Consider the following 57,671-nt stretch of genomic DNA (forward strand, 5'->3'; position numbering starts at 1 on the left):
CGTAAGTAACGAAGTTTGATGCAAATGTCAGATCGTATGCGCCTGTTAGGGCGCGGCTGGTAAGAGAGCCTTACAGGCGCATCAGAAAAACCTCCGGCTATGCCGGAGGATATTTATTTACCCTTTGTCTCAATCTTCGGCGCGGATTCCTGAAATTTTGCAACGCGCTGCAAGACATGAACTTTTTTCCGTAACGCGTCGAACAATCTGTATTTGGCGCTCGTTATTTTTCTTCCGCCCGCCATACTGCCGACATGAAAAAACAACAGGGCTATACGCTCATTGAAACGGTGGTCGCGATGTCGCTCATTATCATTCTCAGCGCCACAGGACTTTATGGCTGGCAACGCTGGCAGCAGCAACAGCGCCTGTGGCAAACCGCATGTCAGGTGCGGGATTACCTGCTGCAACTTCGTGAGGACGCTCACTGGCATAACCGCGATCACATTCTTCGCGTGGTCAGCGAAGGCGGTTCATGGTGCTTTGTCAGCTCTGTTGCTACGCAAACATCGTGTACGCCATCTTCCCCCTTTGTGTTTACGCCCGACTGGCGTGATGTCGTCCTTGCCGATATCACGCCGTCGTTAGCCTTCTTTGGCCTGCGCAATACGGCATGGGCAGGGCACATCGTGCTGAAAAACGCTGCCGGAGAGTGGCGTCTGGTCGTCTCCTCCTGGGGGCGAATCAGGCTATGTGAGCGTAACGAGGCCGCCACGTGTCAATAACCACGCGGGGGTTCTCGCTACTGGAGGTTGTGCTGGCGATGGCGATAGGTTCCATTTTACTGCTTGGGTCCGCACGATTTTTACCGGCGTTACAGCGTGAGATCTGGCACAACACGCGACAGTTATCGCTGGAAGATGAAATCTGGCAGCGAACCTATACCGTAGCGAAGCATCTTCAACGTGCGGGTTACTGTCATGGCCACTGTATCGGCGAAGGGCTACATCTTGCCGAACAGGGGCAATGCGTCATCGTTCAGTGGGACGGGAATAATAACGGGGTCTGGGATACCATACCGGCGAAAGAGGCCGACCAGACCGGGTTCCGTATGAAGGATAACGTTCTGGAGACATTACGCGGAGCAACATCTTGCCAGGGTAAGGGATGGGAAAAAATGACCGATCCCAATACGGTACTCATCACGGCGTTTAACGTTGAGCGCCGGGATATAACGGGATTCTCGCCAGTGCTCATGCTGCATCTGCGTGGCGCCAGCAAAGCCGAGCCTCAGACGGTTATTGACGCGCAATATAGCGTAACGGGATTTAATCTGTGAATCGGGAACGTGGCGCTTCTTCGCTAATACTGGCGCTTTTAATACTGATTCTGGGCAGTCTGCTACTGCAAGGCGTAAATCAGCAGCAGGCCAGCTATGCCGCCCGCGTGACGACGCAGAGCATGGCGATACAACGCCAGGCGCTCGTACAGTCGGCGCTGGAATGGGGGCGAGGGCAGCTATGGTCAGGCGTAACCGAAATGGAATGTCGGCGCTATTCCTCTTCAGGAGCGAGGGTCTGTTTGCGGAGATTATCGGGGGATGAAGTGGTGATGGCGGCGCAAGATGATGGCATGACGTTATGGCGTTTGGGCAACGTCATTCAGGGAAGCATTGTCTTTTCTCCCCACGGCTGGAGTGATTTTTGTCCGTTAAAAGAGGTGGCGTTATGTCGCATCCCCTGAATTTTCAACGCGGGTTTAGCCTCCCGGAAGTTTTAGTGGCGATGGTTCTAATGGTAATGATCGTCACCGCGCTGTCAGGCTATCAGCGGGTATTAATGCACACTTTTGCATTACGACACCAGTATCTCCAGATCTGGCGGCAGGCGTGGCAGCAAACGGCGCTGTATCCATTTTCGCCTGCTGACGGCTGGAATGCCAACCGGATGCAGACAACGCAATCGGGATGTGTCAGCATCAGCGTCACGATGGTTTCACCCTCTGGCAGGCAGGGGCAGATGACGCGCTTGCATTGTCCAAATCGTTAATCGTCAGGAGTAATTATGTTAAGGGTCTACCACTCCAATCGTCTGGATGTGCTGGAAGCGTTGATGGAGTTCATCGTCGAACGCGAGCGGCTGGATGATCCCTTTGAACCAGAAATGATTCTGGTACAAAGCACGGGTATGGCGCAGTGGCTGCAGATGACCCTTTCACAAAAGTTTGGTATTGCGGCGAATATCGCTTTTCCGTTACCGGCGAGTTTTATCTGGGAGATGTTTGTCCGCGTGTTGCCAGATATCCCCAAAGAAAGCGCTTTCAGCAAACAAAGCATGAGCTGGAAACTGATGACCTTGCTGCCGCAGTTGCTGGATAAGGATGAGTTTGTACTGCTGCGCCATTATCTGACCGACGACACCGATAAACGCAAACTCTTTCAGCTTTCCGCGCGCGCCGCCGACCTGTTCGATCAGTATCTGGTTTATCGGCCTGACTGGCTTACGCAGTGGGAGGCGGGAAAAACCGTGGAAGGTCTGGGAGAGGCGCAAAACTGGCAGGCGCCGCTGTGGAAAGCATTGGTGGAATATACCGCCGCGCTGGGGCAGCCGCGCTGGCATCGCGCCAATCTCTACCAACGCTTTATTCAAACGCTGGAAAGCGCGACCGCCTGCCCGCCAGGGTTGCCGTCCCGCGTTTTTATTTGCGGCATTTCCGCGTTACCGCCAGTGTATCTCAAAGCATTGCAGGCGCTGGGTAAACATATTGAAATCCATCTCCTTTTTACTAATCCGTGTCGGTATTACTGGGGGGATATAAAAGACCCAGCCTGGCTGGCAAAACTCATGGCTCGCCAGCGTCGTCACAGTTTTGAAGACCGTCATTTACCGTTGTTCCGTGAAAATCAGAATCCGGAAGCCTTATTTAACAGCGACGGTGAACAGGATATCGGTAATCCGCTACTGGCCTCATGGGGAAAACTGGGACGGGATTATATCTACCTGCTATCTGAACTGGAAAACAGCCAGGAGCTGGATGCGTTTGTTGATATTACGCCAGATAATCTTTTGCATCGGATTCAGGCGGATATCCTTGAACTGGAAAGCCATGCGGTGGCGGGCGTAAATCTTGAGGAGTATTCGCGCAGCGACAATAAGCGTCTGCTCGATCCCGAGGATAACAGCCTCTCTTTTCACGTTTGTCACAGCCCGCAGCGCGAGGTGGAAATACTGCACGATCGCCTGCTGGCGATGCTGGAAGCCGATCCGACGCTAACGCCGCGCGACATTATCGTTATGGTGGCTGATATTGACAGCTATAGCCCGTTTATCCAGGCGGTATTTGGTAGCGCGCCAACGGAGCGCTATCTGCCTTATGCTATTTCCGATCGGCGGGCGCGTCAGTCACATCCGGTGTTACAGGCATTTATCAGTCTGCTTTCGTTACCGGACAGCCGCTTCGTCTCCGAGGATGTTCTGGCGTTGTTAGACGTACCGGTATTGGCTGCCCGCTTTACGATCAACGAAGAAGGGCTGCGTTATTTGCGCTTGTGGGTCAATGAGTCAGGCATTCGCTGGGGGATTGACGATGACAACGTGCGCGAGCTGGAACTTCCTGCCACGGGGCAGCATACATGGCAATTTGGCCTGACGCGTATGCTGCTGGGGTATGCGATGGAAAGCGCCCAGGGCGAGTGGCAGTCGGTTCTGCCTTATGACGAATCCAGCGGTCTGATTGCTGAGCTGGTCGGGCATCTGGCTTCGCTGCTGATGCAGCTTAATATCTGGCGGCGCGGTCTGGCGCAGGAGCGACCTCTGGAAGAGTGGTTGCCCGTTTGTCGCGACATGCTCAATGATTTCTTCCTGCCCGATGCGGACACGGAAGCGGCAATGACATTGATTGAACAGCAGTGGCAGGCCATTATCGCCGAAGGCGTCGCGGCGGAATATGGCGACGCGGTACCGATTTCGCTACTGCGGGATGAGCTGGCGCAGCGTCTGGATCAGGAACGTATTAGCCAGCGCTTCCTGGCGGGCCCCATCAATATTTGTACGCTGATGCCGATGCGTTCCATTCCGTTCAGAGTCGTTTGCCTGCTGGGAATGAACGACGGCGTATACCCGCGCCAGCTTGCGCCGTTGGGCTTTGACCTGATGAGCCAAAAACCCATGCGCGGGGATCGTAGCCGTCGCGACGATGACCGCTACCTGTTTCTGGAAGCGTTAATCTCGGCGCAGCAGACGCTGTATATCAGCTACATCGGTCGCTCCATCCAGGATAATAGCGAACGCTTTCCCTCTGTACTGGTGCAAGAATTGGTGGATTACATCGGGCAAAGCCACTATTTGCCGGGCGACGAAACGCTGACCTGTGATGAGAGCGAAGCACGAGTCAAAGCGCATATTACGCGTCTGCATACCCGTATGCCTTTTGATGCGCAAAATTACCAACCCGGCGAACAGCAAAGTTATGCCAGAGAGTGGTTGCCCGCGGCGAGTCAGTCGGGAAAAGCGCATTCTGACTTTGTGCAGCCGCTTCCTTTTACGATGCCGGAAACATTGACTCTGGAAAGTCTGCAGCGTTTTTGGGCCCATCCGGTACGCGCATTTTTTCAGATGCGGCTTCAGGTTAATTTCCGCTCGGAAGAGAGTGAGATTCCTGATGCTGAACCGTTTGAATTAGAGGGATTGACGCGATATCAACTTAACCAACAGTTGCTCAATACGTTGGTTGAAGAGGACGATGCCGAACGCTTGTTCCGCCGTTTTCGGGCTGCGGGAGAGCTGCCTTACGGCGCGTTTGGCGAAATATTCTGGGATGCGCAGTGTCAGGAGATGCAGCAACTGGCAAGCCGGGTTATCGCTTGCCGTAAGCCGAGCCAAAGCCTGGAAGTGGATCTGCTTTGCAATGGAGTTCAGCTAACCGGCTGGCTACCGCAGGTACAGGAGGATGGATTATTGCGCTGGCGTCCCGCTTTAATCAGCGTGGCGCAAGGTGTGCAACTTTGGCTGGAACACCTTGTCTATTGTGCCAGCGGCGGTAGTGGCGAAAGTCGCCTGTTTTTGCGCAAAGAGGGAGAATGGCGATTTCCGCCTCTTGATAAAACGCAGGCAATGGCTTACCTGGCGCAACTGATTGAAGGCTACCGGGAAGGCATGTCTTCTCCGCTATTGGTACTGCCGGAAAGCGGCGGCGCATGGATAAAAGCCTGTTATGACGCTGAAAATGATGTCATGTTAGACGACGATGATACTTTACAGAAGGCCAGGACAAAGTTTCTACAGGCTTATGAAGGCAACATGATGGTGAGCGGCGAAGGCGAAGATATCTGGTATCAACGTCTTTGGCGTCAGCTGGAATCGGAAACGTTGCAGGCTATCATTGCGCAGTCACGGCATTACCTGTTACCGCTGTTTCGTTTTAATCAGTCTCGTTGATTGTATGAAAATCGCGCCATTAAAAGGCTTCGACTATGATGCGCTCTTCGTCACGGACTGATTACTGATAAAAAAATGCTGCCTGGTTCAGCACAATAATATCCCGTTCCGCTCAGGTCGATGGTTTACGTGACCATACAGATGAGTGGGAATGAAAGTTAATGATGAGGTCCGTGAATGCCCCGCAGCACCTGGTTCAAAGCGTTATTGTTATTGGTCGCCCTCTGGGGGCCTGCAGTTCAGGCGGATATCGGTTGGCAACCGCTGCAAGAAACTATCCGTAAAAGCGATAAAGATACCCGGCAGTATCAGGCGATACGTCTTGATAATGACATGGTGGTGTTGCTGGTATCCGATCCGCAGGCTGTAAAGTCTCTTTCTGCGTTAGTGGTGCCCGTTGTATCGCTTGAAGATCCTGAGGCTCATCAGGGGCTTGCTCATTATCTTGAGCATATGTGCCTGATGGGGTCAAAAAAATATCCGCAGGCGGATAGCCTTGCCGAATACCTTAAAAGACATGGCGGTAGCCACAACGCCAGCACCGCACCTTATCGAACAGCCTTCTACCTGGAGGTTGAAAACGACGCGCTTCCAGGTGCCGTAGATCGCTTGGCCGACGCCATTGCCGCGCCATTGCTCAATAAAAAGTATGCCGAACGCGAACGAAACGCAGTGAATGCCGAGCTGACGATGGCGCGCACCCGTGACGGTATGCGTATGGCGCAGGTAAGCGCCGAAACCATTAACCCGGCGCATCCAGGCTCGCACTTTTCAGGCGGCAATCTGGAAACGCTAAGCGATAAGCCGGGCAATCCGGTGCAACAGGCGTTGATCGCTTTTCATGAAAAATACTATTCATCTAATCTGATGAAGGCGGTGATTTACAGTAATAAACCCTTGCCGGAACTGGCGAGTATTGCCGCCGCAACCTATGGTCGCGTGCCGAATAAACAGATTAAAAAACCGGAAATTACCGTACCTGTCATCACCGAGGCGCAGAAGGGCATCATTATTCATTACGTGCCGGCGCTACCGCGTAAAGTGCTGCGCGTGGAGTTTCGTATTGATAACAATAGCGCGCAGTTCCGTAGCAAGACCGATGAACTGGTCTCTTATCTGATTGGCAATCGTAGCCCGGGGACGCTCTCTGACTGGCTGCAAAAACAAGGACTGGTCGAAGGTATTAGCGCGGATTCTGATCCGATTGTTAATGGTAACAGCGGCGTATTTGCCATTTCGGCAACGCTGACTGATAAAGGTTTGGCCAATCGTGATGAAGTCGTCGCAGCTATCTTTAGCTATCTCAATACGTTACGTGAAAAAGGGATAGATAAACGTTACTTTGACGAGCTGGCGCATGTGCTGGATCTCGACTTCCGCTATCCGTCGATTACCCGCGATATGGACTATGTCGAGTGGCTGGCGGACACTATGATCCGCGTCCCGGTAGCGCATACGCTGGATGCGGCGAATATCGCCGATCGTTACGATCCTGCCGCTATCAAAAATCGCCTGGCGATGATGACGCCGCAGAATGCGCGCATCTGGTACATCAGTCCCCAGGAACCCCATAATAAGATTGCGTATTTTGTGGATGCGCCTTATCAGGTCGATAAGATTAGCGAACAGACGTTTAAAAACTGGCAGCAAAAAGCACAGGGCATTGCGTTGTCGCTGCCGGAGTTAAACCCCTATATTCCTGATGATTTTACGCTTATTAAGAATGACAAAAACTACGTGCGGCCAGAACTGATTGTCGATAAAGCGGATTTGCGCGTGGTTTATGCGCCGAGTCGTTATTTCGCCAGCGAGCCAAAAGCTGACGTGAGTGTGGTATTGCGTAACCCGCAGGCGATGGACAGCGCCCGCAATCAGGTACTGTTCGCCCTTAATGATTATCTGGCGGGAATGGCGCTAGATCAGCTCAGCAACCAGGCGGCAGTGGGCGGCATTAGCTTTTCCACTAACGCCAACAATGGTCTGATGGTCACTGCGAACGGTTATACCCAGCGTTTGCCGCAGCTTTTCCTGGCGCTGCTGGAAGGATATTTTAGCTACGACGCCACGGAAGAACAGCTGGCGCAGGCGAAATCCTGGTATACGCAGATGATGGATTCTGCGGAGAAGGGAAAAGCCTACGAACAGGCGATTATGCCGGTGCAGATGATTTCGCAGGTGCCTTATTTTTCCCGTGATGAACGTCGCGCTTTGCTGCCGTCCATTACGTTAAAAGAGGTGATGGCCTATCGTAATGCGTTAAAAACGGGCGCTCGTCCGGAATTTCTGGTTATAGGAAATATGAGCGAAGCCCAGGCGACCTCTCTGGCGCAAGATGTCCAAAAACAGCTCGCGGCGAACGGATCGGCGTGGTGTCGTAACAAAGACGTGGTGGTTGAGAAAAAGCAGTCCGTAATATTTGAAAAAGCGGGCAGTAGCACCGACTCCGCGTTAGCCGCGGTCTTTGTCCCGGTCGGCTACGACGAGTACGTCAGCGCCGCCTACAGCGCGATGTTAGGTCAGATTGTTCAACCGTGGTTTTACAATCAGCTACGAACCGAAGAGCAACTGGGATACGCTGTTTTCGCCTTTCCGATGAGCGTTGGCCGTCAGTGGGGAATGGGATTCCTGCTACAGAGCAACGATAAACAGCCCTCTTACCTGTGGCAACGCTATCAGGCATTTTTCCCTGACGCCGAGGCGAAGCTGAGGGCGATGAAGCCGGAAGAGTTCGCCCAAATTCAGCAGGCGATCATTACGCAAATGCGCCAGGCGCCGCAAACGTTGGGCGAAGAAGCATCCCGTTTAAGCAAGGATTTCGATCGGGGTAATATGCGCTTTGACTCGCGTGATAAAATCATCGCTCAGATAAAATTGCTGACGCCACAAAAGCTTGCCGATTTCTTCCACCAGGCGGTGGTGGAACCACAAGGTATGGCAATATTGTCACAGATTGCCGGTAGCCAGAATGGAAAAGCAGAATACGTGCATCCGACAGGCTGGAAAGTGTGGGATAACGTCAGCGCTTTGCAGCAAACGTTACCTCTAATGAGCGAAAAGAATGAATGATGTCGCCGAGACTCTTGATCCTCTGCGCTTGCCCCTTACAGGCGAGCGTTTGATTGAAGCATCAGCGGGCACAGGCAAAACGTTTACTATCGCGGCGCTGTATCTGCGGCTACTGCTCGGTTTAGGCGGCAGCGCCGCATTTCCCCGTCCGTTGACCGTTGAAGAACTGCTGGTGGTAACCTTTACGGAGGCCGCCACTGAAGAGCTGCGTGGGCGAATCCGCAGTAATATCCATGAGTTGCGCATCGCCTGTCTGCGGGAAAGCACGGATAATCCGCTGTATGCCCGCTTGCTGGAAGAAATTAGCGACAAAAAGCAGGCCGCGCAGTGGTTATTACTGGCAGAACGACAAATGGACGAGGCCGCGGTTTTTACCATCCACGGTTTTTGCCAGCGTATGCTCAGCCTGAACGCTTTCGAATCCGGTATGTTGTTTGAGCAACAGCTTATTGAAGACGAATCTTTGTTGCGTTATCAGGCCTGCGCCGATTTCTGGCGGCGTCATTGCTATCCGCTGCCGCGCGACATCGCGCAGGTGGTGTTTGACGTGTGGAAGGGGCCGAAGGCGCTCTTAAAAGATATCGATCGTTATCTGCAGGGCGAAGCGCCGGTCATTAAAGCGCCGCCATCGCAGGAGGAGACGCTGGCATCGCGCCATGAACAGATCCTGGCGCGCATCAACCAGGTGAAGCAGCAGTGGTGTGAGGCGGTTAGCGAGCTGGACGCGCTGATCGAATCATCCGGCATCGATCGCAGAAAATTCAACCGCGGCAATCAGGCGAAATGGATCGAAAAGATCACCGCGTGGGCGCAAGAAGAGACCAAAAATTATCAATTACCCGAGGCGTTGGGAAAATTTTCACAGCGTTTTTTAGCTGAGCGCACCAAAGCTGGGGGCGTGACGCCCCAGCACCCATTGTTTGTCGCCATTGATAACCTGTTGGGCGAACCGCTATCGATTAAAGATCTGGTTCTTACCCGAGCGCTCTCAGAGATCCGTGGAACGGTGGCTCAGGAAAAACGACGGCGCGGCGAGCTGGGGTTTGACGATATGCTCAGCCGTTTAGATACCGCGCTGCGTAGTGAAAGCGGCGAGGCGCTGGCTGCGGCGATTCGTACCCGTTTTCCGGTGGCGATGATCGATGAATTTCAGGATACCGACCCACAACAGTACCGTATTTTTCGCCGTATCTGGCGACATCAACCCGATACGGCGCTATTGCTGATTGGCGATCCTAAACAGGCGATTTATGCGTTTCGTGGCGCGGATATCTTTACCTACATGAAGGCTCGCAGCGAAGTGAGCGCGCACTATACCCTTGACACTAACTGGCGCTCCGCGCCGGGGATGGTGAATAGCGTTAACAAGCTGTTCAGTCAGATGAATGACGCCTTTATGTTCCGCGATATTCCCTTCAGTCCGGTAAAGTTTGCGCCCAGAAACCAGTCGCTGCAATTTAAAGTGAATGACGCGCCTCAACCGGCGATGACCCTGTGGCTAATGGAGGGGGAAAGCTGCGGTTCGGGCGATTATCAAAGTTATATGGCGCAGGTGTGCGCCACGCAAATTCGCGACTGGCTGCGTGCCGGGCAAACGGGCGACGCGCTGCTGACGAACGGCGATTCGTCGCGGCCCGTTCGCGCCTCGGATATTAGCGTGCTGGTGCGCAGCAGGCGGGAAGCCGCGCTGATACGGGATGCGCTGACCTTACTGGCGATCCCCTCCGTCTATCTTTCTAACCGCGACAGCGTATTCGAAACGCTCGAAGCGCAGGAAATGCTGTGGGTGTTGCAGGCGGTGATGGCGCCCGAACGTGAGAATACGCTGCGTAGCGCTCTGGCGACATCAATGATGGGCCTTACCGCGCTGGATATCGAAACGCTTAACAATGATGAAAATGCGTGGGATGCGGTTGTTGAAGAGTTTGATGGCTACCGACAGATTTGGCATAAACGCGGCGTGATGCCTATGCTGCGCGCGCTAATGTCGGCGCGCAATATTGCTGAAAACCTGCTGGCGACGGCGGGAGGTGAACGTCGGCTGACGGATATTCTGCATATTAGCGAACTGTTACAGGAAGCCGGTTCGCAGCTGGAAAGCGAACATGCGCTGGTGCGTTGGCTGGCGCAACATATCCTTGAACCTGATAGCAATGCTTCCAGCCAGCAACTACGTCTGGAAAGCGATAAGCATCTGGTGCAAATCGTCACCATTCATAAATCGAAAGGTCTGGAATACCCGCTGGTCTGGTTACCTTTTATCACCCATTTCCGCGTGCAGGACCAGGCTTTTTATCACGACAGGCACTCCTACGAGGCGGTGCTGGACCTTAGTCACGCCGAAGAGAGCATAGCACTGGCGGAAGCCGAACGCCTGGCGGAAGACCTGCGCCTACTTTATGTCGCGCTGACCCGTGCAGTGTGGCATTGCAGCCTCGGCGTCGCGCCGCTGGTGCGGCGTCGTAGCGATAAGAAAGGCGAGACGGATGTGCACCAAAGCGCGCTTGGGCGACTCCTGCAAAAAGGCGAACCGATGGATGCCGCAGGCCTTCGCGCCTGTATTGAGGCGCTATGCGACGAGGATATCGTGTGTCGAACGCCAGGCAATACGGATAACGACCGCTGGCAAATTGCCGCTGCATCGCACGCGGAACTCAGCGCCAGAACGCTGCAACGCCTGCTTTATGATAGCTGGCGCGTCACCAGTTATTCCGGTTTGCAGCAGCGGGGACATAGCGTGGCGCAAGATCTTATTCCTCGTCTCGACATTGACGCCGCAGGCGTTGGCGAAGCGGCGGAAGCGCCGGCAATGACGCCGCATCACTTTCCTCGCGGGGCATCGCCGGGAACATTTTTGCACAGCCTGTTTGAAGAGCTTGATTTTACTCAACCGATAGACCCCCAATGGGTACAGGAAAAACTGGAGCTGAGTGGTTTTGAAACGCGATGGGAGCCCGTACTTACCCGCTGGCTGGACACCGTGTTGCACGTTCCCCTTAACGAGACGGGCGTTAGTCTGAGCGTGCTGACCGAGCGTGAAAAACAGGTTGAAATGGAGTTTTATCTGCCGATTGCCCAGCCGCTTACCGCCGGAGAGTTAGATGCGTTGATTCGTCGATACGACCCGCTTTCAGCAGGTTGCCCTGCGCTGGATTTCATGCAGGTTCGCGGCATGTTAAAGGGCTTTATCGACCTGGTGTTCCGTTATGAGGGGCGCTATTACCTGCTCGACTATAAATCTAACTGGCTGGGCGAGGATAGCGCCGCTTATACCCAGACGGCGATGGCTGCGGCGATGCAGGCGCATCGCTATGATTTGCAGTACCAGCTTTATACGCTGGCATTGCATCGTTACCTTCGTCATCGAATGGCGAATTACGACTATGAACGCCATTTCGGCGGCGTCATCTATCTCTTTTTACGCGGGGTGGATAGCGAACGTCCGCAGCAGGGTATTTTTACCACTCGTCCTGCGGCGGCGTTAATTAACCAACTGGATGATATGTTTGCAGGTGAAATGAGTGAGGAGGCGCAATGACAATCCAGAAGCGGTTGCTGGAGGCCGTTGAACAAAAACTCTTACGGCCCATTGATGCCCAGTTTGCTTTAACCGTCGCCGGTAACGACGATCCCGCCGTGACGCTGGCGGCAGCGCTGCTTAGTCATGACGCAGGTGAAGGTCACGTGTGTCTGCCGTTGTCGCGTTTAACGTTAACGGAGGAGGCGCATCCCTTACTGGTCGCCTGGATAAGCGAAACGGCTACGCCAATCGACTGGAAAAAGCGGTTACTGGCGTCTGCGGCGGTTAGCTGCGGCGATAGCCCCGCGCCGTTAATTCTGTGCGGCGATCGCCTCTACCTGAATCGCATGTGGTGCAACGAGCGTACGGTTGCGCGCTTTTTTAACGAGGTTAACCAGGCCATCGCCGTAGATGAAGATCAGTTATCCCGTATTCTGGACGCGCTATTCCCTCCGACAGACGAGGTGAACTGGCAAAAGGTGGCCGCCGCCGTAGCGCTAACTCGCCGTATCTCCGTGATTTCAGGCGGTCCCGGCACCGGTAAAACCACCACCGTCGCGAAGCTGCTGGCGGCATTAATTCAAATGGCGGATGGCGAACGTTGCCGTATCCGGCTGGCGGCGCCAACCGGGAAAGCGGCCGCACGCCTGACGGAGTCGCTCGGCGCGGCGTTGCGTCAGCTTCCTCTTACCGATGCGCAGAAAAAGCGTATACCGGAGGACGCCAGTACGCTGCACCGACTGCTGGGCGCACAGCCCGGCAGCCAGCGATTACGCCATCATGCGGGCAACCCGCTGCATCTGGACGTGCTGGTGGTCGATGAGGCATCAATGATTGATTTGCCGATGATGTCACGTTTGATTGACGCTCTGCCGCCGCACGGGCGGGTCATTTTTCTTGGCGATCGCGATCAGTTGGCATCCGTTGAGGCGGGCGCTGTGTTGGGCGATATTTGCGCCTATGTCAACGCAGGGTTTACGGCGGAACGCGCCCGACAGCTAAGTCGACTCACTGGTAGCGCCATTCCGGCGGGGGCCGGAACGCAAGCCGCGTCTTTACGCGATAGCCTCTGTTTGTTGCAAAAGAGCTACCGTTTCGGCAGCGATTCTGGCATCGGCAAGCTGGCGGCGGCAATTAACTGTGGCGACAGGTCGGCAATCCAGGCTGTTTTTCAGCAGGGGTTTAGCGATATAGAGAAGCGTACATTGCAAAGCAGCGACGATTATGCCGGGATGCTGGATGAAGCGCTGGCGGGCTATGGGCGCTACCTGCGGTTGCTGCATGAAAAAGCGGCGCCGGAGGCAATCCTTCAGGCTTTCAATGAGTATCAACTGCTTTGTGCGCTGCGCGAAGGCCCATTTGGCGTGAGGGGACTGAATGACCGCATTGAGCAGGCGATGGTGCAGCAACGAAAAATTCAGCGGCATCCGCACTCTCGCTGGTATGAAGGGCGTCCGGTAATGATTGCGCGCAACGATAGCGCGTTGGGGCTATTTAACGGCGATATTGGTATTGCGCTCGATCGCGGGCAGGGGTTACGCGTCTGGTTTGTGATGCCGGACGGCACGATCAAGTCCGTTCAGCCCAGCCGTCTGCCGGAACATGATACAACCTGGGCGATGACGGTACATAAATCACAGGGGTCTGAATTTGATCACGCCGCGCTGATTTTACCCAGCCAACGTTCGCCGGTCGTGACGCGGGAGCTGGTGTATACCGCTGTTACGCGGGCGCGGCGGCGGTTATCGCTGTATGCCGATGAACGGATCCTGGCAGGCGCGATTGTGACGCGAACGGAACGGCGCAGCGGGTTAGCCACCTTATTTGATGAAGTCAGTCGTATCGGATAAGACGAGTTCTCGCCGGATGGCGACGCGTAGCGTCTTATCCGGCCTCCAAATGATGCTTTCGAGCGTAGGCCTGATAAGCGCAGCGCCATCAGGCCCCCCTTGTTATCCTAAATCTGCCATCAGCACCTTTGAACGTCGCTGATAGTTATACATTTTTTTCTTGCTCTCAGGCAGTAACTCAATATCGACAGGCGTAAAACCGCGCTCCTGGAACCAGTGAATACTGCGCGTCGTCAACACAAACAATTTACGCAGCCCCATTTGCCGTGCCTGGGCGGCAACCCGCTCCAGAAGCACTTCTCCACGCGATGAGCTGCGATAATCCGGATGTACCGCTACGCAGGCCATTTCGCCTATTTTCTCTTCCACAAAAGGATACAGCGCCGCGCAAGCGATAGTCATATTATCGCGCTGAATAATGGTAAATTTATCGATCTCCATCTCCAGTTGTTCACGGGAACGGCGTACCAGAATGCCCTGCTGTTCCAGTGGGCGGATAAGCTCCAGAATACCGCCAATATCGTTGATGGTAGCGCGGCGGATCTGCTCGGCGCTCTCCATGACGATCTGCGTACCGATACCATCACGCGAGAACAATTCCTGTAATAGCGAGCCATCTTCCTGATAGCTGATCAGATGGCAACGACGAACGCCGCTACGACAGGCTTTTACCGCGCCGCGCAAAAAACGTACGGTTCCGGAGTTGTAATCGCCCTGCGCTTCCAACTCTTCCACCCGCGCCTGCGCTTCATTCGGGAAGAGTTCAGAAATGATGCCGCCCTCGCTATTGGTAACGCCCTGAGAAGAACAGAAACCGATCATTTTTTCCGCTTTCAGTTTAACGGCGAGTTGAGTGGCAATCTCTTCTGAGGTCAGATTAAAACTTTCGCCGGTCACTGAGACGGCGACCGGCCCCATCAGAACGATCGCGCCGTTATCCAACTGGCGGTTGATCGCATCTTCATCAATGCGCCGGATACGGCCGCTATGACAGTAGTCCACGCCATCATCAACGCCCAGCGGCTGCGCAATGGTGAAATTGCCGCTGACGACATTAATGTGCGCGCCCTGCAACGGCGTATTGTTCAGACTCATCGACAGACGGGCGGTAATATCAAGCTGGAGTAAACCGGCGGCCTGTTTCACCAGCTCCAGTGTTTTGGCGTCCGTCACCCGTGTGTTTTTGTGGTAAATCGGTTCATGATGATGCGCGGCCAGATTGGCGTCGATTTGCGGTCGCGCGCCATACACCACGACAAGGCGAATACCGAGGCTATGCAGTAGCCCGATATCGCTAACGATGCTGGAAAAATTGTCATGCTCAATGGCTTCGCCGCCGAGCATAATGACAAAGGTTTTTCCGCGATGGGTATTGATATAGGGAACTGAATGGCGAAACCCTTCTACCAGTTCGGTTTTACGTTCCTTTATCATTGCGCGCCCCACTAGTGAATTATTATTCGAAATTAGTGTATTTTTATTCTGTTTTTGCCCTCTGTGCAAGCGTAAATTTTATGCGGTCCGATCGCTTTTCTTAGTAATGCCGTGAATATAAAAAGAATGTTTACCCTTTTATAGATGACAGATTATGCGTCATTCGCTAAAGTTTCCGGTCAATTTGGATGAACTTTGTATGATCTCTATTTAGTTTTTGCTCGGGAGAAGCATGTCGGGAGCCAATTCAGCAATCAGCCGTCGCCGTTTACTACAAGGCGCGGGCGCCATGTGGCTATTAAGCGTGAGCCAGGTCGGGCTGGCTGCCGTAAGCCAGGTCGTTGCGGTGCGTATCTGGCCTGCGTCCAGCTATACCCGCGTCACGGTAGAGTCGAATCGTCTGCTGAAATATAAACAATTTGCCTTAAGTAACCCGGACCGCGTGGTGGTAGATATTGAGGATGTGAATCTGAACTCGGTGCTTAAAGGCATTGGCGCGCAGATTCGCAGCGACGATCCGTATATCAAATCCGCAAGGGTAGGGCAGTTTGATCCTAAGACTGTGCGTATGGTCTTTGAGCTAAAACAAAACGTGAAGCCGCAGCTATTTGCGCTGGCGCCTGTGGCAGGCTTTAAAGAACGTCTGGTGATAGATCTTTATCCTGCTAATGCGCAGGATATGCAGGATCCGCTGCTGGCGCTGCTGGAAGACTACAATAAAGGCGATCTGGATAAACAGGTGCCGCCTTCGCAAAGCGGGCCGCAGCCCGGTAAAGCGGGGCGCGATCGTCCCATTGTCATTATGCTTGATCCGGGACACGGCGGCGAAGACCCTGGCGCGATAGGCAAATACAAAACGCGTGAAAAAGACGTGGTGCTCCAGATAGCCCGCCGCCTGCGCGCGTTGATCGAAAAAGAAGGCAACATGAAGGTCTATATGACGCGCAATGAAGACATCTTCATTCCGTTAAAAGTCCGGGTGGCGAAAGCGCAGAAACAGCGCGCCGACCTGTTTGTCTCTATTCATGCGGATGCCTTCACCAGCCGGCAGCCTAGCGGTTCATCCGTATTCGCGCTATCGACTAAAGGCGCCACCAGTACTGCGGCGAAATATCTGGCGCAAACGCAGAACGCCTCGGACTTAATTGGCGGCGTGAGCAAAAGCGGTGACCGTTATGTCGACCATACGATGTTCGATATGGTGCAATCGCTGACCATTGCCGATAGTTTGAAATTCGGTAAAGCGGTGTTGAAGCAGCTTGGTAAAATTAATGACCTGCATAAAAACAAGGTCGAGCAGGCGGGGTTTGCGGTGTTAAAGGCGCCCGATATTCCGTCTATTCTGGTCGAGACGGCGTTTATCAGTAACATTGAAGAAGAACGCAAGCTCAAGACCGCGACGTTCCAGCAACAGGTCGCAGAGTCGATTCTGGCGGGCATTAAAGCCTATTTTGCCGATGGGGCGACGCTGGCGAGAAGAAGTTAACCTGAGATGACGGCGAGTTTATTGCGCGGGTAAGTAGGATGCTGCCCGCACTGTCGTTGCGGACCAGATGACAGATACAAAAAAACACCCGTAAGGGTGTTCATTAAGTTGGTTGCGGGGGCCGGATTTGAACCGACGACCTTCGGGTTATGAGCCCGACGAGCTACCAGGCTGCTCCACCCCGCGTCCGTCTAAACTTGCATTCTCATTGTAATTGGTTGCGGGGGCCGGATTTGAACCGACGACCTTCGGGTTATGAGCCCGACGAGCTACCAGGCTGCTCCACCCCGCGTCCGTGGATGCGCACTATACTCCGCTGAGCTTTTGTTGCAACCCTTTTTTCATATAAATCGCTAATTTCTCATGAATTGCGCAAATACACCGCAGATAGCGCGATTTTTAAACGAATTTACATAATGAGATCGCGATCGCATTTCATTACTTCGGACGGTTTGTTATCTTCACCGGGCACTTTCGATTACGCAGAAGACGAGACACCATGAAAGGACGTTGGGCAAAATATGTGGCGACAGGCGTAATGCTGGCAATGCTGGCTGCCTGTTCATCAAAACCGACCGATCGCGGTCAGCAATATAAGGACGGGAAATTTACCCAGCCCTTCTCCCTGGTAAACCAGCCGGACGCGGTGGGCGCGCCGATTAATGCTGGTGACTTTGCCGAGCAGGTCGACCAGATCCGTTCCGCGTCGCCGCGTTTATACACCAATCAAAGCAACGTCTATAACGCTGTCCAGAACTGGTTACGTTCCGGAGGCGATACGCGCACTATGCGTCAGTTTGGTATCGATGCCTGGCAGATGGAAGGCACCGACAACTACGGTAACGTCCAGTTCACGGGCTACTATACGCCCGTCGTTCAGGCTCGCCATACGCGCCAGGGCGCGTTCCAGTACCCTATCTATAGTATGCCGCCAAAACGCGGACGCTTACCGTCCCGCGCCCAGATCTACGCAGGCGCGCTGAGCGATAAGTACATCCTGGCCTGGAGTAATTCGCTGATGGATAACTTTATTATGGATGTCCAGGGCAGCGGTTATATTGATTTCGGTGATGGTAGTCCGCTGAACTTCTTTAGTTATGCCGGTAAAAATGGCTGGCCTTATCGCAGTATTGGTAAAGTGCTTATCGATCGCGGTGAAGTGAAAAAAGAAGATATGTCGATGCAGGCTATACGCGAATGGGGAGAGAAGCACAGCGAAGCGGAAGTGCGTGAATTACTGGAGCAGAACCCGTCGTTCGTCTTCTTTAAACCGCAATCTTTTGCGCCGGTCAAAGGCGCCAGCGCTGTACCGCTGATTGGGCGAGCATCCGTCGCCTCCGACCGCAGCATCATTCCGCCGGGCACAACCTTGTTGGCGGAAGTACCGTTGCTGGATAACAACGGTAAATTTAGCGGTCAGTATGAGCTACGTTTGATGGTCGCACTGGATGTCGGCGGAGCGATTAAAGGCCAGCACTTTGATATTTACCAGGGGATTGGCCCGGATGCCGGGCATCGTGCCGGATGGTATAATCACTATGGTCGCGTCTGGGTGTTAAAAAGCGCGCCGGGCGCCGGTAACGTGTTTAGCGGCTGATTGTGGTATTCTGCGACAACCGGATTGCCCGATAACGCGATTGCTATCGGGCCTGAAAATAGTGAGCAGGGGTGAGGAATAACCTCACCTTTTTTATTCTGAGGTCATATGTCAGTGGTGATAAGTGATGCCTGGCGCCAACGCTTTGGCGGCACCGCGCGTCTGTACGGTGAAAAAGCGCTGCAGCGGTTTGCTGAGGCGCATATCTGCGTCGTGGGAATCGGCGGGGTAGGATCATGGGCGGCAGAGGCGCTGGCGCGTACGGGCATCGGCGCGATTACGCTGATTGATATGGACGATGTCTGCGTGACCAATACGAACCGTCAGATCCATGCGTTGCGTGATAACGTTGGGTTGGCGAAAGCGGAAGTGATGGCCGAACGGATTCGGCAAATTAACCCGGAGTGCCGGGTAACGGTTATCGATGATTTCATCACGCCGGATAATGTGGCGGGTTATATGGACGCGGGTTTTACCTATGTCATTGACGCCATTGACAGCGTTCGTCCAAAAGCCGCGCTGATTGCGTACTGTCGCCGATATAAGGTTCCTTTAGTAACCACTGGCGGCGCGGGCGGGCAGATCGATCCGACGCAAATCCAGGTCGCTGATTTGGCGAAAACTATCCAGGATCCGCTGGCGGCAAAACTGCGTGAGAGATTGAAACATAATTTTGGCGTAGTGAAGAACAGTAAAGGTAAGCTGGGCGTGGACTGCGTTTTTTCCACCGAAGCGCTGGTTTACCCACAGGCGGACGGTTCCGTATGCGCGATGAAAGCTACCGCAGAAGGGCCAAAACGGATGGATTGCGCCTCTGGCTTCGGCGCGGCGACGATGGTAACGGCAACGTTCGGTTTTGTCGCCGTTTCCCATGCGCTGAAGAAGATCATGGCTAAAGCGGCGCGACAAGAATAAAAGGACGGGGCGGAGTGTCACGCAGACGCGTATCCGGCCCTGCGCCCTTTGTTAGCGAAAGAAGCGCTGTACCCTGCCGAACACCGGTTTCAGACGGGCGCGGAGATAATGGGAATATAAATTTTCAGATATGCATAGAAACAGCCCGAACCATACTGCACAAAAGCAGAGCAGTTCCGCGTAATTAATGTGCTCGCCAAATATCATAATGGCAAGTAAGAACTGTAAAGACGGCTCTATATATTGCGCCAGTCCGGTGACAATCAACGAGGTGTGATTTAACGCGATGGCAAATAATACCAGTGGAATGATCGTCACTGGCGCCGTCATGACATACAAAAAGAAAGGAGTATTAGCGGATATAATTGGTCCAGTATCGCTAAAGAGAAAAATTAATAGTGAGACAGGCAATGCCCATAATGTTTCAATCGTTATCGATGTCATCACATCATAATGTATAAACTTTCGCGCCAGGCCATATAGCGCAAATGATAATCCCATGGTTAGCGCCAGCGCCGGGAAATGCCGTAGCATGATAATTTGAAAAGTCAGGCCACAGACACCAGAAAAAACGGCGATGGCCTGAAACAACGACAGTTTTTCTTTAAGAAAAATGCATCCCAGCGCAATAACAAATAGCGGGTTGATAAAATAGCCGAGGCTGGCATCAAGTACCAGATGATGGGTTAGCGCATAAATGAAAGATGACCATGAGACAATCATCAAAAGTCCGGCGATCATGCAGAAGAAAAAGGATTTTTTATCTTTCCAGGCATCATGAAATCGCGTTCGCTGCCGAAATAACAACCTTACTGCCAGTAATAATGGAATTGACCAGAACACCCGGTATATCAATATTTGTGCGAGATTTCCCCCTGATAAATATTGATAATATAAAGGTGTTAACCCCCATAATATAAATGCCAGCACCACAAACATGGTACCGCTACGCAGATATTTTTCCACTTATCCATATCCTGTTATAACTTCACCCGATGCGTATGAATTTTCCAGTTCTCCTGCTACGCTACATCGAGTGGTTTTATTTACTCTAAAATCTTCACGCCATTTTAACATGGATTCTAACATTGTAATTTCATTGTGATAGCTGATAAAAATCAAAAGAATGTTTATCAGGGAAATCTGATGCCGAAACTAATAAAGTGACTGGATTATTTTATCTGCATCGCCTGACCGCCGCGGACGGCGCTGTCAGGCGACAGAATATTTACGCTATTTCAACCCTTATGCGTTGCGGCAACAATCGCTTCGCTCAGCGCGTTCAGCCCCTGACTGCGTGAGGCGCTAAGCTGGGCGCGTAAACCCAGCTCATCAAACAGCGCCAGCGGTGAACGAGCCTGCAACTCGGCGGCGTTTTTTCCTTCCACCGCGGTGAGCAATACCGCTAGCAGGCCGCGGACAATCCGCCCCTCACTGTCGCCGAAAAAGTGCATCGTTCCGTTATCTGATCGGGTAAAGCCCAGCCAGACGCGGTTCTCGCAGCCGGCTATCTCCTTCGCCTGCGCTTTGCATTCATCCGGCAGAGCGGGGAGCTGTTTTCCTAACAGAATCAACTGACGATATTTATCCTCCCATTGGGTCAGCGGGAGAAAGATAGCGCGTAACGTCTCTTCCGTTACCGTTGTGCCGAACGGGTGTCCGGTATAAAGAGGGTTTGTCATTAATCCACCAGCAGTTCCAGCGCGCGGTCAACGGCGTTAACCAACGCATCCACATCATGTTGGGTATTATACGGCGCAAAAGAGGCGCGCAGAGTCCCTGTGACGCCAAGTTCCGCTAGCAATGGCTGGGCGCAATGTTGCCCGGCCCGGAGCGCAATACCGTATTCCGCCAGCAGCGTCACCATATCGCCGTGGTGCACGCCGACAAAATCAAAGGCCAGCAGGCTGGAGTCCTGGCAGCGGAACGAACGAAAGCCCGGACGTTTCGCCAGTGCGTCTTCCGCCAGCGTCGCCAGCCCCCGGCTCCAGTTTTCGGCCTGTTCAATATCGATATCGGACAGCCATTCCAGCGCAGCGCTCAGGCCGATGACCCCGGCGACGTTCGGCGTCCCCGCTTCCAGTTTCCAGGGAGCGCTTTGAGTGGTGAAGCCTTCAAAGCTAACGTCACGGATCATCTTGCCGCCGCCGAGCCAGGGCGACATCGCCTCAAGAAGCTCCGGCTTACCGTACAGCACGCCGATACCGGTCGGGCCATACAGTTTGTGAGCGGAAAAAGCATAAAAATCGATATCAAGCTGCTGGACATCCGCCGGGAAGTGTACAGCGCCTTGCGCGCCATCTATCATCACGACCATTCCCGCCGCGTGAGCGGCGCTGATAGCGCCTGTGAGATCCGGACAGCCGCCCGTTACGTTCGACATTTGCCCCAGCGCCAGTATCCGGCTGCGCGACGTGATCAGTTCCGGCAGACGCTCAACATCAGGAAGACGTCGGTCATTAAGCGGCAGTTTTATGACCTGCGCGCCGGTTTGTTGCGCCACCATCAGCCAGGGAACAAGGTTGGCGTGATGCTCGGCGACGCTAACGATAATTTCATCGCCGGGGCGCAGACGAGGACGGGCGTAACACTGCGCCACCATGTTGATCGCTTCGGTGGTGCCGCGTGTCCAGACGATACTTTTTTCATCGGGCGCGTTTAACAGCCGCGCCGCTTTTGCTCTGGCCGCTTCATATTGCGCCGTCAGGCGCTGCGCCTGCGCAAACTGGCTACGATGAACGTTACCGGCGCTCAAACAATAAAACTGGTGCGTGGCGTCAATGACTGCCTGTGGCTTTAATGCCGTGGCGGCGCTATCGAGATAAACACCCGCATCGGCTAGCGCGGGAAACTGCGCGCGAAACTGCGTGGGATTAAAAGCGTTCATGATATTCCTCGGTTCAGTTTACCGATCGTGGCGTAAAAGCGCGGCTGATACAAGGTTTGTCCTAACCATCGGAATCGTCTGTATATCCTGGCGAATTATGTAAAGGAGGTTATGCTGAATAATGTTAGGCGAATGTTTAAGCCTGTTACGGAGTCCGCTTTAAATAGCACAAACAGCTTTAAGGAGAAGAAGATGAAAAAGACTGCCGCAATTATCTCTGCATGTATGCTGACTTTTGCCCTGAGCGCCTGTTCCGGTCCTAATTACGTTATGCACACCAATGATGGACGTAGCATTGTGACCGACGGTAAACCCCAGACCGATAACGATACCGGTATGATTTCGTATAAAGACGCTAATGGCAACAAACAGCAGATCAATCGTACTGACGTGAAAGAGATGGTGGCTCTGGAAAACTAACCGTTTGTTATACAAAAAAAAGCACCGCAATATGGCGGTGCTACATTAATCACTATGGACAGACAGGGTAAATGTACAGGAAGTGAAAAAGGGTAGTCTCGCTACCGTGGTCTGAATCGCAGACCAATTGCAAACACAACAACACAACATCACAACCGTAAGCCAAAAGCCCATCAGAACACGCATTCCGATAAAACTTTTCGTTCCGGCTCAGGAAGTGCCGCCACTATAGGTATTTGCTGGTAGAACCTCAACGGACAATTTATAATGTCTCAGATTAAAAAAACTAATAGGTTACCTATTGTTACCTATTTGTTAAATTCATTCGACATTAAGTCCAGAGGCCATGTCAAAACGATTACCTCCTTTAAATGCGTTACGCGTTTTTGATGCTGCCGCGCGCCATTTGAGTTTTACGCGAGCAGCGGAAGAACTTTTTGTGACGCAGGCCGCAGTAAGCCACCAAATTAAGTCACTTGAGGATTTTTTGGGGCTAAAACTGTTCCGCCGCCGCAATCGTTCGCTGCTGCTGACGGAAGAAGGCCAAAGCTATTTTCTTGATATTAAAGAGATATTTTCCCAGCTAACGGAAGCAACGCGTAAGCTCCAGGCGCGCAGTGCCAAAGGGGCGCTGACGGTGAGTTTACCGCCCAGTTTTGCCATCCAGTGGCTGGTGCCCAGGCTCTCCAGCTTTAACTCAGCTTATCCGGGAATTGACGTTCGGATACAAGCCGTTGATCGTCAGGAAGATAAACTGGCAGACGATGTCGATGTCGCGATTTTTTATGGCCGGGGAAACTGGCCGGGCTTGCGCGTCGAAAAATTATACGCAGAATATTTATTGCCCGTCTGTTCTCCTTTATTGCTCACAGGCGAAAAACCGTTAAAAACGCCGGAGGATCTGGCGAAACATACGTTATTGCACGATGCCTCCCGGCGTGACTGGCAGGCCTATACTCGTCAGTTAGGGCTCAACCATATTAACGTTCAGCAAGGGCCGATATTTAGCCACAGCGCGATGGTGCTACAGGCGGCTATTCACGGACAGGGGATCGCGCTGGCGAATAATGTTATGGCGCAGTCGGAAATTGAAGCCGGGCGACTGGTGTGTCCATTTAACGATGTTCTGGTGAGTAAGAATGCTTTTTATCTGGTTTGTCATGACAGCCAGGCAGAACTGGGTAAAATAGCCGCCTTCCGTCAGTGGATTTTGGCGAAGGCGGCGACGGAGCAAGAAAAATTCCGTTTTCGTTACGAACAATAATTAACTTAGGGTATGACCATGACCAGCCGTTTTATGCTGATTGTCGCCGCTATCAGCGGTTTTATTTACGTTGCTCTGGGCGCGTTCGGGGCGCATGTTTTGAGTAAAACCCTGGGCGTGGTTGAAATGGGCTGGATTCAGACCGGCCTGCAATATCAGGCGTTCCATACGCTGGCGATCTTTGGCCTGGCGGTGGCGATGCAGCGCCGTATCAGCATCTGGTTTTACTGGAGCAGCGTTTTTCTGGCGCTGGGCACGGTGCTGTTTAGCGGCAGCCTGTACTGCCTTGCGCTTTCGCATCTGCGCCTGTGGGCGTATATCACGCCTGTCGGCGGCGTCAGTTTCCTGGTGGGCTGGGCGCTATTGCTGATTGGCGCCATTCGTATGAAACGTAAGGGCGCGAGCCATGAATAAAGTTGTCTTGCTCTGCCGTCCGGGGTTTGAAAAAGAGTGCGCTGCAGAAATTACCGATAAAGCGGGAAAACGGGAAATATTTGGTTTTGCACGCGTAAAAGAGAACGCAGGCTATGTCATTTATGAATGCTACCAGCCGGAAGATGGCGAAAAGCTGATTTCAGAACTGCCGTTCAGTTCGCTGATTTTCGCCCGCCAGTGGTTTGTGGTGGGTGAACTGCTGCAACATTTACCGCCGGAAGACAGAATCACGCCGATTGTCGGCATGTTGCAGGGCGTAGTGGAAAAGGGCGGCGAGCTGCGGGTTGAAGTCGCCGACACCAATGAAAGTAAAGAACTGATGAAGTTCTGCCGCAAATTTACGGTGCCGCTGCGCGCGGCTTTGCGTGATGCGGGCGTATTGACGAATTATGAAACGCCGAAGCGTCCGGTCGTTCATGTCTTTTTTATCGCGCCAGGATGCTGCTATACCGGTTATTCGTTCGCGCATAACAATTCACCGTTTTATATGGGCATCCCGCGTTTGAAGTTTCCGTCTGATGCGCCGAGCCGCTCAACGCTGAAACTGGAAGAGGCGCTCCACGTTTTCATCCCGGAAGATGAGTGGGATGAACGTCTGGCAAACGGCATGTACGCGGTGGATTTGGGCGCCTGTCCCGGCGGATGGACGTACCAGTTAGTGAAGCGCAATATGTGGGTCTACTCCGTAGATAACGGCCCGATGGCGCAAAGCCTGATGGACACCGGACAGGTGACCTGGTTGCGTGAGGATGGCTTCAGGTACCGTCCGAACCGGAATAATATTTCATGGATGGTCTGCGATATGGTGGAGAAGCCGGCCAAAGTCACCGCGTTAATGGCGCAGTGGCTGGTGAACGGCTGGTGTCGGGAGACGATTTTTAACCTTAAACTGCCGATGAAAAAACGCTATGAAGAGGTATCGCATAACCTGGCGTATCTTCAGGCGCAGTTGGATGAGCATGGCGTTAATGCGCAGATCCAGGCGCGTCAGCTTTATCACGATCGCGAAGAAGTGACGGTACACGTGCGTCGGTTGTGGGCGGCTGTTGGCGGACGTCGCGACGAGCGATAAAAACGCGCTGCCGTCATCCGGCGCGTCATCAGCGCCGGATGGCGCACGCTTATCCGGCCTATGACTGCGGCGCATCTGAAACGATATGCGTCACATCATCCAGATGGCCGATGCGCGCCTCTCCTGAACGATTAAATTTACTTTTATCAATCAATAATAAAGACTGCGAGGCGCGCCTGAGCAGGATAGATTTAAAATCGGCGTTGATCGCATTGGAGTCCCACAGATCGCCGCCGCCGTCGATCCCCTCGCAGGAAAAGATGAACAGATCGATATCAAGCGATTTTAGCTGTGAGATAAGCGACGGATTAACGTAACAGCCATATTTACGTTCAAGCTGGCCGCCGGAACTTATCAGCGCAATGCGTTCGCGTTTTCCCAGCTCCTGACAGATAGGATGGCTATTGGTAAAAACCTGAATGGGAATATCCGGCAACTGGCGGGCCAGATACCAGCAGGTTGAACTGGCATCCAGCGCAATCGTCATTCCTTCTTCTATCCACGCTAACGCTTCACGGGCAATATCGGCTTTATGCGCATAATGGCTTTTCAGGCGGATATGGAATGGATCGCCGCTGTCCTGATTTTCACGATGAATATATTTAGCTCGTCCGTGATTACGCAGCACTTTTCCCTGCGTCTGTAGTTCACTGAGATCGCGGCGGATGGTCTCTTTACTGACGTTAAGCCGGGTGGCCAGCGCTTCGGTGGTCAGACTTTTATGATTGATCAGCAGATCGACTATCGCTTGTTGGCGTGCCGCTTTCATTTTTCTCACCCCATCATTCGATGAACGCCCGCGTCATGCGGGCGCACCGGCAAGAGATTACGGCGTTACCCCTTTTTTTAAAAGAATATTTCCGTACTTCGCGCACTCACCTGTGATAACGATCGCAAACGCTTTTTGCGCCCGCTCATAAAACGCATAGCGGTCGATACGAACGATATCCGGGCACGGCGCTTCTAATGACAAAGCATCGCGATAACGCGCTTCAACGCTGGGGTCGAGCGTGTCGCCTTCTACGGCGGCCATCATCACCAGCGGCGGGGCGTAGCTATCCAGCTCAAAGAGCGGAATGATTGCCCGCAGTAGATCGCTGACGCTAAGACCATCGGCGCGAATCACCTGCGGGCCCAGGCTATGCGCGGGAAAGTGAGCGTCAGAAAAAATGATTTCGTCCCCGTGGCCCATCTCGGCCAGCACTTTGAGCAGTGTCGGGGAAATTAACGGTGAAATGGTTTTTAGCATTTCATACTCCCTCAATAATTTCAGGTTCGGTTTGCGGCCAGAAATAGCGATACTGATAATTGACCTGCGCACGCGCCTGCTCCGGGCTACTAAATTCGCCTACGCCGTACCAGCCAAACATGGCAGCGCCGGCCACGGTGGTTTCCGCGTCGTCCAGCACTTTGATAGGGATATCAAGTTGATTCGCTTTAATTTGATTCCACAAAGCGTTGCGACTGCCGCCGCCAACCAGTAACAGTTCTGTGGCGTTAAAATGGCCGATTTTCTCCAGCGTGCGCAGATTACGCTGAAGTTGCGCCGTCAGGCCTTCCAGCGCGGCGCGATAGAAATGGCCGCGGGTGGTATTGAGCGTCACGCCCTGCCAGCCTGCATTTTGACAGGCGAGCAGATCGCACTGCATCCGCACGCCTTCCGCGCCAGCGGGAATAGCGCGCGCTTCGTCGATCAGCGTTTGCCATGGCGTTTCCGGCGTCCACAGCAGTTTTCGTACCCATTCGAGTACGCCGGAGGCCAGCCACTGCATTCCGGGGTTATAAAGCCCCGACTGACTGTCCAGTTCACAGGTCGAGCCCGGATACTGACTGAGCAGCGAGGTATCCACCTGACCGCTGCGCACCATCAGAATCTCCCATGTTCCGGAGGAGAGCACTGGTTCACCTTGCTGCGCGCCAGCGCCGAATAACGCGAACTGAGTATCGTGTTCGGCAGAGATCACTGGCACACCCGCCGGGAGACCGAGTAGCCTGGCCGCGTCTGTCTGTAGCGTGCCTATCGGGGCGCCCGCTTCCACGATACGCGGGAACAGGCGGCGCGCCAGGCCCGTCGCCTGCAGGATTTCCGGACTAAAGTCGCGCTGATGGATATCCAGTAGCTGGCTGGTGCCTGCCATAGTGATATCGGTCGTAAACTCTCCGGTCAGACGGTGGTTAATCAGCGACGAGATAAACAGCCAGCAGTGAGCTTGTTCCAGCAGGCGCGGATGATTCTCTTTAAGCCAGACCAGTTTATACAGCGTGTTAAAGCTGAACGCGCCGACGCCGGAGAGCGTCTGCAATTGCCGGGGCGAGATAAAGCGCTCAATCGTTTCCATCACGGCAGCGGTTCGCGGGCATTTCCAACTGATGACCGGGTAGAGCAGCTTACCCTGCGCATCGACCAGCGCGCCATCGACGCCGAAAGTAGTCACCGTAATACCGCGAACAACACACTCCGACAGGGCGCTGGAGAGTGACCTGCAGCAGTCGGCGAAACGTTGCAGGATGGCGTCCAGCGACCACTGATGCCAGGCGCTATTTTCTGCGGCAATGTCGCTGGCGTTAGCGGTTGAGGCGCGGGCGACAATTTTCCCCTGGCGATCAACGGCGATCGCCCGAACGTTAGTCGCACCGCAGTCGAGAACCAGGATAACGTCTTGTTTCATAGATAACTCCATAAACGCCGCCTGATGGCGCTACGCTTATCCGGCCTACGGTTCACGCGCCCGTAGGCCCGGTAAGCCTGCGCCACCGGGCTAAGCCGCATTAACGTTTATACAGCGGGCCATAATTCTGGCAGGCGCGATAATCCTAGCCTTCGATATCCATACCGTGAGCCGCCCAGGCGGAAGGACGGTAGATCTTCGCCTCCTCCACGTTGTGCATACATACCGGGATACGCAGCATCGCGGCGAGAGTAATAAAGTCCGCCCCTACATGACCGATGGTGAGTACGCCGTGGTTAGCGCCCCAGTTCGCCATCACCGAATAGACATCGGTAAACGGACCTTTGCCGATAAGACGCGGCGCAAACCAGGTGGTAGGCCAGGTAGAGTTGGTGCGGGCATCAAGCTGATCGTGCATCGCTTTCGGCAGTTCGACGCTCCACCCCTCGGCGATTTGCAGTACTGGTCCCAGGCCTTTGATGATATTCACGCGGGTCATGGTGAATGGCACGCCGCCTTCGGTCAGAAAACGGGATGAGTAGCCGCCGCCGCGGAAGTATTCGTGAATTGCCGGGCACCATTCAGTGGCCGCCAGACACGCATCCGCCTCTTGTTGGCTGATTTCCCAGTGCGGTTTCATGGTCGGCTTGCCTTCGCTGTCGCGCTGTTTACAGGCACCGTCCAGCGCGGCAGAACCGGAGTTAATCAGGTGAATAATGCCGTGTTCCGCCAGGGCGCTGAGCGCCTGGCCGGTGACGCGTTCTACGGCTTCCGGCGACCAGTAAGTTCGCACGTCGGCGAATATCTGCGCGGTACCGGTGAGTTGATGGCCAAACAGCATCGCTACTCCGTTCAGACTGTCATTTTCGGTGGCGACGACAAACGGTTCGCGTACGCCGTTCCAGTCAAAAGAGCTATTGAGCAGCGCTTCGGCGGTATCGCCGTTCGGGTATTGATCGGTCCAGTGGCGCTGGCCCTGGAAGCCGGCGGCAATGGCGTTGTAGCCCAGCGATTCTTCAACTAACCCTTTGTCCGCCAGCGTCTTGTTGCCCTGCATCATGTCGCGAATACACATCGCCATCAGCAGGCTCTCTTTTAGCACCGCGCGGTTCTGGGCTTCATTGCGCTTATACTGCGAGGCGTTTTGATCTTCGCCGTAGCGGAAGTTTTTATCCGCCCACGCCAGCGCCATCTCCAGTTCGGCCTCATCATAAATTTTTTGATCGATACGGCGGCGCAGTTCGGTCATATCTACCGCTTGCACCTTCATGCCCAGCCAGGATTCAAAGAAGTTATGATCGACAATGGAACCCGCGATCCCCATCGACACGCCGCCGACGGAGAGGTAGCTTTTGCCTTTCATGCTGGCTACCGCTAACCCTGCCCGCGCAAAACGCAGCAGTTTTTCTTCGACGTCGGCAGGAATGGAGGTATCGTCGGCATCCTGCACGTCATGGCCATAAATGGAGAACGCCGGAATGCCTTTTTGGCTGTGCGCCGCCAGCGCCGCGGCAAGGTAAACCGCCCCGGGACGCTCTGTGCCGTTAAAGCCCCAGATGGCTTTCGGACGCATCGGGTCCATATCAATGGTTTCGCTGCCATAGCACCAGCACGGCGTAACGGTAATGGTCACGCCCACGTTCTGGCTACTGAATTTTTCTTCACAGGCGGCGGATTCCGCCATTCCGGCAATACAGGTATCCGCAATGACGCACTCCACCTGTGCCCCACAGGCGTGGCGGATTTTCTCGGTGATGAGCGCCGCCGTCGCTTTCGCCATGTTCATGGTTTGCTCTTCGAGCGACTCGCGTACGCCCATACGACGTCCATCAATCACCGGGCGGATACCGATTTTCGGTAAGCTGATTTTTTTCATGACAGATTCCTCACGTTATTCGGATAAATGTTCAGTTTGTCGCCGCTTGTGAACGGAAACGGGCAAAAATGAAGATGACGGCAAAGCACAATGCCGGAACCAGTTCGGCGGTCGGGATTTTGCCTGCGGCGTCGCTAACGAAGCCCATTACTGGCGTGACAATACCGCCGCCAATAATGGTCATGACGATAAAAGACGAGCCGTACTTAGTGTCCTGTCCCAGATTTTTGATACCCAGCGAGAAGATGGTTGGGTACTGGATTGACATAAATGCGCTACACAACGTCAGCGCCAGCAGGCCGATATGTCCGCCGCTAAAGGCGGAAATCAGACACAGGAGCATGGCAAGCAGGGCATAGGCGGCCAGCACTTTATGCGGCGCGAAGCGGCTGATAAGCCAGGTCCCGGTGAAACGGCCGATAAAGAAGCACACCATCGTGCCGGTCAGGTAGTTGGCGGCGAAACCGGGCGTCATTCCAGGGATCTCCTCAATGGCGTAGCGGATCAGATAGCTCCAGCAGGCGGTTTGCGCCCCCACGTAGCAGAACTGCGCCAGCACCGCCCAGCGCCAGTGGCGGATACGGATGAGTCGGGAGAGAGAAGATAAGAAAGAGCTTTGTTTAGCATCGCTATGATCGTCACTTTGCAGGGCCGGAAATTTGGTCAGCATAATCAGCAGCGCAACTACTAATACGATGGCGACGATAATCATGTATGGCGTTTGTACCGATAACACCAGGCTGTGTTTATAGGCGCTAAGCTGATCCGGCGTCATTTTATCAAGCGCTTCTTGTGATTGATGCGGCACGTTAGACAAAATAAGGCTTTGCCCAAACACAACGGCGATAATAGCGCCAAAGGAGTTAAAAGTTTGCGCCAGATTAAGCCGGAAATGTCCGCCGCTTTCTGGACCTAATGCCGTCACAAAAGGATTGGCCGCAGTTTCAAGGCAGCCTAAACCGGCGGCGATGATAAACAGGCCAATTAAAAATAATGTGTAATTCATTATCTCGGCGGCAGGCCAGAATAATGCGGCGCCAAAAGCATACAAAAAAAGTCCAGTGATAATCCCTGCTTTATAACTGAGTTTTTTCATCAAAATCCCAGCGGGAATTGGAATGACGAAATAACCGAAATAAAAGGCTGACTGAATAAGTCCGGCCTGGAAGTTAGTTAGCGTAAAAGCTTGTTGAAACTGCGGTAATAAAATGTCATTCAGATTATTGGCGACGGCCCACAGAAAAAATAGCGAGCAAAGTAAGGCGAATGGAATAATGTAGCGCTTGCTTTTGCTTTGCTCTGCATCCACAGCACGAAAACTCTGTGTTTGTATTGTTGTGTTTCCCATAGCATCCTCATCGGTTCAGAAGCTTTTGCGTGCGGTCGGTTCTGGTCACCAGACCGTAAAATTAGGTGAGTTCGCTTTTCTTACCGGTAATAAATTGGCGTCCGGAATGAACTCATGGAGTCATTTTCAAATAAAAAAGGCCTTTTAATATGATGGCGGTCACATTTATACCTGAGAGCATAGCGTTCTGTGATTATCATCACTTTAATTTTCATAAAAAAATGACCGTTTGAGATGTTTAATTTAAAAAACCACAGGCTGAATGCCCGAATTAAATTATTGCTACGAAAACGGTCAGTGGTAACTTATTTTTCATCTTTGCCCGTTTTGAAAAATATTATTAAGAGCGGGCATTTATCGGCGAGAGAAATGGCAGTCGTCTGGTTTATCGTGGCGAATTAATTGATGTGTATCACAAAATATTGTTATTTAAATTCCCTTCTCTTTATTCAGTATGATGATAGTTGCTAACTATTCGATTATTTCAACAGGACAGCAGCGTGATGCGAAAGGCGGTTTTGTTGTCTCATTTTGAATCACAGAGAGAGGTAAATAATGGAACGAAATAGACTGGCTCGGCAGATTATTGATACCTGTCTGGAAATGACGCGGTTAGGGTTAAATCAGGGGACGGCAGGTAACGTGAGCGTACGTTATCAGGGCGGAATGCTGATTACGCCGACGGGGATCCCCTACGAGAAGCTGACAGAGTCGCACATTGTCTTTATTGATGCAGACGGTCAGCATGAGCAGGGCAAGCTGCCTTCCAGCGAGTGGCGTTTTCATATGGCGGCATACCAGACGCGCCCTGACGCCAATGCCGTGGTACATAACCACGCTGTCCATTGTACGGCAGTCTCGATCCTGAATCGCCCGATTCCGGCGATTCACTACATGATTGCCGCCGCGGGGGGGAACTCTATTCCCTGCGCGCCCTACGCCACTTTTGGCACCCGCGAACTTTCTGACCATGTTGCCGTGGCGCTTAAAAATCGTAAAGCGACGCTGTTACAGCATCACGGGCTTATCGCTTGTGAAGAAAATTTAGACAAAGCGTTGTGGCTGGCGCATGAAGTGGAAGTGCTGGCGCAGCTCTATTTAAGTACGCTGGCCATTGTCGATCCGGTACCGGTACTGGATGACGAGGCGATCGCTATCGTACTGGAGAAATTTAAAACTTACGGATTACGTATTGAAGAGTGATGTCAGGAGACAGGCGATGGCGAACAGAATGATTCTGAATGAAACGGCATGGTTTGGCCGGGGAGCGGTGGACGCATTAACCGATGAGGTGACGCGCCGCGGTTATCATAAGGCGCTGATTGTTACCGATAAAACGCTGGTGCAATGCGGTGTGGTCGATAAGGTTACAAGCAGAATGGATGCCGCAGGGCTGGCGTGGGAGATCTATGCGGGCGTGATCCCTAATCCTACGATTTCCGTTGTCCAGGAAGGGCTTAAGGTCTTTACCCAAAGTGGCGCGGACTATCTCATCGCCATTGGCGGCGGTTCTCCGCAGGATACCTGCAAAGCGGTCGGTATTATCAGTAACAATCCGGAATTTGCCGATGTGCGCAGTCTGGAAGGGCTATCGCCGACCCGTAAACCCAGCGTGCCGATTATGGCGATCCCGACAACGGCGGGAACCGCGGCGGAAGTCACTATCAATTATGTGATTACCGATGAAGAGAAACGGCGCAAATTCGTTTGTGTCGATCCGCATGATATTCCGCAGGCGGCATTTATCGATGCCGATATGATGGACGGTATGCCGCCCGCGCTGAAAGCGGCAACGGGCGTGGATGCGCTAACCCATGCTATTGAAGGCTATATTACCCGGGCCGCATGGGCGCTGACGGATGCATTACATATCAAAGCCATTGAGATTATTGCTGGCGCGCTGCGCGGCGCCGTAGCCGGAGAAAAAGAGGCCGGTGAGGCGATGGCGCTGGGGCAATACGTTGCCGGGATGGGGTTTTCCAATGTGGGGCTGGGACTGGTGCATGGGATGGCGCATCCGTTGGGCGCGTTTTACAACACGCCGCACGGCGTCGCGAATGCTATTTTGCTCCCGCATGTGATGCGTTTCAATGCCGGGTCTACCAACGAGAAATTCCGTGATATCGCCCGGGCGATGGGGGTGAAGGTAGAAGGATTGAGCCTTGAAGAGGCGCGTAATGCCGCAGTGGAAGCCGTATTTACGCTAAATCGCGATGTGGGAATTCCGCTGCATTTGCGTGATGTCGGCGTTCGAAAAGAGGATATCCCGGCGCTGGCGCAGGCGGCGTTCGATGATGTCTGTACGGGCGGCAATCCGCGTGAAGCGAGTCTGGCGGACATTGTCGAACTGTATCATACCGCCTGGTAATTTTGCCGGATGGCGCTGCGCTTATCCGCTCTACATTTCGTGCAGTTCTGTAGGCCGGATAAGGCGTTCACGCCGCCATCCGGCAACAAAACTACCGTACCAGCCGTAGCTGCTGTAAGTTTCCGTCGATATGTAAATCGGTTTGCAGACGTGCAATATCGCGGCAAAGAAATGCCATTTCTTTATGCGTCTCAAGCTTTTTGCGCCACTTTTCCGGCACCTCGTCCAGATGGGCGTAAATTCCCTCCAGATTTTGAAACTGAACCAACAGCTGGGTCGCGCTTTTAGGGCCGATACCGGCAACGCCGGGGACTTTCGAACTACTGATTCCTGCCAGACCCCAGTAATCCGGCAACTGCCGGGGGAGTACGCCAAACTCTTTTTCAATAAACGGCGCGTCCAGCCAGCGTTTCTGGAAGTAGTCGCGAATGCGCAATCCCGGAGAGAGCAACTGGCAATAGCCTTTATCGGTTGACACAATGGTTGCCTGGTGTCCGGCTTCGGTAACTTTTAGCGCCAGCGTCGCCGCCAGATCGTCCGCTTCGTTACCGTCTGATGCCCAACAGCGTACGCCGCGCTGTTCAAACGCGGCGCGTAGGGCGGGCATTTCATTATGTAAATCGTCAGGCATCGGCGGACGTCCTGCTTTGTAGTCCGGCAAACGCTGATGACGCCAGCCGCTGCTGCGCGCGTCGTCATCAAATACCGCTACGGCATGGGTTGGCTGGCTGTGGATAATCAATTGATCGAGCGCGTGTTGGCAGGTTTCCACACAGGGCGATCCCTGAACGGCGTGAATACGGCGAATCAAATTGAGCGCGTCGACGATAAGCAGATGAGCAGCCACGGTGTTCTCCCTTACAAACCTGCGCGTAGGGTAACATTCACGGCGGGGGGAGGCGAGCATTGCGAAATCGCGCTATCCGTAGACCTGATAAGCGAAGCGCCATCAGGCAACAAAAGCCGGATGGCGGCGAGCGCCTTATCCGGCCTACAGATCCTAAAATGTGCTGAGAATTAATCGCAGGTAACGATCTTCATCGCCAGGCCGCCGCGCGAAGTTTCGCGGTACTTAGCGTTCATGTCTTTACCGGTTTCGTACATGGTCTCAATCACTTTATCGAGGCATACGCGCGGTTCGCTGGTTCGGCGCAGCGCCATACGCGCGGCGTTGACCGCTTTGACTGAAGCAATCGCGTTACGCTCAATGCAGGGAACCTGGACCTGACCGGCAACCGGATCGCAAGTTAGCCCCAGATTATGCTCCATGGCGATTTCTGCGGCGATACACACCTGCGCCGGACTACCGCCCAGCAGCTCGGCCAGACCCGCTGCCGCCATGGAACAGGCCACGCCGACCTCTCCCTGACAACCCACTTCGGCGCCGGAAATAGAGGCGTTCATCTTATACAGCGAGCCAATCGCGCTGGCGACCAGCATATAGCGAGCAAGTGAGTTAGCATTTACTTCGCGGATAAATTTGTCATAGTACGCCAGCACCGCCGGCACAATACCACATGCGCCGTTAGTCGGGGCAGTGACTACTCGTCCGCCTGCGGCATTCTCTTCGTTCACCGCCAGCGCGAACATATTGATCCAGTCGACGACCGCCATCGGATCGGTGGTGGTCTTATCCTGACTGACCAGCATCCGACGCAGCGCCGCCGCGCGACGCGGAACGCGCAGTTTGCCCGGCAATACGCCCTCGGTGGTGATACCGCGCTCAATACCGCTGCGCATCACCTCCCAGACCTTGGCGAAGTGCTGCTCCAGCGCTTCTTTACTGTGCAGAGCCAGTTCGTTTTGCATCATCAGACCGGAGAGCGACAGACCCGTCTCCTGGCAATGGCGCTGTAAATCCGCGGCGGTTTTATAAGGATACGGTACGTTAACGGGTTCGCTATTTGTCAAACCAAAGTGCTCTTCATCGACGATAAAGCCGCCGCCAATGGAGTAGTAGGTTTGGCTGTAGAGCACTTTATTGCCCGCCAGCGCGGTAATACGCATCCCGTTCTCATGCAGAGACAGGTTGTCGGCGTGGAAATTCATGCACTTATCGACCGGAAATTCGACTTCATGCTGCCCATTGGCCAGTAGTAAACGCCCATGGGTGTTCACATCCTGGATAAAGGACGGAATGGCGTCGATATCGACGGTGTCCGGCAGATTCCCCGCCAGGCCCATAATAATGGCGATATCAGTGTGGTGGCCTTTACCCGTCAATGACAGAGAGCCGTAGACATCCACCACGACGCGGGTGACATCTGTAAGAATATGGCGGGCAATCAGATCGTCCGTGAACTGCTTGCCTGCTTTCATTGGTCCGACGGTGTGAGAACTGGAAGGGCCAATGCCGATTTTAAAAATATCGAATACGCTAATCATAGGGCATCCATTGCGGTTGTATCATAGAGAAGCGCCGCGGTAAGCGGCGCTAAAGGACTTAGCTGAACAGTGAGTAGAAAATAGCGGAGATGGCAATCAGGCCCATAATCACAACGAATACGTTGCTGATATGACCGCTGTACTTACGCATTGCCGGTACTTTCTGGATGGCATACATCGGCATCAGGAACAGAATCATCGCGATGATCGGGCCGCCCAGGGTTTCAATCATGCCCAGGATGCTGGGGTTCAGCGTCGCCACAATCCAGGTGGTGACCAGCATGAACAGCGCGGTAATTTTATTCAGTTTGTTGATTTCGATGGATTTACCTTTACCACGCAGCGATTTAATCACCATCCCGTTAAAGCCTTCACGCGCGCCCAGGTAGTGGCCGAGGAAGGATTTGGTGATAGCAATCATCGCAATGATCGGCGCCATCCAGGCGATGATCGGCGCGTTAAAGTGGTTCGCCAGGTAAGACAGAATAGAGATGTTCTGCTCTTTTGCCGCTGCCAGATCTGCCGGCGTCAGGCTCAGCACGCAGCTGAAGACGAAGAACATCACGGTCAGCACCATCATGATGTGGGCGAAGGCCAGAATTTTAGAACATTTCTTCTCAGCGCCTTCACCGTACTCTTCACGCTTCGCAACCGCGAAGGAGGAGATGATCGGGGAGTGGTTGAAAGAGAAAACCATCACCGGAATCGCCAGCCACAGCGTCATCCACAGACCGTTACCGGTAGACGCGGCGGAATCAAAGGACAGAGTTTCCAGCGCCGCGCCGTTCCACTGCGGGATCAGGTACAAGGCCAGCAGCATCAGCGCAGCGACGAACGGGAATACCAGGATACTCATCGCCTTAACGATCATTTGCTCGCCGAAGCGCACGATGGTCATCATGCCAACAATCAGGATCAGGGAAAGAATCGCCCGCGGCGGCGGATTAATCGCTAACTGGTGGGTCAGGAAGCTTTCCACGGTATTAGTAATCGCCACGCTGTAAACCAGCAGGATGGGGTAAATCGCGAAGAAGTAGAGCAGGGTAATCAGTTTACCTGCGCCGATACCGAAGTGTTCCTCAACGACTTCAGTGATGTCTTCACCCGGGTTTTTACCGGACAGCACGAAGCGGGTTAAACCACGGTGTGCGAAAAAGGTCATCGGGAAAGCGAGAATCGCCATGATGATGAGCGGAATCATGCCGCCGACGCCTGCGTTGATCGGCAGGAACAGAACGCCCGCGCCGATTGCCGTGCCGTAAAGGCCCAGCATCCACATGGTATCCGTTTTGCGCCATGCGCTTCGAGAGTCAATCGAAGCAATCGTGCTGGTCTGAGTGGTTTTCATCTATTTCTCCTGGAGGATGCTAAAAATCAGGTTGCTGGTCTAATCCAATGAAAAAAGACCTGATCGTAAAATGAAATCTGCTTAGGGACGCTTTTTATATAATTTTTCGCCGTAATAATTTTCGGGCGGAAAGATACATTTAAGTGATGAATCTATCAGTGATCCCGATCTCAAATGCAATAATCCGCTTCTTACATGGATAAATTTGGACCATTAATCTATTAAAAAAACGTCATAACGAATTTCCGGGCGCGAAGGCTACCATTAACGATATAAGGCCGGAAAGATTGGGGCGCAAGATACGGAGGTTTGACTATAAAAATCAAGGTTTTTAGTGGATTCTTGCGAAGAATGAGAGTTTGAACCGATAAATCACGGTAAGAGGAGTCAGGTAAACGTTTGCCTGGCAATCTATTTATGGTAAATTATAAATGGTGTTTATAAAACAATGCGGGCTATACCTCTGATGATCATCATAAAAAATGAAGGCATACGTGAATCGCCATACCGCAATGAAAGGAATGGGAGAAGCGCCCGGCTGCTGGCGGCAACCGGGCATAAGCGTTAAGCGCAGATCTCGTAACAGGGGATGTAGGCGGAACCCGGCAATTTCATACGATGCTGCGCGACGAATCCCTGCAGCAGATCGTCCATGCGACGCATCATCTCTCGATCGCCGTGGATTTTATACGGACCATTAGCTTCAATGGCGCGTATCCCGACCTCCTTCACGTTCCCCGCGACAATACCGGAGAAGGCGCGCCGCAGATCCGCCGCCAGAATCTCAACCGGCTGATCCGGGTACAGTTTCAGGTTGGCCATATTCTCATGCGACGGCTCAAACGGCACCTGCAGATCCGGTGCAATACGCATCGACCAGTTAAAACTATAGGCGTCGCCAGTATCGCGGCGATTCTCTTTCACTTGCGGCATCGCTTTCTTCATCAGCCGCGCTACCTCCGCCGCATCGTCAATGATGATGCGGTAATGACGGCGGGCCGCTTCGCCCAGCGTATGGGTAATAAACTCATCCAGCACGCGGAAGTAATCGGCGCTCTCTTTTGGTCCGGTCAGGATCAGCGGCAGCACCTGATTTTTATTGGCTGGATTCATCAGAATCCCCAGCAAATAAAGCAGCTCTTCCGCCGTACCCACGCCGCCCGGGAAGATGATGATACCGTGTGCGATACGGACGAACGCTTCCAGGCGTTTTTCGATATCCGGCATGATGATCAGTTCGTTCACCAGCGGGTTAGGCGGTTCAGCCGCAATAATGGAAGGTTCAGTCATGCCGATAAAGCGGCTGTCTTTATAGCGCTGCTGTGCGTGACCGACCGCCGCGCCCTTCATGGGGGCTTCCATCGCCCCAGGGCCGCAGCCGGTGCAGATGTTCAGCTCGCGTAATCCCAACTGCGTGCCGACGCGACGGGCATACAGGTACTCGTTTTCGTTAATTGAGTGGCCGCCCCAGCATACCACCATGTTTGGCGCTTCGCCGACGTGCAGCGCCCGGGCGTTGCGCAAAATGGAGAACACCAGATTGGTGATATGTGTTGAGCTTTCAAGATCCAGATGCTGGAAACGGCCGGCATTGTGGATCTGCCCATTCACAAAGAGAATGTCGCGCAGCACTGCGAACAGGTTAGCCTGTAGCGCACGAATAATCCGCCCGTCAACAAAGGCGTCTTCAGGCGGATTAATCAATTCCAGCTTCACGCCGCGCTCGCGGCGCAGTACGTTAATATCGAAATTTTCAAAGCAGGACAGCAGCTCTTTGCTGTTGTCGGTCAGGCTGCCGGAGTTAAGAACGGCAAGTGAACAGTTACGAAACAGTTGATACAGGTCGCTACTGGCCGTGCGTTTCAGCATGTCCACTTCCAGTTGCGACAACATATCCATTGAGCCAAGCGGGCTAATATGTGTAATCAAGTAAACTCCTTATGGGACGCAACACGCCATTCCCTGTTGATTACAATAGCCCTGGCTGATGACCTTTCACAACCTTACATGCGCAATCCGGCACGCAAAATTGACAAAAAAGATTACTGACGCGCCAGCCTGCCCGTGGCGGGCACAAAATCGGTATTGCTGCGCCAGGGATTAATGTCCAGCCCGCCGCGGCGGGTATAGCGTGCATAAACGCTTAACGTTTCCGGCTGGCAGAAGCGCAGAATGTCATTGAAAATACGCTCTACGCACTGCTCGTGAAATTCATTATGGTGACGGAAGGAGACCAGATAACGCAGCAGTTTTTCCCTGTCGATTTTGCGCCCGCGATACTGAATTTGTATCGAGCCCCAGTCCGGTTGGTGGGTGATCAGGCAGTTGGATTTCAACAGATGACTGACCAGCGTTTCTTCTACTTGCTTCTCGCCGCTGACCGCATGTTGCAGATAGTCGGTAGTAAACTGGTAGTTGTCGATACTGATATCCTGATCGTCAATACAGGTGCCGTGGAAATGGGCGACAGGCTGTCCTTCCAGCTCATCAAGACGATGAAGCCTCACGCTAACGTTGCCCTGCGCGCAGGCGCGCAGATCGCGCTCCAGCGTCTGGCGCACCGTCTCCCAGGTGTCAAAGCGCGTCTGGTTAAAGCTGTTCAGATACAGTTTAAAACTTTTGGATTCGATTAAATTAACGCTGGTGTAATCCAGTTCGACATGTCCGACGGCGACCTGCGGAAGACCCTGGCTGTTAAGCCAGGAAAGTTCATACAACGTCCAGATATCCGCGCCGTGGAACGGCAAATTATCGGCTGTTAATCCGAGCGGGTCGCGATTCAAACTGCGCGGTACGCCCTGCAGCAGGCTGGCGTCATAATTGTCCCGGTAATCCGTTGATTTTCCGAGAGTCAGGCCATCGAGAGCCTGATGGTTTTCATAAGAAGACATGTTTCACCGTCATAAACCAGATACACTATGCGTCAAGTGTATCCTGGCTTTTATGAAGAGAGAAACTGGTGGACGAACTGACAGCGCAGGCATTGAAAGCCTTTACGACGCGTTACTGCGACGCGTGGCAAGAAAAACACGGTAGCTGGCCGTTGAGCGAAGAACTGTATGGCGTACCTTCTCCGTGCATTATTTCTTCAACCCGCGATGCCGTTTACTGGCAGCCGCAGCCTTTTGAAGGCGAAGAAAATGTAAACGCGGTTGAACGCGCCTTTGATATTATGGTACAACCTGCGCTCCACGCGTTTTACACCACGCAGTTTGCTGGCGACATGCCCGCGCAGTTTGCGGATGAAAAGCTTACGCTACTGCAAACCTGGAGTCAGGATGACTTTCGGCGCGTGCAGGAAAATCTGATAGGCCACCTGGTCACGCAAAAGCGGCTCAAGCTTCCTCCCACGCTTTTTATTGCGACGCAGGAAAATGAGCTTGAGGTCATTTCGGTCTGTAATCTGTCCGGCGAGGTGATTAAAGAAACGCTGGGCACCCGCAATCGTACCGTTCTTGCCGCAACGCTTGCGGAATTCCTTACGCAACTTAATCCTCTTCTGTAATCGTTTGCCCTAACGGGTGTGAGAGATCTCTTACAAAGTCTGTAGGAGATCGCCAGGATATCAGCGGATACTGAGCCCCGTTTTCTTATGTAAGTCTATATAAAACAACTAATTAAAATGTTTTTGCGCACTTTCATATGAAAATTTACTTAAGGTATTGTCTGTAAGCGTCTTGTAAGACAAGGTGAAACAGGCGATTCTATCTTCGTCGACAGGGAGTCGTACAACGAAGCGAACGTCAGGATGATGACGCTTCAGCAGGACACGCCAGGATGGTGTTACAAGGAAAGGCTTCAGGATGAAGCAAAGTGGAAAGCGCAGGATGCGTTAAAGGACACCTCCAGGACGGAGAACGAGAGCCGATCAGGATATTCGGCGGATCTGGATAACCAGGGACGCTTCAGGATGAAGCTATCACATCGGGCGATGTGCGCAGGATGTAAACGTTCAGGATGAACAGGCCGTAAGGTCACAGGAAAAGTTGTCACGGATGAGCAGGGAGCACGAAAAGTAGCTGGAATGCTGCGAAACGAACCGGGAGCACTGTTTATACAGTGCTCCCTTTTTTTGTTATTCTTCGCGCCAGATTTTCATCATTGAGGTTTTAACATGACGACTCATGACCGTGTGCGTCAGCAGTTACATGCGCTTGAAACGCTGCTGCGCGAGCATCGCCACTGGCGGCTGGATGCGCCGCAGGCGCATTTGTTTACCAGCACCCAACCATTTTTTATGGATACCATGGAACCGCTGGAATGGCTGCAATGGGTATTGATCCCACGTATGCATACCCTACTTGATAATGCGCAGCCGCTGCCCGAGGCGTTTGCCGTCGCCCCTTATTATGAAATGGCGCTGGCGGCGGATCATCCGCAGCGGGAGGCGATCCTGGCGGTTTTGCAGGATCTGGATGCGCTATTCGTCCGCGATAAATCCTGATGCTGGAGATCCTCTATCAAGACCCGTGGCTGGTTGCCGTGAATAAACCCGCAGGCTGGCTTGTTCACCGGAGCTGGCTGGATCGCGACGAAAAAGTCGTGGTCATGCAAACGGTGCGCGACCAAATCGGCCAGCATGTTTTTACCGCCCACCGTCTCGACAGGCCCACGTCGGGCGTACTGTTAATGGGGCTGTCCAGCGAAGCGGGACGCCGTCTGGCGCAGCAGTTCGAGCAGCACCACATCCGTAAACGCTACCATGCCATTGTGCGCGGCTGGCTGATAGATGACGCGGTACTGGATTATCCGCTGGTGGAAGAGCGCGATAAAATTGCCGATAAATTCGCCCGCGAAGATAAAGCGCCCCAGCCGGCTGTAACGCAGTATCGCGGGCTGGCGACGGTCGAAATGGCGGTGCCGACCGGGCGTTATCCCACCACGCGTTATGGCCTGGTTGAGCTGGAACCAAAAACGGGACGCAAGCACCAGCTTCGTCGTCATCTGGCGCATCTGCGTCATCCTATCATCGGCGACAGCAAGCATGGCGATTTGCGACAAAACCGCAGCGCCGCAGAGCATTTTGCCTGTCGTCGCCTGATGCTTCATGCCAGTCGGCTTGAACTGACGCACCCCTTCACCGGACAGCCGTTGATAATTCAGGCCGGGTTGGATGAAACCTGGATGCAGGTGCTGACACAGTTTGGCTGGCGTGGACTTCTCCCTGACAATGAAAGGGTTGAGTTTACGGCGGCGTCCCGGCAGGATGAGACTCATCTGACATAATTCAGGGAGATACGCATAATGGCGGAAATTGGTATTTTTGTCGGGACCATGTATGGCAACTCACTGCTGGTGGCGGAAGAAGCGGAAGCGATCCTCGCCAGACAGGGCCACAGCGCGACCGTGTTTGAAGATCCTGAACTGTCCGACTGGCAGCAATATCAGGATAAGGTTGCGCTGGTCGTTACCTCGACGACCGGGCAAGGCGATCTACCGGATAGCATTGCGCCGCTCTTTCACGGCATTAAAGATACGTTGGGTTTTCAGCCAAACCTGCGTTACGGGGTGATTGCGCTAGGTGATAGCAGCTACCCCAATTTCTGTAATGGCGGCAAACAGTTTGATGCCCTGTTGCAAGAGCAAAGCGCGCAGCGGGTGGGGGAGATATTATTCATTGACGCCAGCGAACATCCGGAGCCGGAGAGCCAATCCAATCCCTGGGTTGAAAACTGGGGAACTTTACTTTCCTGAGGTAAATCCCTCCCCCCTACGGGAGGGTACCTTTTCGTTTGCTTGCGTTGCCAGTAAGCAAAATCACGACCTGTACACAGTGTAAAGTAACTGAATCGTGTTAGCTTTGGGCATATGCCCGCAAAAGCGGCAGTTTTTTACGGGCGTTTTCATGTAATCAAGCGACCTGTTTCACATTCTTCTCTTTTTACTCCTCCTGCGTCGACGCCGACGCCTTCTGATTTCATTTCCGTGAAGTGGCTTCCACTGTCCTGGGCTTTTGCCATAAACAGGCGTAATTCATCGCCAAAATACTGTGTTGTTGCACGGTGAGTGTGTGTGGCGCGCTTTTTATACTTCTCCTGCCAGTGAATAAAAGCATGCAGCGTGCAAAGCAAACGACCTAATAAAAGCTGCAACAAGGAAACGTTATCTCTGATTCCCTACCGGTTGTGCAGTTCAGAGTGAGCGTAGCTAACGCGAAATTTCAGGAGTGCAACAATGAGTTCATTAAGTCACGCGGCGAGCAGTGCGGAGAAACGCACGAACGCCCGCTACTGGATAGTGGTGATGCTGTTTATCGTCACATCCTTCAACTACGGCGACCGCGCCACATTGTCCATTGCCGGCTCAGAAATGGCCAAAGATATCGGCCTTGATCCGGTAGGTATGGGCTATGTTTTTTCTGCTTTTTCATGGGCCTATGTTATCGGGCAGATCCCGGGCGGCTGGCTGCTGGACCGCTTTGGTTCCAAACGCGTCTATTTCTGGTCTATTTTCATTTGGTCAGTCTTCACCCTGTTGCAGGGTTTTGTCGATATCTTTAGTGGTTTCGGCATTATTGTCGCCCTCTTTACGCTTCGTTTCCTGGTCGGTCTGGCGGAATCGCCTTCTTTCCCGGGCAACAGTCGCATCGTTGCGGCCTGGTTCCCGGCGCAGGAGAGGGGAACGGCGGTGGCCATCTTTAACTCCGCGCAATACTTTGCCACGGTTATTTTCGCGCCGATTATGGGCTGGCTGACGCACGAAGTGGGCTGGTCGCATGTCTTCTTCTTTATGGGCGGGTTAGGGATCATCATCAGCTTTATCTGGTTGAAAGTTATCCATGAACCAAATAACCATCCGGGCGTAAATAAGAAAGAATTGGAGTACATCGCAGAAGGCGGCGCGCTGATCAATATGGATCAGAAAGACACCAAAGCGAAAGTACCGTTTAGCGTCAAATGGGGCCAGATCAAACAGCTGCTGGGCTCTCGTATGATGATTGGCGTTTACATCGGTCAGTACTGTATTAACGCATTGACCTATTTCTTTATTACCTGGTTCCCGGTCTATTTGGTCCAGGCGCGCGGCATGTCGATTCTCAAAGCGGGCTTTGTCGCCTCGGTTCCTGCAGTCTGCGGCTTTATCGGCGGCGTGTTGGGCGGCATCATTTCCGACTGGCTGATGCGTCGTACTGGCTTCCTGAATATCGCGCGCAAGACGCCGATTGTGCTGGGAATGTTGCTGTCAATGGTTATGGTGTTCTGTAACTATGTGAACGTGGAATGGATGATCATCGGCTTTATGGTGTTGGCCTTCTTCGGTAAAGGTATTGGCGCGTTGGGCTGGGCAGTAATGGCGGATACCGCCCCGAAAGAGATCAGCGGTCTTTCCGGCGGCTTGTTTAATATGTTCGGCAATATTTCCGGTATTGTGACGCCAATCGCGATTGGTTACATCGTTGGCACCACCGGTTCCTTCAACGGCGCGTTGATCTATGTCGGCGTACATGCCCTGGTGGCCATCATCAGCTATCTGGTGCTGGTAGGCGATATTAAGCGTATTGAACTGAAACCTGTCGCAGGACAATTATCATGACAACGCAATCCAGTCCCGTTATTACGGACATGAAGGTCATTCCGGTTGCCGGACATGACAGTATGCTACTCAACATCGGCGGCGCGCATAACGCGTACTTCACCCGTAACATCGTCGTCCTCACCGATAACGCCGGGCATACTGGCGTCGGCGAGACGCCGGGCGGAGAAGTGATTTATCAGACGCTGGTCGATGCTATTCCGATGGTATTAGGCCAGGAAGTCGCCCGCCTGAACAAAGTGGTGCAGCAGGTGCATAAAGGCAACCAGGCCGCTGATTTTGACACCTTTGGCAAAGGCGCATGGACGTTTGAACTGCGGGTTAACGCGGTGGCGGCTTTGGAAGCGGCGCTGCTTGATCTACAGGGACAGGCGCTTAATGTGCCGGTCTGTGAACTGTTAGGGCCAGGTAAACAGCGCGATGCCGTCACCGTGTTGGGCTATCTCTTCTATATTGGCGATCGCACTAAAACCGATCTGCCGTATCTGGAAAGCACGCCGGGCAGTCATGAATGGTATCGTCTGCGCCATCAGGAAGCGCTGAACAGCGACGCGGTCGTGCGGCTGGCGGAAGCGTCTCAGGATCGCTACGGCTTTAAAGATTTTAAACTCAAGGGCGGCGTGCTGCCGGGCGAACAAGAGATTGATACCGTTCGCGCGCTAAAAAAACGCTTCCCGGACGCGCGTATTACCGTGGATCCGAACGGCGCCTGGCTACTGGATGAAGCCATTGCGTTGTGCAAAGGGCTGAATGATGTACTGACCTACGCGGAAGATCCGTGCGGCGCGGAGCAAGGATTCTCTGGTCGTGAAGTCATGGCGGAGTTCCGCCGCGCGACAGGACTGCCGGTGGCGACCAATATGATTGCCACCAACTGGCGTGAAATGGGACACGCGGTGATGCTCAACGCGGTAGATATTCCTCTTGCCGACCCGCATTTCTGGACCCTTACCGGCGCCGTTCGCGTGGCGCAACTGTGCGATGACTGGGGGCTAACCTGGGGCTGCCATTCGAATAACCATTTTGATATTTCACTGGCGATGTTTACCCATGTCGGCGCGGCGGCGCCAGGCAAACCCACCGCTATTGATACGCACTGGATCTGGCAGGAGGGCGATTGCCGCCTGACTAAAAATCCGCTGGAAATTAAAAACGGCAAAATTGCCGTTCCGGATGCGCCAGGACTGGGCGTAGAGCTTGACTGGGAACAGGTGCGAAAAGCGCATGACGCGTATAAAAAGCTGCCAGGCGGCGCGCGTAATGATGCAGGCCCGATGCAATACCTGATCCCCGGCTGGACTTTTGACCGCAAACGCCCTGTTTTTGGTCGTCACTAATTCTGAATAAGGACACAGTTATGAGTACTCAATTTACCACGCCTGTAGTGACTGAAATGCAGGTTATCCCGGTTGCGGGTCATGACAGTATGCTGATGAACCTGAGCGGCGCGCACGCCCCGTTCTTTACGCGCAACATCGTCATTGTTAAAGATAACTCCGGTCATACTGGGGTCGGCGAGATTCCGGGCGGCGAAAAAATTCGCAAAACGCTGGAAGATGCGATTCCACTGGTGGTGGGAAAAACGCTGGATGAATATAAAAATGTCCTGACCGCCGTTCGCAACCAGTTTGCCGATCGCGATGCGGGCGGACGCGGTTTACAAACGTTCGATCTCCGTACCACTATCCATGTGGTGACGGGCATTGAAGCGGCAATGCTTGACCTTTTGGGCCAACATCTGGGCGTCAACGTCGCTTCGCTGTTAGGCGACGGTCAGCAGCGCAGCGAAGTCGAAATGCTGGGTTATCTGTTCTTTGTCGGCAATCGCAAGGTTACGCCGCTGCCGTATCAAAGCCAGCCGGATGAGCAATGCGACTGGTATCGTCTGCGCCATGAAGAGGCGATGACGCCGGAAACGGTAGTGCGTCTGGCGGAAGCGGCGTATGAAAAATACGGCTTCAACGACTTCAAACTGAAAGGCGGCGTGCTGGCGGGCGAAGAAGAGGCCGAGTCAATCGTGGCGCTGGCGAAACGTTTCCCACAAGCGCGCGTCACGCTCGATCCAAACGGTGCCTGGTCGCTGAACGAAGCGATCAGCATTGGTAAATACCTAAAAGGTTCTCTGGCCTATGCAGAAGATCCGTGCGGCGCGGAGCAGGGTTTTTCCGGTCGTGAAGTGATGGCGGAATTCCGTCGCGCGACCGGATTACCGACGGCCACCAATATGATCGCCACCGACTGGCGTCAGATGGGGCATACGCTGTCGCTGCAATCCGTCGATATCCCGCTGGCGGACCCGCACTTCTGGACTATGCAAGGCTCTGTACGCGTGGCGCAAATGTGTCATGAGTTCGGCCTGACTTGGGGCTCGCACTCTAACAACCACTTTGATATTTCACTGGCGATGTTTACCCATGTTGCCGCGGCGGCGCCGGGCAAGATCACTGCTATCGATACCCACTGGATCTGGCAGGAAGGCAACCAACGTCTGACTAAAGAACCGTTTGAAATTAAAGGCGGCATGGTGCAAGTACCGACCAAACCGGGGCTGGGCGTTGAGCTCGATATGGATCAGGTGATGAAAGCGCATGAGCTCTATCAAAAGCATGGCTTAGGCGCGCGTGACGACGCGATGGGAATGCAGTACTTAATTCCTGGCTGGACGTTTGATAATAAGCGCCCTTGCATGGTGCGTTAAGTCAGAGCCGGTTCCGTAAGGAACCGGTCCTTCTCTGGGTGTATGCTTAACAGGATCAACATGCGTAAGGACGACTTATGAAAATAGTGATCGCACCAGATTCGTATAAGGAAAGTTTGAGTGCTCTTGAGGTAGCGACCGCCATTGAACAAGGATTTCGCGAGATCTGGCCTGACGCGGATTACCTGAAATTACCGCTGGCTGATGGCGGAGAAGGTACTGTCGAAGCGATGGTTGAAGCGACGGCGGGTCGAATCGTGCATGTTGAGGTCACCGGGCCGTTGGGGCATCGCGTCAATGCGTTTTATGGGCTTTCCGGCGATGCGCGTTCCGCGTTCATTGAAATGGCGGCCGCCAGCGGGCTGGAGCAGGTGCCGCCCGCGCAACGCGATCCGTTGAAGACCACGTCATGGGGAACCGGCGAGCTGATCCGTCATGCGCTGGATGCGGGCGTTGAGCATATCATTATTGGTATCGGCGGTAGCGCCACCAACGATGGCGGCGCGGGGATGGTACAGGCGCTGGGTGCCAGGCTACGGGATGCGCAGGGCAATGATATTGCGCAAGGCGGCATTGGGCTGGAAACACTCGCCAGCATTGATATCAGCGGCCTGGATAAGCGTTTGTCGGCGTGCCATATAGAGGTCGCCTGCGATGTCACGAATCCCCTTACCGGCAAAGAGGGCGCGTCTGCAGTTTTTGGTCCGCAAAAAGGGGCGACGCCGGAAATGATTGAACGCCTAGATACGGCATTGACTCGCTATGCGCATTTGATTGCCCGCGATCTGCATGTCGATGTGTTGGATCTGGCAGGCGGCGGCGCGGCAGGCGGCATGGGGGCGGCGTTATACGCGTTTTGCGGCGCGCAGCTACGGCGTGGTATTGAGATTGTCACCGATGCGCTTCATCTGGAAGCGTGTCTTGCGGATGCTGATTTAGTCATCACCGGCGAGGGACGCATCGACAGTCAGACCATTCACGGTAAAGTCCCTATTGGCGTGGCAAACATCGCCAAACGGTATAACAAGCCGGTAATTGGTATTGCGGGTAGCCTGACGGCGGACGTTGGCGTGGTTCATGAACATGGGCTTGATGCCGTTTTCAGCGTGATTTATACCATCTGCACGTTGGAGGACGCGCTGAAGAATGCGAGTGAAAACGTACGAATGACCGCGCGCAACGTGGCTGCAACGCTGAAAGCGGGGCAACAATTACGCTGAGTTGTAGGCCGGATAAGGCGGTCACGCCGCCATCCGGCGAATATCAGCCTAATATCTTCTTCGCTTCACGCGCGACATTATCCATCTCATCCAGCAGCTCCAGAAACTCAGGCTCCAGCTCCTCTTCGTGGACGCCGCTGCGAAGCTGTTGCTCAATAAGCTGGCAAAGGTTCTTCATCCGCGGTACGCCGCTATAGCCGCAGCTCCCGTGTAGCTTATGGACCAGATCGACCAGGCCGTTGGGATTCTCTCCCACCAGTTGTTCTTCAATTTTGTTGCGCACTTCCGGCAGAAAATCAATCAGCATTTGCAGCATATCCCGTGCCAGATCGGGCTTACCGGCAGCCTGGCGGAGCGCAAGCTGCCAGTCGAGCGTCGCATTCGGATTGAAGATAAACTCAGCCGGTTCCGGCGCCATCAGGCGCGCTGCTACGTTGGCGCCGGGTTTATAGCGCAGCAACAGATTATGCAACTTCTCTTCTTCTATCGGTTTAGCCAGATAGTCGTTCATGCCCGCGCTGAGCAACTTCTCTTTTTGCCCGGCCATCGCATGTGCCGTAACGGCAATAACCGGTGTTTGCTGCTGATGAGGAAGCTGGTGAATTAACTCGCAGGCGCGTATGCCGTCCATATCCGGCATCTGAATATCCATCAAAATCAGATCAAACTGCATTTGTTTCGCCCGATCCACCGCCTGATGTCCGCTATCACAAAGCTCTACGTGCTGGACTTTATCTTCCAGTAACGCGCCGATAAGCTTCAGATTAGCGGGATTATCATCAACCGCCATAACCGTCATGGTGATTTTACTGGTATCCATTAGCAGCGGTTCAGGATGGTGATTCAACTGGCAATATTCTGTCAGCGCTGGCAACAGGCGCGTTGACGTCAATGGTTTTAACAGACAGGCTGCCGCGCCTCCTTGTTTCAGCTTTTCGGCATTAATTTGCGCATGGCAAGGTAGCGCCAGCAGTAGAAAGTCCGTCATTGACGCTGCTTTCGCCAGACGTTCATGCTGCATGGTGAGCGGCTCGCGGAAGGTCACCGGAACGCTCAAAATCATAATATCGTAGTGCGCTAACGGCAGCGCGGAGAAGGTCGGGCTGTAAATCACTTCCACCGGCGTGTCGCTCAGTAGATCCAGGGTACATTGCGCGGCGGTAGCATTCGGTTCGATATAAGCCAGCCGTTTCCCGGCCAGACACGCGGTCGACGGCCCGTCAATAATGACATTTGGGTTAAGATCAAGATTAATATGAAACCAGAAGGTCGAGCCGCGATTAGGCTGGCTGTGGAAAGAGATATCCCCGCCCATTTCGTTGACCAGCTTTTGCGTAATCACCAGCCCAAGCCCGGTGCCGCCGTGACGGCGAGAAATACTGGCATCGGCCTGGCGAAACGCCTGAAACAGTCGCGACTGGTCGCGCTCCGGAATGCCGATCCCCGTATCGCGGATCTGCACTTCAATCTGTACTTTGGTGTTACTGAGCGCCCGCTTTTCTACCAGAATGTCGATATTGCCACTCTCGGTGAACTTAATGGCATTGCCCACCAGATTAGTAATGACCTGTTGCAGGCGCAGCGGGTCGCCAATCACATTTTCCGGGACGTCGTTTTTAATATTTAACGTCAACTCCAGCCCTTTATCATGCGACGAGTGGGCCAGCAGCGTAACCACTTCATCCAGCGTGTTGCGCAGTGGAAAAGGGATACTTTCCAGAATGAGCTTACCGGCTTCCAGCTTGGAGAAGTCGAGCACGTCATTAATGATTGCCAGCAGATTATTCGCGGAACGCTCAATGGTGTTCAGATGGTCGCGCTGGGTGGGGTTCAGCTCCGTTTTTAATGTCAGGCGGGTAAAACCAATGACGCCGTTCAGCGGTGTTCGCAGTTCGTGCGACATGTTCGCCAGGAACTCCGACTTAATACGCGCCGCTTCCTGGGCGCGCTTTTTCGCCAGATCCAGCTCAACGTTTTGGATTTCCATCTGCTCAAGGGTTTCACGCAGGTCCGAGGTGGCCTGATCGATATTATGCTGCATCTCTTCGTGATAGGCGGCAAGCGACATCGCCATGGAATTAATGCCGTTTTTCAGCATGTCCAGCTCGCCCAGCATAAATCCTTCCACACGGCTATCCAGTTGTCCGCGGCGAATGCGGTCAACGGTATTCACCATATTACGGATAGGCCCGGTGACATCGCGCATAAGCCGCCAGCCAAAGATCAGCGCAATGCCAATACAAAAAAGCATCATCACGCTGGAGATAAAAATCTCTTTGTATTGCTGTAGCCTGACCGACTTGAGATCCAGTTCAAGTGCCACATACCCCAGCATATTTTTGGTATTTTTCGCGTCGGCAATCGCTGACTCGTCCGGCGAATAGCTCTCCGAGATAATCGGGGTGCGCAGAATCATAATATCGCCGTGGCGATCAACGCTCAGACGACGTGGAAACGGCGCTCCGGCAGGAAGCTGCATCTGTGAGGGGTCCAGATGGAAATTAGACGTTACAAACAGGCGGTTATGATCGTCATAAACGGAAATCGCCCGCACAATATCAGAGTGTCTGCGGTGCAGGACGCTGATAAGTTGGCCGATAGACTCCCGGTTTTGTAAGTTCATACCATATTCGCTGGAGACGGCGAGCGGTTCAATAATACTGGCGCCGGCATCTTCCAGTTGACGCTGCAGGTCGTTATAGCGGTGCACTACAAAAAAGATACTGAGCAGCAAACCTATCAGGACGGTCGGGGCCAGGATCAGAATCATCATGCGTGCGCGCAGGCTGTAGTTGGTCATGGAGTTCCGTTATGGGACAATTAGGGTCACACTGTTAAATTGAGAAAAAGCTGGTCGATGGCGCAATTCTACTCTGCAAAACGGCGCGTGACGACGCGTCAGATCATAACCGTTAAAGTCAATGACCTCGATTCATTTGGTCAGGGCGTAGCCCGTCATAACGGAAAGGCGCTGTTTATCCCCGGTTTATTGCCTGAGGAAAGCGCAGAAGTCATTATTACAGAAGATAAAAAGCAATTTGCCCGCGCACGCGTTTCGCGCCGTTTGAATGATAGCCCGGAACGAGAAACGCCGCGCTGCCCGCATTTTGGCGTCTGCGGCGGTTGTCAGCAACAGCATGTCGGCATCGACCTGCAACAACGCAGCAAAAGCGCGGCGCTGGCGCGTTTAATGAAACATGAGGTGAATGACATCATCGCCGGCGCGTCCTGGGGTTATCGGCGTCGTGCGCGGTTAAGTCTGAATTGCCCGCCGGATAAACCGCTGCAAATGGGATTTCGCAAAGCGGGTTCCAGCGATATCGTCAATGTCGAACAGTGCCCCGTTTTGGCGCCCCAGCTTGAAGCATTGCTGCCCCGCATCAGGGCGTGTCTGGCGAGTTTACACGGCACCCGACATCTTGGGCATGTTGAGCTGGTACAGGCGGGAAGCGGTACGCTGATGATTCTGCGCCATACCGCGCCATTAAGTGCGGCGGATAAAGAAAAACTGGAACGCTTTTCGCATTCTGAGGGATTGTCTCTGTTCCTGGCGCCGTTTAGCGAGATACTGGAAACGGTATCTGGCGAAGCGCCCTGGTATGATTCGCACGGCTTACGTTTAACCTTCAGTCCGCGAGACTTTATTCAGGTTAATGAGGCGGTAAACCAGCAAATGGTCGCCCGCGCGCTGGAGTGGCTTGATGTGCGCGCCGAGGATCGTGTCCTGGATCTGTTCTGCGGAATGGGGAATTTTACGCTACCGCTGGCAACGCGCGCGGCAAGCGTGGTAGGGGTTGAGGGCGTTCAGGCGCTGGTAGAAAAAGGCCGTGAAAACGCCATCCGCAATGGTTTACATAATGTGACATTCTTCCACGAGAACCTGGAGGAAGATGTCACGAAGCAGCCGTGGGCGAAAAACGGCTTTGACAAAGTCTTACTCGATCCTGCGCGTGCGGGGGCTACAGGAGTGATGCGACATATTATAAAATTAAAACCTATTCGCATTGTTTATGTATCCTGTAACCCGGCGACGCTGGCGCGCGATAGTGAAGCGCTGGTCAATGCGGGATATGAGGTTACGCGTTTAGCGATGCTCGACATGTTCCCGCACACAGGACATCTGGAATCAATGGTTCTGTTCGAGCGCATGTAATGATTACCGGCTTACCGACTTCGGTAGGCCTGGTCCCTTAAGGAGAGGACGATGGTCGCGGTAAGAAGTGCACATATTAATAAAGCTGGTGAATTTGATCCGAAGAAGTGGATCGCAAGCCTGGGAATTTCCAGCCAGCAGTCGTGTGAGCGCTTAGCCGAAACCTGGGCGTATTGCCTGCAACAGACACAAGGACATCCGGATGCGGATCTGTTGCTGTGGCGTGGCGTGGAGATGGTAGAAATTCTTTCCACGCTGAGTATGGATATCGACACGCTGCGGGCGGCGCTACTGTTCCCTCTGGCCGACGCCAACGTAGTCAGCGAAGATGTACTGCGCGAAAGCGTTGGCAAATCTATCGTTACCCTGATTCATGGCGTGCGCGATATGGCGGCGATCCGCCAGTTAAACGCCACTCATAACGACTCTGTTTCTTCGGAGCAGGTTGATAACGTCCGTCGAATGTTATTGGCGATGGTGGATGATTTCCGCTGCGTGGTCATCAAACTGGCCGAGCGAATCGCTCATTTGCGCGAAGTGAAAGAGGCGCCGGAAGATGAGCGCGTGCTGGCGGCGAAAGAATGTACCAACATCTATGCGCCGCTCGCTAATCGTCTGGGCATCGGGCAACTGAAGTGGGAACTGGAAGACTACTGTTTCCGCTACCTGCATCCGGCGGAATACAAACGCATCGCCAAACTGCTGCATGAACGCCGCCTCGATCGCGAACATTACATCGAAGAGTTTGTTGGACATCTGCGCGCCGAAATGAAAAACGAAGGCGTGCAGGCGGAAGTCTACGGACGACCAAAACATATTTATAGCATCTGGCGCAAAATGCAGAAAAAGCATCTGGCGTTTGATGAACTCTTTGACGTGCGCGCCGTGCGTATCGTCGCTGAACGTCTGCAAGACTGCTACGCCGCGTTGGGGATAGTGCATACGCACTATCGCCACCTGCCGGATGAATTCGATGATTATGTCGCTAACCCGAAACCGAACGGTTACCAGTCTATCCACACCGTGGTCTTGGGGCCGGGCGGTAAAACCGTTGAGATCCAGATCCGTACCAAACAGATGCATGAAGACGCCGAACTGGGTGTGGCGGCGCACTGGAAGTATAAAGAAGGCGCCGCGTCCGGCGGCGTGCGTTCCGGCCATGAAGACAGAATTGCGTGGCTGCGTAAGCTGATCGCCTGGCAGGAAGAGATGGCCGATTCCGGCGAAATGCTGGATGAAGTGCGCAGCCAGGTGTTTGACGATCGGGTCTACGTTTTTACGCCAAAAGGCGACGTGGTTGACTTGCCTGCCGGATCTACGCCGCTCGATTTTGCTTACCACATCCACAGCGATGTCGGGCACCGCTGCATCGGCGCGAAAATTGGTGGGCGCATCGTACCGTTTACCTACCAGTTACAGATGGGCGATCAGGTTGAAATTATCACTCAGAAGCAGCCGAATCCCAGCCGCGACTGGCTGAATCCAAACCTGGGCTATGTGACGACCAGCCGCGGACGCTCGAAAATTCACGCCTGGTTCCGTAAACAGGACCGTGACAAAAATATCCTGGCTGGACGGCAGATCCTCGACGATGAGCTGGCGCATTTGGGGATTAGCCTGAAAGAGGCCGAAAAACATCTGCTGCCGCGCTACAACTTTAATGAGCTGGAAGAGTTGCTGGCGGCGATAGGCGGCGGCGATATCCGTCTTAATCAGATGGTGAATTTCCTGCAATCGCAGTTCAATAAGCCGAGTGCAGAGGAGCAGGATGCAGCGGCGCTGAAACAGCTTCAGCAAAAAACATACGCGCCGCAAAATCGTCGTAAAGACGACGGGCGCGTGGTGGTGGAAGGGGTTGGTAACCTGATGCACCACATTGCCCGCTGCTGCCAGCCGATTCCGGGGGATGAAATTGTCGGCTTCATTACTCAGGGGCGGGGGATTTCCGTGCACCGGGCCGACTGCGAACAGCTGGCGGAACTGCGCTCCCATGCGCCGGAGCGGATCGTAGAGGCGGTATGGGGCGAAAGCTACTCGGCGGGATATTCGCTGGTGGTGCGCGTCCAGGCCAACGATCGCAGCGGTTTATTGCGTGATATCACCACCATTCTGGCTAACGAAAAAGTCAACGTGCTGGGCGTCGCCAGCCGCAGCGACATTAAACAGCAGATCGCCACCATTGATATGACCATCGAGATCTACAACCTGCAGGTGCTGGGCCGCGTGCTCGGTAAGCTGAACCAGGTGCCGGATGTGATTGATGCACGGCGACTGCACGGGGGGTAAACCCCAGACAGTAATAATGTAGCGGCTTTGCTACTCGTTCAGCAAAGCCGCATTAGCCAACCCCATAAGCATGATATATGAGGTATGTTTTTGACGTACATTTCATTTCAGGTGTACTCTTATGTAAGATTTATACTTACAGTGGAGGCTGTTATGGCCAGAACAATGACCGTTGATCTTGGCGATGAATTGCGCGAGTTTATTGAATCGCTCATAGAATCAGGTGATTACAGAACGCAAAGTGAAGTGATCAGAGAGTCTCTTCGTCTGCTGAGGGAAAAACAGGCCGAGTCACGACTTCAGGCGTTACGTGAACTTCTGGCTGAAGGTCTGAACAGCGGAGAGCCGCAGGCCTGGGAAAAGGATGCCTTTTTACGGAAGGTCAAAACAGGGATGATCAAACCCGATGAGAACGGTAAAATTAACGCCAAAGGCCAGTGAAGATCTGGAAAATATCTGGCATTACGGCTGGCAGCATTTTGGTGAAATACAGGCCGATCGATATATTCATCATCTATCAGAAATATTCAGCATTATGAGTGCCAATAACATTGGCACGCCTCGACCTGAACTGGGTGAATACATTTATGCCTTACCGTTTGAAAGGCATATTATCTATTTTATATAATCAGTTACGGAAGTTATCGTGATACGTATTCTGAGCCAGAATCAGGATGCTGGTAAGCATGTAAATTGGTTATAGCCTTTTTAAGTTATACTCTATGTGATATCGGTTAAGGTTTTATGTGTTTGAAATACGTAACACCTATTCTGAATTTTATTCATTACTATAGTATTTATTCTATGAATAATTAGCTATGAGTCTGGATCTAAGCTTCTTCATTCTTTATCTGTTCTCATCATTAACTCTTTTCGCCCTGCGATTCTGGATCTGTTTTTTCATCTATCCCGTGAGGGGCTGACCTCCTTTCTGGTATGCCGAAGCGTTCCCTGTACAACCAAAAAGAAAGATTTCCCCTTCGCCGTAGATTACTATTTAAATCACTGTGCCTACCCCTCTGCCTGCCATATCATTCAATTCGGCATTGATCTTAACGTATCCAGATCCAAATGTATTGTTGGTGAAGCACATAAATAGAATAAATGAAATTATGATTCTTTTGCTTATGGTCATCATTTTTCCTGTGTTTATTCGTAGGGTATCAAAACGGTAATTGCACAAGTTGTATCGATGTTGACTCTCTCCCAGGTACCCTTTATCGTACCTACTTTTCCGTTCAGGCAATGTGTTGTGCCTGAAGCATTACAAGTGTTGCTAAAGTTAAGTTGCGCATTCAGATCGTGACATACAAGAGAAACTGATGTCTTATTAAGACTGTAGTTACACAAGGATGTATCATCGCATGGCGTATTGCCATGGTAGAGATATACAGAGGCTAGCTCGACATTATTTTTTGCGCCAGTCATGGCGACTTCGGTACTGTGCGCTATCGCATTTTCAGAAAATGAAGCATCTAATATTTCTGGAAGCAAATAACGATGTAGGGTGGACGCTGGAGAGCCATTAAGTACAAGTGATCCGTTCCATATACCGACATCACCTTCGGTATCTTCTGTCACTGTTACAGTCCATTTTAATTTTAAATTCTCAATGCCCGATGTTTCCGGTTCATAATTCGTGTAGCTGCTTACCGATTCATCAATAATAATATGGCCGGAAAGGGATGAGTACTGGTTAGTATCATTATTTCCTCCTCCGGGTATTACCGAAACTGTAAGATTTTGCTGGTTAATGGTTATTCCGTTCTGTTTGGTAAGTAAGGTGAGGGGAAGTGAAAATGATTTATCCCATACACAAATTGCGCTGTTAGTTGCCTGATTAGCCGTACAGCTGGCATGTGCCGTCGCTTTTACCGCTTCACCAGTAAAACTATAAGTGATACCGTTATCGACAGCGGTTGTATTGATGAAAGAAGTTGATGGATCAAACTCAAGAGTGGATTCAAGTCCATCAGGCAATGTACCTGGAATACAACCCCCCCTCCACCTGACTTAGTGCACGATGAAAGGATATGAATGTTTGTTGGTAATGGGGTATGGATGGTATCGAATGTAGGATCGCCAGCCAGTGCGCTAATACTATCAAACTGTGAAATAATTTGAGAATTATATTTTATATCCGTTCTTACTTCAGCGCATTGTAGCGCAATACACCAAAAAGTGGATGTTATTAGTAGCGATGTTTTTAAAAAATTTGTACACATTTGTTTTCCTTGGTCAATAATTTTGCTAAATTTTAAGTGAGGCAGGTTTTTTAGGAGCAGTAAAGTGAACTAACCAATAATCCTGTATACAGCATTGGGATAGTGGTAAGCCGTCTGTATAACTCTTTATCCTGACTTTTCTGTACTGTTTTTTCAGCATTCTTCGCTTAACTCGCGAAAGAAATGGTAGCCGTTCATGGCTCGCCTCTTTTGTTCGACTATTATTTTGGTTAAATGATCT

45 protein-coding genes, 2 tRNA genes and 1 pseudogene are annotated in these 57,671 nt (G+C 53.0%); 29 read left to right on the forward strand and 19 right to left on the reverse strand.

Annotation, left to right across the window (positions count from 1 at the left end):
* Positions 1-254 precede the first annotated feature (254 nt).
* The 8 genes from AAYN39_RS11725 to recD all read left to right on the forward strand — a co-directional run bounded on the left by AAYN39_RS11725 (position 255) and on the right by recD (position 13,811).
* Positions 255-725, forward strand: coding sequence for a prepilin peptidase-dependent protein (locus tag AAYN39_RS11725; RefSeq protein ID WP_000744668.1), 471 nt, complete (start codon positions 255-257; stop codon positions 723-725).
* Entirely contained in the window at positions 716-1,279 is a 564-nt protein-coding gene (locus AAYN39_RS11730; protein WP_000029148.1) for a prepilin peptidase-dependent protein, read from the forward strand. Before AAYN39_RS11725 ends, AAYN39_RS11730 begins: the two co-directional genes overlap by 10 nt.
* A complete protein-coding gene (locus tag AAYN39_RS11735; RefSeq protein WP_001078536.1) occupies positions 1,276-1,683 on the forward strand; it encodes a DUF2509 family protein in 408 nt (135 codons plus the stop codon). Before AAYN39_RS11730 ends, AAYN39_RS11735 begins: the two co-directional genes overlap by 4 nt.
* The gene (locus AAYN39_RS11740) at positions 1,668-1,988 is read left to right on the forward strand and encodes a prepilin-type N-terminal cleavage/methylation domain-containing protein (protein ID WP_000019280.1); all 321 of its coding nucleotides are present in this window, start codon (positions 1,668-1,670) and stop codon (positions 1,986-1,988) included. Before AAYN39_RS11735 ends, AAYN39_RS11740 begins: the two co-directional genes overlap by 16 nt.
* Positions 1,989-2,003: 15 nt before the next feature.
* Positions 2,004-5,375, forward strand: coding sequence for an exodeoxyribonuclease V subunit gamma (gene recC / locus AAYN39_RS11745; RefSeq protein WP_000946820.1), 3,372 nt, complete (start codon positions 2,004-2,006; stop codon positions 5,373-5,375).
* Positions 5,376-5,552: 177 nt separating this feature from the next.
* A complete protein-coding gene (gene ptrA / locus AAYN39_RS11750) occupies positions 5,553-8,441 on the forward strand; it encodes a pitrilysin (RefSeq protein WP_001138262.1) in 2,889 nt (962 codons plus the stop codon).
* Positions 8,434-11,979, forward strand: a complete 3,546-nt coding sequence (recB, locus tag AAYN39_RS11755) for an exodeoxyribonuclease V subunit beta (RefSeq protein WP_001000550.1) — start codon at positions 8,434-8,436, stop codon at positions 11,977-11,979. The genes ptrA and recB overlap by 8 nt, the downstream gene beginning before the upstream one ends.
* Positions 11,976-13,811: an exodeoxyribonuclease V subunit alpha gene (gene recD, locus AAYN39_RS11760; protein ID WP_000155175.1), complete on the forward strand. Its 1,836-nt coding sequence runs from the start codon at positions 11,976-11,978 to the stop codon at positions 13,809-13,811. The genes recB and recD overlap by 4 nt, the downstream gene beginning before the upstream one ends.
* Before the next feature lie 102 nt (positions 13,812-13,913).
* Here recD and argA read toward each other — a convergent pair whose 3' ends face one another.
* Complete coding sequence (argA, locus tag AAYN39_RS11765; protein WP_000588970.1) at positions 13,914-15,245, reverse strand: amino-acid N-acetyltransferase; 1,332 nt, start codon at positions 15,243-15,245, stop codon at positions 13,914-13,916.
* A gap of 232 nt (positions 15,246-15,477) precedes the next feature.
* On the opposite strand from argA, the gene amiC reads away from it, so the two are divergent.
* Entirely contained in the window at positions 15,478-16,731 is a 1,254-nt protein-coding gene (amiC, locus tag AAYN39_RS11770; protein WP_000011916.1) for an N-acetylmuramoyl-L-alanine amidase AmiC, read from the forward strand.
* A 109-nt stretch (positions 16,732-16,840) separates the two neighbouring features.
* Here amiC and AAYN39_RS11775 read toward each other — a convergent pair.
* Positions 16,841-16,917: transfer RNA gene (locus AAYN39_RS11775), tRNA-Met, on the reverse strand.
* 29 nt (positions 16,918-16,946) lie between these two features.
* Positions 16,947-17,023: transfer RNA gene (locus tag AAYN39_RS11780), tRNA-Met, on the reverse strand.
* Positions 17,024-17,230: 207 nt separating this feature from the next.
* On the opposite strand from AAYN39_RS11780, the gene mltA reads away from it, so the two are divergent.
* Together mltA and tcdA are read left to right on the forward strand one after the other, a co-directional pair.
* Positions 17,231-18,328 carry a murein transglycosylase A gene (gene mltA / locus AAYN39_RS11785; protein ID WP_000678621.1) on the forward strand — a complete coding sequence of 366 codons (1,098 nt, stop codon included), beginning with the start codon at positions 17,231-17,233 and terminating at the stop codon, positions 18,326-18,328.
* Positions 18,329-18,436: 108 nt separating this feature from the next.
* Positions 18,437-19,243 carry a tRNA cyclic N6-threonylcarbamoyladenosine(37) synthase TcdA gene (gene tcdA, locus AAYN39_RS11790; RefSeq protein WP_000117742.1) on the forward strand — a complete coding sequence of 269 codons (807 nt, stop codon included), beginning with the start codon at positions 18,437-18,439 and terminating at the stop codon, positions 19,241-19,243.
* A gap of 51 nt (positions 19,244-19,294) precedes the next feature.
* Here tcdA and rarD read toward each other — a convergent pair whose 3' ends face one another.
* From rarD to csdA, 3 genes are all read right to left on the reverse strand, one after another.
* The gene (gene rarD / locus AAYN39_RS11795) at positions 19,295-20,182 is read right to left on the reverse strand and encodes an EamA family transporter RarD (RefSeq protein WP_014343890.1); all 888 of its coding nucleotides are present in this window, start codon (positions 20,180-20,182) and stop codon (positions 19,295-19,297) included.
* A 299-nt stretch (positions 20,183-20,481) separates the two neighbouring features.
* Positions 20,482-20,925 carry a cysteine desulfurase sulfur acceptor subunit CsdE gene (csdE, locus tag AAYN39_RS11800; protein WP_000184198.1) on the reverse strand — a complete coding sequence of 148 codons (444 nt, stop codon included), beginning with the start codon at positions 20,923-20,925 and terminating at the stop codon, positions 20,482-20,484.
* Positions 20,925-22,130 (reverse strand): cysteine desulfurase CsdA, encoded by a 1,206-nt coding sequence (csdA, locus tag AAYN39_RS11805; RefSeq protein WP_000991058.1) that lies wholly within the window; start codon positions 22,128-22,130, stop codon positions 20,925-20,927. The genes csdE and csdA overlap by 1 nt, the downstream gene beginning before the upstream one ends.
* Positions 22,131-22,322: 192 nt before the next feature.
* Here csdA and AAYN39_RS11810 point away from each other — a divergent pair, with 192 nt between their 5' ends.
* From AAYN39_RS11810 to rlmM, 4 genes are all read left to right on the forward strand, one after another.
* On the forward strand, positions 22,323-22,550 hold the full coding sequence (locus AAYN39_RS11810; protein WP_000750393.1) for a YgdI/YgdR family lipoprotein: 228 nt from the start codon (positions 22,323-22,325) through the stop codon (positions 22,548-22,550).
* 346 nt (positions 22,551-22,896) lie between these two features.
* On the forward strand, positions 22,897-23,814 hold the full coding sequence (gcvA, locus tag AAYN39_RS11815) for a glycine cleavage system transcriptional regulator GcvA (protein WP_000044409.1): 918 nt from the start codon (positions 22,897-22,899) through the stop codon (positions 23,812-23,814).
* An 18-nt stretch (positions 23,815-23,832) separates the two neighbouring features.
* A complete protein-coding gene (locus AAYN39_RS11820) occupies positions 23,833-24,228 on the forward strand; it encodes a DUF423 domain-containing protein (RefSeq protein ID WP_000203913.1) in 396 nt (131 codons plus the stop codon).
* Positions 24,221-25,321 carry a 23S rRNA (cytidine(2498)-2'-O)-methyltransferase RlmM gene (gene rlmM, locus AAYN39_RS11825; RefSeq protein WP_001045494.1) on the forward strand — a complete coding sequence of 367 codons (1,101 nt, stop codon included), beginning with the start codon at positions 24,221-24,223 and terminating at the stop codon, positions 25,319-25,321. Before AAYN39_RS11820 ends, rlmM begins: the two co-directional genes overlap by 8 nt.
* A 58-nt stretch (positions 25,322-25,379) precedes the next feature.
* On the opposite strand, the gene fucR is transcribed toward rlmM, so the two are convergent.
* The 5 genes from fucR to fucP all read right to left on the reverse strand — a co-directional run bounded on the left by fucR (position 25,380) and on the right by fucP (position 31,214).
* Positions 25,380-26,090 carry an L-fucose operon activator gene (fucR, locus tag AAYN39_RS11830; protein WP_000642330.1) on the reverse strand — a complete coding sequence of 237 codons (711 nt, stop codon included), beginning with the start codon at positions 26,088-26,090 and terminating at the stop codon, positions 25,380-25,382.
* Between the two features lie 57 nt (positions 26,091-26,147).
* Complete coding sequence (gene fucU / locus AAYN39_RS11835) at positions 26,148-26,570, reverse strand: L-fucose mutarotase (protein WP_000920848.1); 423 nt, start codon at positions 26,568-26,570, stop codon at positions 26,148-26,150.
* A 1-nt stretch (position 26,571) separates the two neighbouring features.
* Positions 26,572-27,990, reverse strand: a complete 1,419-nt coding sequence (fucK, locus tag AAYN39_RS11840; protein ID WP_001763972.1) for an L-fuculokinase — start codon at positions 27,988-27,990, stop codon at positions 26,572-26,574.
* 145 nt (positions 27,991-28,135) lie between these two features.
* Positions 28,136-29,866, reverse strand: coding sequence for an L-fucose isomerase (fucI, locus tag AAYN39_RS11845; protein WP_000724125.1), 1,731 nt, complete (start codon positions 29,864-29,866; stop codon positions 28,136-28,138).
* 31 nt (positions 29,867-29,897) lie between these two features.
* A complete protein-coding gene (gene fucP / locus AAYN39_RS11850) occupies positions 29,898-31,214 on the reverse strand; it encodes an L-fucose:H+ symporter permease (RefSeq protein ID WP_000528619.1) in 1,317 nt (438 codons plus the stop codon).
* Between the two features lie 555 nt (positions 31,215-31,769).
* Between fucP and fucA the strand changes: the two genes are divergently transcribed.
* Positions 31,770-32,417: an L-fuculose-phosphate aldolase gene (gene fucA / locus AAYN39_RS11855; protein ID WP_000440828.1), complete on the forward strand. Its 648-nt coding sequence runs from the start codon at positions 31,770-31,772 to the stop codon at positions 32,415-32,417.
* 16 nt (positions 32,418-32,433) lie between these two features.
* The gene (gene fucO, locus AAYN39_RS11860) at positions 32,434-33,582 is read left to right on the forward strand and encodes a lactaldehyde reductase (RefSeq protein ID WP_000013573.1); all 1,149 of its coding nucleotides are present in this window, start codon (positions 32,434-32,436) and stop codon (positions 33,580-33,582) included.
* 91 nt (positions 33,583-33,673) lie between these two features.
* Here the strand turns inward: fucO and xni are convergent, their stop codons facing one another.
* The 5 genes from xni to queF form a co-directional block, all read right to left on the reverse strand.
* The gene (xni, locus tag AAYN39_RS11865) at positions 33,674-34,429 is read right to left on the reverse strand and encodes a flap endonuclease Xni (RefSeq protein ID WP_001532501.1); all 756 of its coding nucleotides are present in this window, start codon (positions 34,427-34,429) and stop codon (positions 33,674-33,676) included.
* A gap of 170 nt (positions 34,430-34,599) precedes the next feature.
* Positions 34,600-35,967, reverse strand: a complete 1,368-nt coding sequence (gene sdaB, locus AAYN39_RS11870) for an L-serine ammonia-lyase II (RefSeq protein WP_000626388.1) — start codon at positions 35,965-35,967, stop codon at positions 34,600-34,602.
* A gap of 58 nt (positions 35,968-36,025) precedes the next feature.
* Entirely contained in the window at positions 36,026-37,315 is a 1,290-nt protein-coding gene (gene sdaC, locus AAYN39_RS11875; RefSeq protein WP_000859030.1) for an HAAAP family serine/threonine permease SdaC, read from the reverse strand.
* A gap of 564 nt (positions 37,316-37,879) precedes the next feature.
* Complete coding sequence (gene ppnN / locus AAYN39_RS11880; RefSeq protein WP_000627966.1) at positions 37,880-39,244, reverse strand: nucleotide 5'-monophosphate nucleosidase PpnN; 1,365 nt, start codon at positions 39,242-39,244, stop codon at positions 37,880-37,882.
* A gap of 113 nt (positions 39,245-39,357) precedes the next feature.
* Positions 39,358-40,206 carry an NADPH-dependent 7-cyano-7-deazaguanine reductase QueF gene (gene queF / locus AAYN39_RS11885; RefSeq protein ID WP_000100463.1) on the reverse strand — a complete coding sequence of 283 codons (849 nt, stop codon included), beginning with the start codon at positions 40,204-40,206 and terminating at the stop codon, positions 39,358-39,360.
* A 68-nt stretch (positions 40,207-40,274) separates the two neighbouring features.
* On the opposite strand from queF, the gene syd reads away from it, so the two are divergent.
* The 4 genes from syd to AAYN39_RS11905 all read left to right on the forward strand — a co-directional run bounded on the left by syd (position 40,275) and on the right by AAYN39_RS11905 (position 43,009).
* Positions 40,275-40,820, forward strand: coding sequence for a SecY-interacting protein (syd, locus tag AAYN39_RS11890; protein ID WP_000343990.1), 546 nt, complete (start codon positions 40,275-40,277; stop codon positions 40,818-40,820).
* 609 nt (positions 40,821-41,429) lie between these two features.
* Positions 41,430-41,759, forward strand: a complete 330-nt coding sequence (locus tag AAYN39_RS11895; RefSeq protein ID WP_000207010.1) for a YqcC family protein — start codon at positions 41,430-41,432, stop codon at positions 41,757-41,759.
* Positions 41,759-42,541 (forward strand): tRNA pseudouridine(65) synthase TruC, encoded by a 783-nt coding sequence (gene truC, locus AAYN39_RS11900; RefSeq protein ID WP_000890022.1) that lies wholly within the window; start codon positions 41,759-41,761, stop codon positions 42,539-42,541. The genes AAYN39_RS11895 and truC overlap by 1 nt, the downstream gene beginning before the upstream one ends.
* Positions 42,542-42,559: 18 nt before the next feature.
* Complete coding sequence (locus AAYN39_RS11905; RefSeq protein ID WP_000807735.1) at positions 42,560-43,009, forward strand: flavodoxin; 450 nt, start codon at positions 42,560-42,562, stop codon at positions 43,007-43,009.
* 149 nt (positions 43,010-43,158) lie between these two features.
* Here the strand turns inward: AAYN39_RS11905 and AAYN39_RS11910 are convergent, their stop codons facing one another.
* Positions 43,159-43,410: a hypothetical protein gene (locus AAYN39_RS11910; protein WP_001626563.1), complete on the reverse strand. Its 252-nt coding sequence runs from the start codon at positions 43,408-43,410 to the stop codon at positions 43,159-43,161.
* 79 nt (positions 43,411-43,489) lie between these two features.
* On the opposite strand from AAYN39_RS11910, the gene gudP reads away from it, so the two are divergent.
* The 4 genes from gudP (at position 43,490) to AAYN39_RS11930 (ending at position 48,766) form a co-directional block, all read left to right on the forward strand.
* Positions 43,490-44,848 (forward strand): galactarate/glucarate/glycerate transporter GudP, encoded by a 1,359-nt coding sequence (gene gudP, locus AAYN39_RS11915; protein WP_000097011.1) that lies wholly within the window; start codon positions 43,490-43,492, stop codon positions 44,846-44,848.
* Positions 44,845-46,185: an enolase C-terminal domain-like protein gene (locus AAYN39_RS11920; RefSeq protein ID WP_000211809.1), complete on the forward strand. Its 1,341-nt coding sequence runs from the start codon at positions 44,845-44,847 to the stop codon at positions 46,183-46,185. Before gudP ends, AAYN39_RS11920 begins: the two co-directional genes overlap by 4 nt.
* Positions 46,186-46,205: 20 nt before the next feature.
* Positions 46,206-47,546 carry a glucarate dehydratase gene (gene gudD / locus AAYN39_RS11925; protein WP_000107119.1) on the forward strand — a complete coding sequence of 447 codons (1,341 nt, stop codon included), beginning with the start codon at positions 46,206-46,208 and terminating at the stop codon, positions 47,544-47,546.
* Between the two features lie 77 nt (positions 47,547-47,623).
* Positions 47,624-48,766, forward strand: coding sequence for a glycerate kinase (locus AAYN39_RS11930; protein ID WP_000706477.1), 1,143 nt, complete (start codon positions 47,624-47,626; stop codon positions 48,764-48,766).
* 43 nt (positions 48,767-48,809) lie between these two features.
* Here AAYN39_RS11930 and barA read toward each other — a convergent pair whose 3' ends face one another.
* Positions 48,810-51,566, reverse strand: coding sequence for a two-component sensor histidine kinase BarA (barA, locus tag AAYN39_RS11935; RefSeq protein WP_000186405.1), 2,757 nt, complete (start codon positions 51,564-51,566; stop codon positions 48,810-48,812).
* Between the two features lie 57 nt (positions 51,567-51,623).
* Here barA and rlmD point away from each other — a divergent pair, with 57 nt between their 5' ends.
* From rlmD to AAYN39_RS11955, 4 genes and pseudogenes are all read left to right on the forward strand, one after another.
* Positions 51,624-52,919, forward strand: coding sequence for a 23S rRNA (uracil(1939)-C(5))-methyltransferase RlmD (gene rlmD / locus AAYN39_RS11940; protein ID WP_000046844.1), 1,296 nt, complete (start codon positions 51,624-51,626; stop codon positions 52,917-52,919).
* Between the two features lie 51 nt (positions 52,920-52,970).
* Positions 52,971-55,205 (forward strand): GTP diphosphokinase, encoded by a 2,235-nt coding sequence (relA, locus tag AAYN39_RS11945; RefSeq protein WP_000226841.1) that lies wholly within the window; start codon positions 52,971-52,973, stop codon positions 55,203-55,205.
* Between the two features lie 84 nt (positions 55,206-55,289).
* Positions 55,290-55,646 (forward strand): type II toxin-antitoxin system ParD family antitoxin, encoded by a 357-nt coding sequence (locus AAYN39_RS11950; protein ID WP_010989226.1) that lies wholly within the window; start codon positions 55,290-55,292, stop codon positions 55,644-55,646.
* A pseudogene (locus AAYN39_RS11955) lies at positions 55,612-55,908 on the forward strand (type II toxin-antitoxin system RelE/ParE family toxin). The gene AAYN39_RS11950 and the pseudogene AAYN39_RS11955 overlap by 35 nt, the downstream one beginning before the upstream one ends.
* 446 nt (positions 55,909-56,354) lie before the next feature.
* Here the strand turns inward: AAYN39_RS11955 and AAYN39_RS11960 are convergent.
* Entirely contained in the window at positions 56,355-57,185 is an 831-nt protein-coding gene (locus AAYN39_RS11960) for a hypothetical protein (protein ID WP_010989225.1), read from the reverse strand.
* Positions 57,186-57,671 lie beyond the last annotated feature (486 nt).

It is taken from the genome of Salmonella sp. K21076, from assembly GCF_039650795.1.
GTDB lineage: Bacteria > Pseudomonadota > Gammaproteobacteria > Enterobacterales > Enterobacteriaceae > Salmonella > Salmonella enterica.

Coding starts and splice junctions, on each gene's coding strand:
- AAYN39_RS11725 (WP_000744668.1), top strand. CDS start 255: ATGAAAAAACAACAGGGCTATACGCTCATTGAAACGGTGGTCGCGATG.
- AAYN39_RS11740 (WP_000019280.1), top strand. CDS start 1,668: ATGTCGCATCCCCTGAATTTTCAACGCGGGTTTAGCCTCCCGGAAGTT.
- recC (WP_000946820.1), top strand. CDS start 2,004: ATGTTAAGGGTCTACCACTCCAATCGTCTGGATGTGCTGGAAGCGTTG.
- ptrA (WP_001138262.1), top strand. CDS start 5,553: ATGCCCCGCAGCACCTGGTTCAAAGCGTTATTGTTATTGGTCGCCCTC.
- recB (WP_001000550.1), top strand. CDS start 8,434: ATGAATGATGTCGCCGAGACTCTTGATCCTCTGCGCTTGCCCCTTACA.
- recD (WP_000155175.1), top strand. CDS start 11,976: ATGACAATCCAGAAGCGGTTGCTGGAGGCCGTTGAACAAAAACTCTTA.
- argA (WP_000588970.1), bottom strand. CDS start 15,245: ATGATAAAGGAACGTAAAACCGAACTGGTAGAAGGGTTTCGCCATTCA.
- amiC (WP_000011916.1), top strand. CDS start 15,478: ATGTCGGGAGCCAATTCAGCAATCAGCCGTCGCCGTTTACTACAAGGC.
- mltA (WP_000678621.1), top strand. CDS start 17,231: ATGAAAGGACGTTGGGCAAAATATGTGGCGACAGGCGTAATGCTGGCA.
- tcdA (WP_000117742.1), top strand. CDS start 18,437: ATGTCAGTGGTGATAAGTGATGCCTGGCGCCAACGCTTTGGCGGCACC.
- rarD (WP_014343890.1), bottom strand. CDS start 20,182: ATGTTTGTGGTGCTGGCATTTATATTATGGGGGTTAACACCTTTATAT.
- csdE (WP_000184198.1), bottom strand. CDS start 20,925: ATGACAAACCCTCTTTATACCGGACACCCGTTCGGCACAACGGTAACG.
- csdA (WP_000991058.1), bottom strand. CDS start 22,130: ATGAACGCTTTTAATCCCACGCAGTTTCGCGCGCAGTTTCCCGCGCTA.
- AAYN39_RS11810 (WP_000750393.1), top strand. CDS start 22,323: ATGAAAAAGACTGCCGCAATTATCTCTGCATGTATGCTGACTTTTGCC.
- gcvA (WP_000044409.1), top strand. CDS start 22,897: ATGTCAAAACGATTACCTCCTTTAAATGCGTTACGCGTTTTTGATGCT.
- AAYN39_RS11820 (WP_000203913.1), top strand. CDS start 23,833: ATGACCAGCCGTTTTATGCTGATTGTCGCCGCTATCAGCGGTTTTATT.
- rlmM (WP_001045494.1), top strand. CDS start 24,221: ATGAATAAAGTTGTCTTGCTCTGCCGTCCGGGGTTTGAAAAAGAGTGC.
- fucR (WP_000642330.1), bottom strand. CDS start 26,090: ATGAAAGCGGCACGCCAACAAGCGATAGTCGATCTGCTGATCAATCAT.
- fucU (WP_000920848.1), bottom strand. CDS start 26,570: ATGCTAAAAACCATTTCACCGTTAATTTCCCCGACACTGCTCAAAGTG.
- fucK (WP_001763972.1), bottom strand. CDS start 27,990: ATGAAACAAGACGTTATCCTGGTTCTCGACTGCGGTGCGACTAACGTT.
- fucI (WP_000724125.1), bottom strand. CDS start 29,866: ATGAAAAAAATCAGCTTACCGAAAATCGGTATCCGCCCGGTGATTGAT.
- fucP (WP_000528619.1), bottom strand. CDS start 31,214: ATGGGAAACACAACAATACAAACACAGAGTTTTCGTGCTGTGGATGCA.
- fucA (WP_000440828.1), top strand. CDS start 31,770: ATGGAACGAAATAGACTGGCTCGGCAGATTATTGATACCTGTCTGGAA.
- fucO (WP_000013573.1), top strand. CDS start 32,434: ATGGCGAACAGAATGATTCTGAATGAAACGGCATGGTTTGGCCGGGGA.
- sdaB (WP_000626388.1), bottom strand. CDS start 35,967: ATGATTAGCGTATTCGATATTTTTAAAATCGGCATTGGCCCTTCCAGT.
- sdaC (WP_000859030.1), bottom strand. CDS start 37,315: ATGAAAACCACTCAGACCAGCACGATTGCTTCGATTGACTCTCGAAGC.
- queF (WP_000100463.1), bottom strand. CDS start 40,206: ATGTCTTCTTATGAAAACCATCAGGCTCTCGATGGCCTGACTCTCGGA.
- AAYN39_RS11895 (WP_000207010.1), top strand. CDS start 41,430: ATGACGACTCATGACCGTGTGCGTCAGCAGTTACATGCGCTTGAAACG.
- truC (WP_000890022.1), top strand. CDS start 41,759: ATGCTGGAGATCCTCTATCAAGACCCGTGGCTGGTTGCCGTGAATAAA.
- AAYN39_RS11905 (WP_000807735.1), top strand. CDS start 42,560: ATGGCGGAAATTGGTATTTTTGTCGGGACCATGTATGGCAACTCACTG.
- gudP (WP_000097011.1), top strand. CDS start 43,490: ATGAGTTCATTAAGTCACGCGGCGAGCAGTGCGGAGAAACGCACGAAC.
- AAYN39_RS11920 (WP_000211809.1), top strand. CDS start 44,845: ATGACAACGCAATCCAGTCCCGTTATTACGGACATGAAGGTCATTCCG.
- gudD (WP_000107119.1), top strand. CDS start 46,206: ATGAGTACTCAATTTACCACGCCTGTAGTGACTGAAATGCAGGTTATC.
- AAYN39_RS11930 (WP_000706477.1), top strand. CDS start 47,624: ATGAAAATAGTGATCGCACCAGATTCGTATAAGGAAAGTTTGAGTGCT.
- barA (WP_000186405.1), bottom strand. CDS start 51,566: ATGACCAACTACAGCCTGCGCGCACGCATGATGATTCTGATCCTGGCC.
- rlmD (WP_000046844.1), top strand. CDS start 51,624: ATGGCGCAATTCTACTCTGCAAAACGGCGCGTGACGACGCGTCAGATC.
- relA (WP_000226841.1), top strand. CDS start 52,971: ATGGTCGCGGTAAGAAGTGCACATATTAATAAAGCTGGTGAATTTGAT.
- AAYN39_RS11950 (WP_010989226.1), top strand. CDS start 55,290: ATGTTTTTGACGTACATTTCATTTCAGGTGTACTCTTATGTAAGATTT.